This window comes from Arthrobacter sp. SLBN-112, from assembly GCF_006715225.1.
Lineage (GTDB): Bacteria > Actinomycetota > Actinomycetes > Actinomycetales > Micrococcaceae > Arthrobacter.
In genome coordinates, this window is sequence record NZ_VFMU01000001.1 from 3,893,363 (window position 1) to 3,951,033 (window position 57,671).

At 62.5% G+C, this 57,671-nt stretch carries 44 protein-coding genes and 1 pseudogene (2 of these 45 running past the window's edge); 20 read left to right on the forward strand and 25 right to left on the reverse strand.

The window, feature by feature from the left end; translation table 11 throughout:
* The 4 genes in view from FBY33_RS17925 to FBY33_RS17940 are tightly spaced (at most 15 nt apart) and all read right to left on the reverse strand, a layout consistent with a single transcriptional unit that may run on beyond the window.
* Positions 1-98, reverse strand: the beginning of a protein-coding gene (locus FBY33_RS17925; RefSeq protein WP_142031695.1) for a recombinase family protein. The gene continues 1,327 nt to the left of window position 1, outside the view; only the first 98 of its 1,425 coding nucleotides appear in the window; it begins with the start codon at positions 96-98; the stop codon falls past the left edge of the window.
* A gap of 15 nt (positions 99-113) precedes the next feature.
* Entirely contained in the window at positions 114-992 is an 879-nt protein-coding gene (locus tag FBY33_RS17930; RefSeq protein ID WP_235010609.1) for a type II secretion system F family protein, read from the reverse strand.
* Positions 989-1,846 carry a type II secretion system F family protein gene (locus tag FBY33_RS17935; RefSeq protein WP_142031696.1) on the reverse strand — a complete coding sequence of 286 codons (858 nt, stop codon included), beginning with the start codon at positions 1,844-1,846 and terminating at the stop codon, positions 989-991. The genes FBY33_RS17930 and FBY33_RS17935 overlap by 4 nt, the downstream gene beginning before the upstream one ends.
* Positions 1,843-3,066 carry a CpaF family protein gene (locus FBY33_RS17940; protein ID WP_142031697.1) on the reverse strand — a complete coding sequence of 408 codons (1,224 nt, stop codon included), beginning with the start codon at positions 3,064-3,066 and terminating at the stop codon, positions 1,843-1,845. The genes FBY33_RS17935 and FBY33_RS17940 overlap by 4 nt, the downstream gene beginning before the upstream one ends.
* A gap of 735 nt (positions 3,067-3,801) precedes the next feature.
* Between FBY33_RS17940 and FBY33_RS17945 the strand changes: the two genes are divergently transcribed.
* Positions 3,802-6,303, forward strand: coding sequence for a GH25 family lysozyme (locus FBY33_RS17945; RefSeq protein WP_142033020.1), 2,502 nt, complete (start codon positions 3,802-3,804; stop codon positions 6,301-6,303).
* A gap of 69 nt (positions 6,304-6,372) precedes the next feature.
* Here FBY33_RS17945 and rfbA read toward each other — a convergent pair whose 3' ends face one another.
* Entirely contained in the window at positions 6,373-7,242 is an 870-nt protein-coding gene (rfbA, locus tag FBY33_RS17950) for a glucose-1-phosphate thymidylyltransferase RfbA (protein WP_142031698.1), read from the reverse strand.
* A gap of 55 nt (positions 7,243-7,297) precedes the next feature.
* Here rfbA and rfbB point away from each other — a divergent pair, with 55 nt between their 5' ends.
* From rfbB to FBY33_RS17970, 4 genes are read left to right on the forward strand one after another with little or no spacing between them, the layout of a single operon-like run.
* On the forward strand, positions 7,298-8,296 hold the full coding sequence (gene rfbB / locus FBY33_RS17955; RefSeq protein WP_142031699.1) for a dTDP-glucose 4,6-dehydratase: 999 nt from the start codon (positions 7,298-7,300) through the stop codon (positions 8,294-8,296).
* Positions 8,297-8,299: 3 nt separating this feature from the next.
* On the forward strand, positions 8,300-9,724 hold the full coding sequence (locus FBY33_RS17960; protein ID WP_142031700.1) for a sugar nucleotide-binding protein: 1,425 nt from the start codon (positions 8,300-8,302) through the stop codon (positions 9,722-9,724).
* The gene (locus FBY33_RS17965) at positions 9,721-10,452 is read left to right on the forward strand and encodes a glycosyltransferase family 2 protein (RefSeq protein ID WP_268815877.1); all 732 of its coding nucleotides are present in this window, start codon (positions 9,721-9,723) and stop codon (positions 10,450-10,452) included. Before FBY33_RS17960 ends, FBY33_RS17965 begins: the two co-directional genes overlap by 4 nt.
* A 9-nt stretch (positions 10,453-10,461) precedes the next feature.
* Positions 10,462-10,848 (forward strand): DUF2304 domain-containing protein, encoded by a 387-nt coding sequence (locus tag FBY33_RS17970; RefSeq protein ID WP_142031701.1) that lies wholly within the window; start codon positions 10,462-10,464, stop codon positions 10,846-10,848.
* A gap of 78 nt (positions 10,849-10,926) precedes the next feature.
* On the opposite strand, the gene FBY33_RS17975 is transcribed toward FBY33_RS17970, so the two are convergent.
* Positions 10,927-11,808, reverse strand: coding sequence for a glycosyltransferase family 2 protein (locus FBY33_RS17975; protein ID WP_142031702.1), 882 nt, complete (start codon positions 11,806-11,808; stop codon positions 10,927-10,929).
* Between the two features lie 167 nt (positions 11,809-11,975).
* Between FBY33_RS17975 and FBY33_RS17980 the strand changes: the two genes are divergently transcribed.
* The 7 genes from FBY33_RS17980 (at position 11,976) to FBY33_RS18010 (ending at position 20,743) form a co-directional block, all read left to right on the forward strand.
* Entirely contained in the window at positions 11,976-12,731 is a 756-nt protein-coding gene (locus FBY33_RS17980; RefSeq protein ID WP_142031703.1) for a glycosyltransferase, read from the forward strand.
* On the forward strand, positions 12,728-13,666 hold the full coding sequence (locus FBY33_RS17985) for a glycosyltransferase (RefSeq protein WP_142031704.1): 939 nt from the start codon (positions 12,728-12,730) through the stop codon (positions 13,664-13,666). The genes FBY33_RS17980 and FBY33_RS17985 overlap by 4 nt, the downstream gene beginning before the upstream one ends.
* A 38-nt stretch (positions 13,667-13,704) precedes the next feature.
* The gene (locus FBY33_RS17990; protein ID WP_142031705.1) at positions 13,705-14,748 is read left to right on the forward strand and encodes a hypothetical protein; all 1,044 of its coding nucleotides are present in this window, start codon (positions 13,705-13,707) and stop codon (positions 14,746-14,748) included.
* Between the two features lie 33 nt (positions 14,749-14,781).
* On the forward strand, positions 14,782-16,014 hold the full coding sequence (locus FBY33_RS17995; RefSeq protein ID WP_142031706.1) for a polysaccharide biosynthesis C-terminal domain-containing protein: 1,233 nt from the start codon (positions 14,782-14,784) through the stop codon (positions 16,012-16,014).
* Positions 16,011-17,978: a DUF6541 family protein gene (locus FBY33_RS18000; RefSeq protein WP_142031707.1), complete on the forward strand. Its 1,968-nt coding sequence runs from the start codon at positions 16,011-16,013 to the stop codon at positions 17,976-17,978. Before FBY33_RS17995 ends, FBY33_RS18000 begins: the two co-directional genes overlap by 4 nt.
* 114 nt (positions 17,979-18,092) lie before the next feature.
* Positions 18,093-19,112: a substrate-binding domain-containing protein gene (locus FBY33_RS18005; RefSeq protein ID WP_160141972.1), complete on the forward strand. Its 1,020-nt coding sequence runs from the start codon at positions 18,093-18,095 to the stop codon at positions 19,110-19,112.
* Complete coding sequence (locus FBY33_RS18010) at positions 19,109-20,743, forward strand: DUF2142 domain-containing protein (protein ID WP_142031709.1); 1,635 nt, start codon at positions 19,109-19,111, stop codon at positions 20,741-20,743. The genes FBY33_RS18005 and FBY33_RS18010 overlap by 4 nt, the downstream gene beginning before the upstream one ends.
* A gap of 120 nt (positions 20,744-20,863) precedes the next feature.
* On the opposite strand, the gene FBY33_RS18015 is transcribed toward FBY33_RS18010, so the two are convergent.
* Together FBY33_RS18015 and glf are read right to left on the reverse strand one after the other, a co-directional pair.
* Positions 20,864-22,861, reverse strand: a complete 1,998-nt coding sequence (locus tag FBY33_RS18015) for a glycosyltransferase (RefSeq protein ID WP_142031710.1) — start codon at positions 22,859-22,861, stop codon at positions 20,864-20,866.
* The gene (gene glf, locus FBY33_RS18020; RefSeq protein ID WP_142031711.1) at positions 22,858-24,045 is read right to left on the reverse strand and encodes a UDP-galactopyranose mutase; all 1,188 of its coding nucleotides are present in this window, start codon (positions 24,043-24,045) and stop codon (positions 22,858-22,860) included. Before glf ends, FBY33_RS18015 begins: the two co-directional genes overlap by 4 nt.
* Positions 24,046-24,286: 241 nt before the next feature.
* On the opposite strand from glf, the gene FBY33_RS18025 reads away from it, so the two are divergent.
* Positions 24,287-28,375, forward strand: coding sequence for an FtsK/SpoIIIE domain-containing protein (locus FBY33_RS18025; RefSeq protein WP_142031712.1), 4,089 nt, complete (start codon positions 24,287-24,289; stop codon positions 28,373-28,375).
* 61 nt (positions 28,376-28,436) lie between these two features.
* On the opposite strand, the gene FBY33_RS18030 is transcribed toward FBY33_RS18025, so the two are convergent.
* Positions 28,437-28,928 carry a hypothetical protein gene (locus FBY33_RS18030; protein ID WP_442858340.1) on the reverse strand — a complete coding sequence of 164 codons (492 nt, stop codon included), beginning with the start codon at positions 28,926-28,928 and terminating at the stop codon, positions 28,437-28,439.
* A gap of 230 nt (positions 28,929-29,158) precedes the next feature.
* Here FBY33_RS18030 and FBY33_RS18035 point away from each other — a divergent pair, with 230 nt between their 5' ends.
* Positions 29,159-29,407, forward strand: coding sequence for a WhiB family transcriptional regulator (locus FBY33_RS18035; protein ID WP_003804966.1), 249 nt, complete (start codon positions 29,159-29,161; stop codon positions 29,405-29,407).
* Positions 29,408-29,545: 138 nt separating this feature from the next.
* Here FBY33_RS18035 and FBY33_RS18040 read toward each other — a convergent pair whose 3' ends face one another.
* The 4 genes from FBY33_RS18040 to FBY33_RS18055 are packed head-to-tail and all read right to left on the reverse strand — an operon-like array spanning position 29,546 to position 37,891.
* Entirely contained in the window at positions 29,546-31,012 is a 1,467-nt protein-coding gene (locus tag FBY33_RS18040; protein WP_142031713.1) for a sensor histidine kinase, read from the reverse strand.
* A 27-nt stretch (positions 31,013-31,039) separates the two neighbouring features.
* The gene (locus FBY33_RS18045) at positions 31,040-35,893 is read right to left on the reverse strand and encodes an NAD-glutamate dehydrogenase (protein ID WP_142031714.1); all 4,854 of its coding nucleotides are present in this window, start codon (positions 35,891-35,893) and stop codon (positions 31,040-31,042) included.
* 55 nt (positions 35,894-35,948) lie between these two features.
* On the reverse strand, positions 35,949-37,253 hold the full coding sequence (locus tag FBY33_RS18050; protein ID WP_142031715.1) for an AAA family ATPase: 1,305 nt from the start codon (positions 37,251-37,253) through the stop codon (positions 35,949-35,951).
* Positions 37,250-37,891: a hypothetical protein gene (locus tag FBY33_RS18055; RefSeq protein WP_142031716.1), complete on the reverse strand. Its 642-nt coding sequence runs from the start codon at positions 37,889-37,891 to the stop codon at positions 37,250-37,252. Before FBY33_RS18055 ends, FBY33_RS18050 begins: the two co-directional genes overlap by 4 nt.
* A 153-nt stretch (positions 37,892-38,044) precedes the next feature.
* Here FBY33_RS18055 and FBY33_RS18060 point away from each other — a divergent pair, with 153 nt between their 5' ends.
* A complete protein-coding gene (locus FBY33_RS18060; RefSeq protein ID WP_235010610.1) occupies positions 38,045-38,224 on the forward strand; it encodes a helix-turn-helix domain-containing protein in 180 nt (59 codons plus the stop codon).
* Between the two features lie 75 nt (positions 38,225-38,299).
* Positions 38,300-38,539, forward strand: a complete 240-nt coding sequence (locus tag FBY33_RS18065; protein WP_142031717.1) for a helix-turn-helix domain-containing protein — start codon at positions 38,300-38,302, stop codon at positions 38,537-38,539.
* Here FBY33_RS18065 and FBY33_RS18070 read toward each other — a convergent pair.
* The 4 genes from FBY33_RS18070 to FBY33_RS18085 all read right to left on the reverse strand — a co-directional run bounded on the left by FBY33_RS18070 (position 38,536) and on the right by FBY33_RS18085 (position 43,371).
* Positions 38,536-39,147, reverse strand: coding sequence for a DUF6262 family protein (locus FBY33_RS18070; RefSeq protein ID WP_142031718.1), 612 nt, complete (start codon positions 39,145-39,147; stop codon positions 38,536-38,538). The genes FBY33_RS18065 and FBY33_RS18070 overlap by 4 nt on opposite strands.
* Entirely contained in the window at positions 39,144-41,654 is a 2,511-nt protein-coding gene (locus FBY33_RS18075) for a tyrosine-type recombinase/integrase (protein WP_142031719.1), read from the reverse strand. The genes FBY33_RS18070 and FBY33_RS18075 overlap by 4 nt, the downstream gene beginning before the upstream one ends.
* Positions 41,651-42,697 (reverse strand): tyrosine-type recombinase/integrase, encoded by a 1,047-nt coding sequence (locus tag FBY33_RS18080; protein ID WP_160141973.1) that lies wholly within the window; start codon positions 42,695-42,697, stop codon positions 41,651-41,653. Before FBY33_RS18080 ends, FBY33_RS18075 begins: the two co-directional genes overlap by 4 nt.
* Before the next feature lie 239 nt (positions 42,698-42,936).
* The gene (locus FBY33_RS18085; RefSeq protein WP_142031721.1) at positions 42,937-43,371 is read right to left on the reverse strand and encodes a hypothetical protein; all 435 of its coding nucleotides are present in this window, start codon (positions 43,369-43,371) and stop codon (positions 42,937-42,939) included.
* Between the two features lie 160 nt (positions 43,372-43,531).
* Here FBY33_RS18085 and FBY33_RS20765 point away from each other — a divergent pair.
* Positions 43,532-43,636 (forward strand): annotated as a pseudogene (locus tag FBY33_RS20765) (helix-turn-helix domain-containing protein); the annotation flags it as partial.
* Positions 43,637-43,641: 5 nt separating this feature from the next.
* Here FBY33_RS20765 and FBY33_RS18095 read toward each other — a convergent pair.
* Positions 43,642-44,211 carry a hypothetical protein gene (locus tag FBY33_RS18095; RefSeq protein WP_142031722.1) on the reverse strand — a complete coding sequence of 190 codons (570 nt, stop codon included), beginning with the start codon at positions 44,209-44,211 and terminating at the stop codon, positions 43,642-43,644.
* A 176-nt stretch (positions 44,212-44,387) separates the two neighbouring features.
* On the opposite strand from FBY33_RS18095, the gene FBY33_RS18100 reads away from it, so the two are divergent.
* Together FBY33_RS18100 and FBY33_RS20770 are read left to right on the forward strand one after the other, a co-directional pair.
* Positions 44,388-45,257, forward strand: coding sequence for a LysM peptidoglycan-binding domain-containing protein (locus FBY33_RS18100; RefSeq protein WP_142031723.1), 870 nt, complete (start codon positions 44,388-44,390; stop codon positions 45,255-45,257).
* Positions 45,258-45,461: 204 nt separating this feature from the next.
* Entirely contained in the window at positions 45,462-45,965 is a 504-nt protein-coding gene (locus FBY33_RS20770; RefSeq protein WP_235010611.1) for an Rv3235 family protein, read from the forward strand.
* A gap of 153 nt (positions 45,966-46,118) precedes the next feature.
* Here the strand turns inward: FBY33_RS20770 and secA are convergent, their stop codons facing one another.
* From secA to mtrA, 7 genes are all read right to left on the reverse strand, one after another.
* A complete protein-coding gene (secA, locus tag FBY33_RS18110) occupies positions 46,119-48,860 on the reverse strand; it encodes a preprotein translocase subunit SecA (RefSeq protein ID WP_142031724.1) in 2,742 nt (913 codons plus the stop codon).
* Between the two features lie 99 nt (positions 48,861-48,959).
* A complete protein-coding gene (locus FBY33_RS18115) occupies positions 48,960-50,171 on the reverse strand; it encodes a winged helix-turn-helix domain-containing protein (RefSeq protein WP_142031725.1) in 1,212 nt (403 codons plus the stop codon).
* Between the two features lie 32 nt (positions 50,172-50,203).
* Positions 50,204-50,929, reverse strand: a complete 726-nt coding sequence (gene hpf, locus FBY33_RS18120; protein WP_026265659.1) for a ribosome hibernation-promoting factor, HPF/YfiA family — start codon at positions 50,927-50,929, stop codon at positions 50,204-50,206.
* Between the two features lie 144 nt (positions 50,930-51,073).
* Positions 51,074-52,042, reverse strand: coding sequence for a ComF family protein (locus FBY33_RS18125; RefSeq protein WP_142031726.1), 969 nt, complete (start codon positions 52,040-52,042; stop codon positions 51,074-51,076).
* A 113-nt stretch (positions 52,043-52,155) separates the two neighbouring features.
* The gene (locus FBY33_RS18130) at positions 52,156-53,871 is read right to left on the reverse strand and encodes an LpqB family beta-propeller domain-containing protein (RefSeq protein ID WP_142031727.1); all 1,716 of its coding nucleotides are present in this window, start codon (positions 53,869-53,871) and stop codon (positions 52,156-52,158) included.
* Positions 53,868-55,640, reverse strand: coding sequence for an MtrAB system histidine kinase MtrB (gene mtrB, locus FBY33_RS18135; RefSeq protein ID WP_442858353.1), 1,773 nt, complete (start codon positions 55,638-55,640; stop codon positions 53,868-53,870). Before mtrB ends, FBY33_RS18130 begins: the two co-directional genes overlap by 4 nt.
* Before the next feature lie 127 nt (positions 55,641-55,767).
* Complete coding sequence (mtrA, locus tag FBY33_RS18140; protein ID WP_056334824.1) at positions 55,768-56,442, reverse strand: MtrAB system response regulator MtrA; 675 nt, start codon at positions 56,440-56,442, stop codon at positions 55,768-55,770.
* A gap of 181 nt (positions 56,443-56,623) precedes the next feature.
* Here mtrA and FBY33_RS18145 point away from each other — a divergent pair, with 181 nt between their 5' ends.
* Positions 56,624-57,671, forward strand: partial view of a DUF7847 domain-containing protein gene (locus FBY33_RS18145; RefSeq protein ID WP_235010612.1) — the 5' portion only. Its footprint extends 449 nt past the window's final position; the window shows 1,048 of its 1,497 coding nt (coding positions 1-1,048); it begins with the start codon at positions 56,624-56,626; the stop codon falls past the right edge of the window.

Sequence of the window (57,671 nt, forward strand, 5' to 3'; positions counted from 1 at the left end):
TGGGCGATGAGGCGGCAGTCGGCCTCTTGGCGTTGAACGGCCGCTTCGTGGCCGGTTTTGTCTTCGGACTGCCTGACGTAGACGGCGTGTGTGCCCATGCTTCGAGAGTAACGCTAGCGGCTGACAAGCGGGACCATCATCGCGATTTCCTTTTTCCCTGCAGCTTCCATGAGGTCCCGTTTGGCCGAATCGCGTACGTCCTGTGCCTGCGCGCGGAGCACGTCTGCGAGGGGGGTTCCTCTTTCCACTGCAACGATGATGCCGTCAACGAACCGGACCAAGGGGGCAAGGTCGGTGCGGGCTGAGAACTCCTGCAAGGCCAAGACCAGGGGTTTTCCTGCCCTCGTCTCCGCGAGGATCTTTGAGAATTCCTTTGACAGCTCACCATTGGCACTCCTGCAAACGCGATCCAAAGCGCCCGTTGCGCTCTCGCCTGCGCCGACCGCCAGAGCCATCAGTTCGGCAAGGCTGGGAAACTCTGCCATCATCCGTGCTTCCCGCCGGCGGACCTGGGCTCCCAGCCAGTAATCCCGCAGCACAAAACCTGCTGCAGCACTGCCGATAATTACCGCAGCTGCCAGGAGTGGATTGAACCTCCCGGCTGCGGCTCCGATGAAGATAAGCGCCAACGAGAGGGCAAAACCGGCAGCGGCCCAGAGCAGTTGTTCCGCACGGAAGTCGATTGGTGACTTGTTGATCCCTGCCTGGGCCAAGCGGCGCCCGGTGGCCCCGGGCGAGGGGTTGAGTTTCCCCAATGCGGAAAGCCAGTCCCGGAAGACAGGGCGGAGAATCCGTTCCAGCGGGCCGAAAGGTGTCAGGTTCTGCTCGCCTGCAGAGAGGAGCCGCGACTCCAGGTTCTGCGACTTCAGTTGCGGCTCGATGCGTTCAGAGAGTGTCATGGCACGCATTGGCGGTGACCGGAAGATCACGAGCCACAATCCGAAGCCAAGGCCGATACCGCAGAGTACTGCTGCAGGCGGAACGGTGATCATCGGAGTACCCTTTCGTCCTGCGGCAAGGCCCCGATCTTCAACATGACGGTGTAGCAAACCAGGGAGACAACCAGACCTCCGAGCAGGACGGCGGCACCCATAGGCGTGTTGTAGGCCTGGATCGCCTCCGGCCTGGTGGCGAGCAGGATCATCACGATCCAGGGTGCTGCGACGGCAAGCCGGGCGGCATTAATGGTCCAGGACTGACGCGCCTCCAATTCACTGCGGGTCCGCGCGTTTTCCCTCAGGAACTCGGCCAGTGTGCCCAGGAGCTTCCCCAAGTCTGAGCCGCCCACTTCGCGGGTCAGCCGGAGTGCTTCGATTATCCGGTCAGCCACGGGGTCAGCCAGCCGCTGTTTCAGTTTGTTCAGAGAGCCATCGAACTGGCCGCCGGCACGGTAGTCAGCGCCGAACTCACGAAAGATGGGCCGCAGTTCCTCAGGCCCCTTGTCTCCAAGTTGAATGAGGGCCTCAGGCAGCGGCAGGCCGGCGCGGATCGCCGATCGGAGATGATCGACGACGTCAGGCCAAAGCTGGCGCAGCATGGCCGTCCTCTTTTTGGCCCGCCACCGGAGGATGGTGATTGGCAGCCACGCTCCGAAAAGCCCGAAGCAGGCGGCAATGGCCCACGAACGGCTGAGCCCGTAGATGATGAGTGCCACGAAGATTCCCAGCCCCAGGCACGTACCCGCCAGGCCGCGTGCTGAGACCTTATCGACCCCGGCAGCCGCGAGCAGGTCAGCCAGTCGGGTGGGCTTACGCTTGCGGACCCCGCGGTCCGGCGTTTCCCAGCAGGCCCACCAGATAAGGAAGAAGCCCACCCCCAACGCCGCCCCCACCAGCGCCGGGATCATCGCGGATCCAGCAGCGCAGCGACGTCGTATCCTGCCCGCGAGAACTTTTCCGCCGCCGGCATGGCATTGGCCCGAGGCTGCAGGACTCCATTCTCCAGAGCGAAGATCATTGACGACTCGATGATGCCGTTTTCCACGCGTCGGCCCAGCGACAGGATCTGAGTCACTTGCCGCCGCCCGTCGGCTTGCCTGCTGCAGTGCACCACCAGGTCTATGCAGGATGCAACGGTGGGGACAACGAACGCACTTGAGATGTTCTCCCCCGCCAGCAGCGGCAATGTACAGATCTTGGTGACAGCATCATGGGCGGAGTTCGCATGGACGGTGCACATCCCAGGAAGACCACTGTTAAGTGCGATCAGCATGTCAAGGCTCTCGGCTTCCCGCACCTCCCCCACAACCAGTCGGTCCGGGCGCATGCGCAAGGCTTCCTTCACCAGGCGACGGAGTGGAATTTCGCCCTCACCTTCGAGATTTGGCTGCCTGCACTGCAACCCCACCACGTCCCGGAGCGGAAACTGCAGTTCAAAAATCTCCTCGACAGTGATAACACGCTCCCGCGTTCCGATGCTCGCCGCCAGGCAGTTCAACATGGTCGTCTTGCCTGCCTGCGTCGCCCCTGACACAAGGATGTTCAGGCCACTGGACACCGCTGCGCCGAGAAACCGCGCCGACTGCGGTGTCAGCGTCCCCAACTCGACCAGGTGTTCCAGGCGGCTGGCCTTCACGACGAACTTCCTGATGTTCACGGCCCAGTGGCGGCGGGTCACATCTGGAATGACCACGTGGAGCCTGGATCCATCGGGCAGCGCGGCATCGACGAACGGAGAGGACATATCCAGGCGTCTGCCGGAGCTTTTGAGCATGCGTTCGACCAAGTCGCGAACCTGCTGCTCGGAGAGGCTCAGCGATGTCAGCTCTGACTCGCCGCTGCGTGCCACATAAATTTCGTTTGGGGCATTGAGCCAAATCTCTTCGATTGACGGATCGTCGAGCAGTGGCTGGAGCACCCCAAAGCCCGCGACGGCATCGAACAGGAATCTGCGGGCTGCGTCCAGCGGGCCAAGAGGCGGAAGAGGCCCCATAAGTGCGCGCTCATCATAGTCAGTGACGGCTGCTTCCACCAGCCTTCGGACCTCTCCGGCTTGCCTGAGCGGATCCAGCCCGCGTCGGCGGATGAGCTCACGGACCTCGTCCTCGACAATTCCCAGCGCGTCCATATGTTCCCCCGTACAACTGCCGCCCCCGGCAGAGGCAGTGCGACTGGGTAAAGCCTAAAGAGCAGGTCCAGCCACAACAAGTCATTCAGCGCCCCTGTGGACAACTACCTATCCTCAAGATTGTCCTCGGGAGAGGCTCAAGATTCTGCTTAGAGGAGCGCAGTATTCACATAAGTAACATGAGAATCACTAGTTCCACCAGTAACAGCGATGCTAAGGTGAGCGCGTTATTTATCGAAATAGCACTATCAGGTGTCTTCCTGGGGGAAACCACCTGAGCAGTATCCAAAGGGGCGCTCGGGGGAGCGCCACATTGTCTCCGGAGCACATATGAAGCGGAACCCGTCTCAGTCCCGTCGCCCAATCATGATGTCCTTTGGGACCGGCTTGCTGGCCGTCTCATTGCTGACTGGCCCTGGTCTCACCGGAGCAGCTTCCGCTTTAGAGCCCAGTCCCACGCCCACACCGTCCCAGACGGCTGCCACGTCGCCGCAAACAACGCCGGTGCCTTCCCCTGTGCAGACGACTTCAGAAGCCGCGCCAGCAACCGCAACCGCGCCGCAGCCTTCCATTGAAGCCAGTCCGCCTGCGTCGGCCACTCCAGAGTCGATGCCCCAAGCTATTGGCCCGGGTGGAGCGGAAATGGGACAGAGGTCAAAGCGGGTGACCTCGTCATCCCCGTCTGGCACCGTGAAGAAGCTTAGTGCGGAGTCGCTAGGCACCGAAGGCACGTGGATGCCCTCCTTTGGTGTCCAGGGACTCGATGTCAGCGGCCACCAAACCAGCGTCGACTGGCAGCAGCAGTGGAACATGGGTGCAAGGTTCGCCTATGTGAAGGCTTCCGAAGGAAACTACTTCACCAATGAATTGTTCGGCTCGCAATATCAGGGCGCACGAAACGTTGGCATGATGCGGGGCGCCTACCACTTCGCGATTCCCAACTGGTCCTCGGGCTCCGACCAGGCGCGCTACTTCGTGAATAACGGCGGTGGCTGGTCTGCGGACGGGTACACCATGCCCCCGGTTCTGGATTTCGAGTTCAATCCGTACGAGGGCCGAACTATTAACGGCTTCTACTTCGGGAACACGTGCTACGGCATGAGTCAGGGTCAGCTGGCATCCTGGGTCCAGGACTTCGGTAACACCATGAAGTCGCTGACCGGGCGCTTGCCCGTGATTTACACCAACACGAGCTGGTGGAACCAGTGCCTCGGAGTCCAGACGGGCTTTGGCGATTACCCGTTGTGGGTCGCCGCATATCCCAGCTCCCCCAGTGACAACGCCGGTGCTGTCCCCGCAAGCTGGAGCACCTACAGCATCTGGCAGTACAGCAGTACGGGACCTTTTGCTGGTGATTCGAATGTCTGGAACGGCGACTACGCATCCCTCCAGCGTTTTGCCGGAAGCGGCACGCCCGCCGTCCAGGTCCCATCGCAGGCCACACAGCAAATCGCTGCATACGCGGGCAGCCATCCATCGCTCGGCAGCCAAACTACCGCCATCACCTGCGGCTTGACCAGCGGAGGCTGCTACCAGGGCTTCCAAAACGGGACGGTCATGTGGTCCTCTGCCTCCGGAGCGTTCGCGGTATTGGCCGTCCCAGTCACTGGCACGTGGCAGGCCCTCGGCGCAGAGCGCAGCCCGGCAGGCTATCCAACAAGTGACTTGATCTGCGGACTGAAGAACGGCGGTTGTTTTCAGAACTTCCAGGGCGGCAGCATCATGTCGTCTACTGCTTCGGGTGCCGCCTTCGTTCCAGTCGGCGCGATCCGCGATTCCTGGGCAGCACAGGGGTATGAAAACGGCCCGTGGGGATACCCCACGACCAATCCAACGTGCGGCCTTCGTTCAGGCGGGTGCTTCCAGCTCTTCCAAGCCGGCTCAGTGCTTTGGACCACGTCCACCGGCGCGCACCTGGTCAAAGCAGGAGCCCTCTTCGACGCATGGGCGAAAGATGGGTTCGAAAACGGTCTCCTTGGGTTCCCCAGCACAGATGCAACGTGCACAGCGTCCGACTGCACGCAGTTGTTCACTGGAGGAGTAATTGCATGGACGTCCACCGCAGGCGCCTGGCCAATCTACATGGGTATCGGCGAGACCTGGAAGGCGGCGCGGGCAAAGGGAGAGCCCATCGGTTTCCCGCTGGCCAAGGAAGTGTGCGGACTCCGGGGCGGCGGCTGCTATCAGCTGTTCCAAGGCGGAAGCATACTTTTCTCGCCGATGTCCGGGGCATATGCAATGACGGGCCGAATTTTCAACTACTGGGCGCAATCCGGCTTCGAGAATGGCAAGCTCGGTTACCCCACCGGCCCCGCTAGTTGCGGTGCCGTTCAGACCGAATGCTCTCAGCCCTTTGAAAATGGCATCGTCGCCTACTCCTCAGCCACATCGATCCAGACGATATCGGTAGGTGCAATGGCCCAGGCTTGGACGAATCTCGGTGCTTCAGGAGGTTCACTGGGCTACCCAACCTCCGCACAGGTTTGCGGCCTCAAGGACGGCGGATGTTTCCAGATGTTCACGAAGGGGGCTCTCCTGCTCTCCCCCGCAACCGGCGCGCAACCCAGCTTGCTCGGGCCCATCCGTGACCTGTGGCAGAAGCAAGGCTTTGAAAACGGTCCGCTCGGCTACCCTGCGTCGACTGTCATCTGCGGGCTCGTCGGGGCAGGATGCTTCCAGAACTACATGGGCGGCACAGTTCTCTGGTCCAGTGCCAGCGGAGCACATGCCATGTTGGGCGGTGCAATCCGGGATGCATGGGCGGCTTCCGGCTTTGAAAATGGAATTCTCGGTTACCCAGTAAGCGAACAGGCGTGTGGCCTGCGCAATGGCGGCTGCTTCCAGAACTTCGCCAACGGAACCGTACTTTACTCCCCAGCCACAGGCGCCCAGCCCATGACATCAGCACCAATTCGGGACAAGTGGACCACAACGGGCTTCGAGGGCGGCACGCTTGGCTACCCCACGAGCGGGGCCATCTGCGGCCTGCGTAATGGCGGCTGCTTCGAGAACTTCGAAAAGGGAACCATCATGTGGTCTGCCGCGAGCGGTGCCCAAGTGATGACGCCCGGGCCGATCCAACAGAGCTGGGCGGGGCAAGGCTTCGAAAACGGTGCCTTGGCGTTCCCCACCGGCGGCCAGACATGCACAGCCGACAAGCTGTCTTGCAGCCAGACCTTCCAGGGAGGCACGATCACCTGGACTTCTGCCGGCGGAGCGAAAATTCGGCTCAACTGAACACGGCGGGCAAAAGCAGGGGCGGGACCGTTTGGCGGTCCCGCCCCTGCTTTTTGCTCTAATTCCGGATCAGCGACCGTGTTCCAACAGGTCGATAAGGTAAGAGCCGTAACCGCTCTTTACAAGGGGTTCGGCCCGCTCGCGAAGTTCATCGTCGGTGAGGAACCCCAGGCGCCAGGCGATTTCCTCGGGGGCGCCGATCTTGAGGCCCTGCCGGTTCTCGGTGGTCCGCACAAAGTTTGACGCGTCATTCAGGTCATTGAAAGTTCCCGTGTCCAGCCACGCTGTTCCCCGCGGAAGAATCTCGACCTGAAGCTTGCCGCGCTCGAGGTAGGTACGGTTGACGTCCGTGATCTCCAGCTCTCCCCTGGCGGACGGCTTCAGGTTCTTTGCAATGTCCACGACGTCGTTGTCGTAGAAATAGAGCCCTGGCACTGCATAGTGGCTCTTCGGTTGGGCCGGCTTTTCCTCCAGCGAGACCGCCTTGCCGGTCTCGTCAAATTCCACAACGCCGTAGGCCTTCGGATCGGCTACCCAGTAACCAAACACAGCTCCACCGTCGATGTTTTCAAAGCGACGCAGCTGCGTACCCATGCCGTGCCCGTAGAAAATGTTGTCACCGAGGACAAGGGCCACGGTGTCATCGCCGATGTGCTCGGCGCCGAGCACAAACGCCTGTGCGAGGCCATCGGGAGACGGCTGCTGCTTGTAGGTGATCGAAACACCGAACCGGGACCCGTCACCGAGGAGCCGTTCAAACTGCTCAGCATCGTGGGGGGTCGTGATAATCAGGATGTCCCGGATGCCCGCGAGGATTAAGGTGGAGAGCGGGTAGTAGATCATAGGCTTGTCGTACACCGGGACCAACTGCTTACTGACGCCCAAGGTGATGGGGTGGAGCCTCGAGCCGGTACCGCCGGCGAGTATTATTCCGCGCATGCACCCATCTTTCCTTTAGCTAAGTGCGGCGGCAAATCCGGTAGTCTTGGGAATTATGCAGCGACTTCTTGTTACCGGCGGTGCCGGCTTCATTGGTTCAAACTTTGTCCACTACGTTATTGAGAACACCGAAGACCATGTCACTGTTCTGGACAAGTTGACCTATGCCGGCAACCTTGCGTCGCTGCAGGGACTTCCCGCAGACCGCTTCACCTTCGTTCAGGGCGATATTGCGGATCCTGCGCTGGTCGATGGCCTCGTAGCCGACTCCGACGTCGTAGTTCACTACGCTGCTGAATCGCACAATGACAACTCTTTGCACGACCCCCGTCCATTCCTGGACACCAATATCATCGGCACTTACACGCTGATTGAAGCGGCGCGGAAGCACAACAAGCGCTTCCACCACATTTCCACGGACGAAGTCTATGGCGATCTCGAACTCGATGATCCGGAGCGCTTCACCGAGCAAACGCCGTACAACCCCTCAAGTCCGTATTCGTCCACCAAGGCCGGTTCCGACCTCCTGGTAAGGGCGTGGGTACGCTCCTTCGGTCTGCAGGCCACCATCAGCAACTGCTCCAATAACTATGGTCCGTACCAGCACGTGGAAAAGTTCATCCCCCGGCAGATCACCAACGTCATCGACGGGATCCGTCCCAAGCTCTACGGCAAGGGCGAGAACGTCAGGGACTGGATCCACGCCAACGACCATTCCTCGGCTGTGCTGGCAATCATCGCGAAGGGAACCATCGGCGAGACCTACCTGATCGGCGCCGACGGTGAAAAGAACAATAAAGACGTCGTTGAACTGATCCTCAAGCACATGGGTCAGTCACCGGACGCCTACGACCACGTGGTGGACCGCCCCGGCCACGACCTTCGCTACGCCATCGACTCCACCAAGCTGCGCAATGAACTGGGATGGGAACCCCAGTTCTCCAACTTCGACGAAGGCATTGAAGACACCATTGCGTGGTACCGGGAGAACGAGGACTGGTGGCGACCCCAGAAAGCCGCCACCGAAGCAAAGTACAAGGAACAGGGCCAGTAGTCGATGTCGCTGGAGTTCTCTAAAAAGCTGGCAGGGCACCAAACCCCCATTCCCGGCGTCGTTCTCTATGATCTTCCGGTGCACGGTGATAACCGCGGCTGGTTCAAGGAAAACTGGCAGCGGGAGAAGATGGTGGCCCTCGGCCTCCCGGACTTCCGCCCCGTGCAGAACAACATTTCCTTCAACGAGAAGGCCGGAACTACCCGCGGTATCCATGCGGAGCCGTGGGACAAGTTCATTTCCGTAGCAACGGGAAGGATCTTCGGAGCCTGGGTCGACCTAAGGGAAGGTCCCTCTTTCGGCGCGGTCTTCACCACTGAACTCGACCCCAGCCAAGCGATTTTCATTCCTCGCGGTGTTGGCAACGCTTTCCAGACGCTCGAGGACAACACGGCCTACACGTATCTGGTCAACGACCACTGGTCTGCTGACGCGCAGGGGCAGTACACCTTCCTCAATCTGGCAGACGAGACAGCTGCAATCGATTGGCCGATTCCACTTGCAGACGCCGAACTCTCGGACAAGGACAAGGCGCACCCGCGCATGGCCGACGTCACCCCGATGCCAGCCAAGAAGATCCTGGTGGTAGGTGCCGATGGACAACTGGGCAAGGCACTTCGTGCCGAGTACGACGGCGACACGTCAGTCGAGTTCGCAAGTCGCGCTGAGTTTGATCTCACCAGTGAGAACAGCTTTACGGGCAGGAACTGGAAGAATTACTCCACCATCATCAATGCTGCTGCCTACACGGCCGTAGACGCAGCAGAAACAGCAGACGGACGTGCCGCCTCCTGGTCCATCAACGTGGCGGCCGTGGCACGCCTGGCGCGTACCGCCGTCGAACATAACATCACTTTGGTTCACGTCTCCTCGGACTATGTGTTTGATGGCAGCCGGGAAAGCCACGCCGAGGACGAGCCGTTCACTCCTCTGGGCGTCTACGGGCAGACCAAAGCCGCCGGCGACGCTGTGGTCACTGTCGTCCCCAGACACTACATCGTGCGAACGAGTTGGGTTATTGGAGAGGGAAACAACTTCGTGCGCACCATGGCCTCGCTCGCGTTGCGCGGAGTAGAGCCCTCTGTAGTCAACGACCAGTACGGGCGCCTCAGTTTCACTGAGGACATCGCGGCGGGTATCCGGCATTTGCTGGACACAGGCGCAGCGTACGGCACGTACAACCTGAGCAACGACGGCGAGCCGCAGTCATGGGCGGACATCGCAGCGGACGTCTACGAACTGTCGGGCAAAAGCAGAGCCTCGGTGACGGGAGTGAGTACCAAGGCATACTTCGATGGGAAGGACGCTGCGCCCCGGCCATTAAACAGCGTCCTTGACCTGACCAAGATCAACGCCGCCGGATTCAAGCCCGTTCCGTCAGGCGACCGTCTGGCCGCGTACTTGAAGAACGGATCGGTCGAGTCTTGAACACCCCCTTCCGCAATCCGGACACCCTGGTGATCATGCCGGCCTGGAATGAGTCCGAGGCCATCGGCAATACGATCCGCGAGGTCTTCGAATTCGGACCGCCGTGCGACGTTCTGGTCGTTGACGACGGCTCCCGGGATAAAACAGCCATTGTTGCCAGGGAGGCTGGGGCTACCGTACTGCAGCTTCCCTTCAACATGGGTGTTGGCGGCGCTATGCGCACCGGCTTCAAGTACGCAAAAAACCACGGCTACAGTCGAGTGATCCAAGTCGATGCTGACGGCCAGCATGATCCACGGGACATCAAGGCTGTCCTCGACGGGCTTCAGCACGCCGACATCGCGATTGGCGCCAGGTTCGCCGATAAGGGTAATTACACCGTGCGGGGTCCAAGGAAATGGGCAATGAAGGTGCTCGCCTGGACAATTTCCCGCATCGCTGGAACTCCCCTGACGGACGTTACGTCTGGATTCAGGGCAGCGAACACCAAGGCGATCCGGCAGTATGTGGACCACTATCCTGCTGAATACCTGGGCGATACCATCGATTCCCTTGTTGTTGCCATCCGTTCAGGTTGCACAGTGAAACAAGTCGCGGTCTCGATGCGCGCCCGGCAGGGGGGCACACCCAGCCATGACCCGATGAAGGCCGCCATATACCTCGGCCGCTCAGGAATGGCGTTGCTGTTCGCACTGACGCGGAAGAAAACCGAGCCGTCCACCAACTAGGAATCCAAAATGTCGCTCCTCATGGGCTCCATCGTCGTCGTGGCGATCCTCTTCTTCGTTTTTGAAATGCTCCGCCGGCAGAAACTGCGTGAAAAATACGCGGTGCTTTGGATAGTCATCGGCATCGGCACGCTCCTGCTTTCCGCATTCCCCTCGCTCCTGCAGCAAGCCAGTGGTCTCCTGGGAATCCAGGTCCCGGCCAACCTCCTTTTCATCATGACACTTGTGCTCCTGGTGGGTGTCTGCCTGCATCTCTCCCGTGAGCAGTCCCAGGCCGAAGATGAGGTCCGCATCCTCTGCGAGGAAGTAGCCCTTTTGCGGGCCGACCTCTTGGCGCTCAGGGAACAACTCGGCAGCGGAACCGGCGACAGTCCCGAGCCCAAGGGCTCGCAATAACGGTCACGGCAAGAGCGCCCGGCATCGGGCACGAAAAAGGACGCCCTTCCAAAGGACGTCCTTTTTCATTGTTACCGGCTATCGGACAATATGCTTTGCCAGTCGGGGCAATGAATCAAACTTGCCTTTCCGCACCGCCTTCAGGACTAACGTGGCGGCGTTCAGCCTGGATGTCGTGTGGAAACTTGCCGCACGTGCGGCGCCCTTCCATCCGAGGCTGCTAAACCGTTCAGCCTGCAGCTGGAAGAAGCGACGTTCTTCGTCGAAACGCCTGCCGTCCAACGCCCGGACAGAAGAGTCGGATGCTGAGTGCCTCCGGTAGAGGAAGGACAGCACAGGATCAACAACCATGGAACCGTGTTCTGCCGCAATATCGAGCAGCAGAGCAAGATCCTGGACGACATCGAGTCCTTCGGTGAAACCGATGCGTTTCACCGTTTCCGAGCGCCATGCAAGTGAGGGAAAGTAAGCCCAGTCTGCGCGCACCAGGCTTGTTGCCATGGCTTCACCCTTGAGCTCGATTCGCTCGCTGGTCTTGGGAGCGTAGACCTTCTTGACTGCGTCCACGAGCGGAGTGCAAGCGATCCCTTGTTCGTCGATCACCTGCACACCCGGCTGGACAACGTCTGCCTTTGGGTATTCCTCGAAGGCACTCACCACGACATCCAGGTAGTTGGGGAGCATGATGTCGTCAGCCCCCATGATGACCACGTAAGGGGACTCAACCAGCGTCAGGGCTTTCCGGTAATTGCCGTTCGCGCCGAGATTTTGCTCGTTTTTGAGGTAGGTGACACGGGAATCGGTAATTGTCGAGAACCACCGCTCAGGTTCCGGGTCCGGATAGCCGTCATCGATGACAACGAGCCGCCAGTCCTGATTCTCCTGATTCATCACGCTCCGCGCTGCGAGCTTCATCTGATCGACATCGCCGTAGTAGGGCAGCATTACGTCAACGGTCATGGACCTGGGATTCCTTCCGTGGGCTCCGCTCGAAGAACTCGGCGGCTTCCAAACGATTATAGGTGACACCTCAGTGTCGGGTTCCTTCCACGCGCCTTGCTAGACTGCTGGAGACCGGCCCCGCCCCGCCGGCGCATATCCGGGGGCCCGAAAAGGAAGCAATCTTGATGGACCCCAGAGCGAGCGTAAATCCGCGCGTGAGTGTATGCCTGGCCGCATACAACGGCGCCGTCCACATCGAAGAGCAGATCAGATCGATCCTGCCTGAACTTGGTGATGCAGACGAACTGATCGTGGTGGACGACCATTCGACCGACAATACGGTGGAAGTTGTCACCAGCATCGGGGACCCGAGAATCCGTCTCATTCCTGCCCAAAGAAACGCGGGCTATGTTCGCACCTTTGAACGGGCACTTGGCGAGGCCCGCGGTGAATTTGTTTTCCTCTCCGACCAGGACGACGTCTGGCTGCCGGGCCGTGTCGAGACGATGATTTCCGCGCTGGACGGCCAAGACGTGGTGGTCAGCAACTGCCAGCATTTCGATGGCCCTCTTGGGTCCTTTCATGAAATTCGCCTTCGAGCCCAGGATTCCACCCACCCGGTGCGCAACATCCTGGGAATCGTGGTGGGATACCGGCTGCATTGGGGCTGCGCCATGGCTGTCCGGAAGCGAATCCTTCACCAGGTCCTCCCTTTCCCGCAGCACATGACAGAGTCGCATGACCAGTGGATTGCCATGGTGGGCAACGTGAACCGATCGATCAACTATCTGGAAACGGACACAATTCTTCACCGCCTTCACGGTGAAAACCTCACTCCCCGCGGAGTCCGCTCCCTGTCGAAAATCATCAAGGCGCGGGTAGCCTTCATCCGTAACGTCTTCGTGGCCGTCCGCCGGTTCCGCGCCTCAAGGACAGCATGAAAGCCAGCGAAAGCCTGGACGGTGTCCAGCAGAACAACGAGGTATGCGCTGTTGTATCCGCGTTCAATCCCGGACCGGAAACCGTTGAAAATGTCAAGTGGTTGCTCAACTACGTAAGCCGGGTAGTGATAGTGGATGACGGCTCGCCCCGGGACGTCAAGGAAGTTATCGGCGCTTTTGAGGCACTTGGGGCTTCAGTCATCCGACTGGACACGAACTCCGGTATTGCCAAAGCCCTGAACACGGGGATCCGCGAAGCCCGACGGCGCTGGAATTCTGAGTGGGTAGTCACGATGGACCAGGATTCACGCTTTTCGGGGGACTATATCAATGCCGCTTTGGCTACAGTTCGTTCGTCCTCCCATCCTGAAACCGTGGGGATGGTCTGTGCGGAGTCGCACAATAATGCACCCCTGCCTGTGTTGAAGGGATCGGAAGAGCCAGAGGTGTTCGATCCCATGACCAGCGGCAGCTTGGTGCGATGCAGCGTCTTCGACACCCTTGGATACTTCGATGAGGAATTCTTCATCGACTGTGTTGATACCGAATTTAATGCCCGGCTTCGCGACGGCGGCTTTCGTTCCTTGGCTGGCAAGGGCTGCAACCTCGTCCACAGTCTTGGAAACGCCAGACCCATGATGGTCTTCGGCTGGCGGGTGCGCGTCGGGCAGAAGAAGCTCAACGTCTACTATCACCCGCCATTCCGGGTCTACTACATCACACGGAATTCCTTGGTCATGGCCCGCCGTTTTTGGGCAAGGCAACCCGCCTGGGTCTTGCGTCGCCTTTACATGGAGGTGCAGAGCCATCTTGTCCGCTTTGTCTACGGCCCTGACCGGCGGAAGCACCTTATTGCGGCGGTGGCGGGAGCGCGGGATGCATGGAGGGGACGTCTGGGAAAGATCGACGAGTCCCTTGCTTCGCGCCTGCGCTGACCGGCGTCCTGTCCCGTCCGTGAGAACGAAAGAGAATCGTGAGCAATAAAGCGCCTAAAATATTTGTCCTCTACCACCGCGGCCTGCGTACCGGAGGCCCGGAAGCCCTGCATCAACTGGTGTCTACTCTTCGCGAACTGGGCCAGGACGCCTACCTCGTCCCCCATTACACCACTGCAAGCCGTGACCGCGTGGCTCAGTACTCCGTTTACGATGCACCAGAGGCAGAATCCGTGGAGGATGCCCCGGGCAACTTCGTGGTCGTCCCGGAGACTTTCATCGAGGACGTGTTCGGCTACCGGCATGCGACCAAAATGATCTGGTGGCTGAGCATTGATAACGCGCTGACATTCATGGCCGAAAGGCAGTGGCGGCGGTCGACCGGAACGTTGGCGACAAAAATCCGCGAGACGTGGGTGCCTTTTCTGCGCATGCTCAAGCACGGAGATACTCCCCTTCAGATGCGGCGGCGCCGGGACATCGTTCATCTCGTTCAATCCTCATACGCCTGGTCCTTCATCGCTTGCCGGCTAAACACGGTCCCATCGCTTCTTTCCGACTTCACACCAAATGCCGAGTTCGGTCCCGCAGATGAATCCAGAAGAAATCCCCGTCTGGTTACATACAACCCTGCAAAGGGTGCGCACATCATCGAGGCAGTCAAAAGAGTGGCTGACCCTTCCATTGAGTGGCTGCCAATCCAGGGCATGACGCGCGCAGAAGTTGTGACCGCCCTTCAAAGCTGCGGGATTTATCTTGATCTTGGCCACCACCCCGGCAAAGACCGGATGCCACGGGAGGCAGCCCTGTCCGGTGCCTTGAGCGTCGTGGCGCGCAGGGGGTCCGGGGCATACTACGCTGACGTACCTATTCCCTGGGAACACAAAATCACCCCGGACGACAATGAGGTGGCTTCAACCGCCGCCGCGCTGTCGGGTCTAATGGAGAACCTGCCGCAAGAGGTGCGCAAGCAGGACGCATACAGGAACGCGATCATGGGCGAGCGTAATCGCTTTCGCCAAGAAGTAGCCGACATCTTCATAAACAACAGGCTCGGCAAGGACGCATATGACTATCTCTAAGATGATGTCGCTGGCTCCGGGACGGTTCAGAGCATGATCAAGAGGATCGCGGCGTTTGCGGGACTGCCGCTGATCGCTTCGTTGGCATCTTTTGCCCTGCTTCCGATCATTGCCAGAGTCGGCGGCGCACCCGTGTGGACTGCCCTTGCACTAGGCCAGGCGATTGGGGCCATAGCAGCAATCATCGTCGGTCTTGGTTGGCCTCTCACCGGACCGGCGGCCGTTGCATCCTCCGCGGATGAGTCAGTCCGCCGCCGTCACTACGCTGTTAGCTTCGCCACCCGATCCCTCACCTTCCTTTTTACCATCCCGGTGATGGGCGTCGCCCTCTATCTGGCCGCCGACTCCGCCAACTTTTGGCTGGCCTTTCTGATGGCTTGCGCCCAGGCTTCCTCCGGGCTGACTCCCGCCTGGTACTGCATCGCGACGGGTCATCCCGGGAGGATCGCCAAGTACGACGTGGTCCCCCGGATGATCGCAACGCTGGGCGTAATCCCAATCCTGTTGACCACAGGCCATTTGTTGATCTACCCAGCGGCGCTGCTTGTGTTGGGCTTGGCCGGCACTTTGTTTTTCAATCGGCGTTACGCCCGAAAAGAAGATTTTGCAGGCCTGTCCTTCCGCAGTATCCTCCACGAAATCTGGGGGCTGAGAGCCGGGGCAGGAGTCACTGTTGCAGCCGGGTCGTATGCATCAACCCCAGTCATCATCGTGCAGCTAATGCTCTCAACCACTGGGGCGGCCCCTTTTGTCTCCGCGGAAAAGCTTTACCGTATCGGGCTACTCGCCACGGCGGCGCTGGGTAACAGCCTGCAGGGCTGGGTCAGCGAATTCGGCGGCGATCATGCCCGCCGTCGAAAGCTCTCACTCGCCGCCTTGTCCGGGCTCGGCGCCGTGGGTTGGCTCCTCCTCGCGGTCGCCGGTCCGTGGGCAAGTGCGCTGCTTTTCAGCGCACCGTTGGCGCCGGGCTTTTGGACCTGTTTCTGGTTTGGGCTGTCGTTTCTTCTGGTCTGCGTTACCAGCTCTACAGGGCCTCACTGGTTGGTCCCAGCGAAACGCATGCGGGCAGTACTGACCAGTACTGTTTCCGGAGCACTGGTCGGAATTCCTGCAATGATCATCCTGGCAGGCCTAATGGGCGAAGCCGGCGGTGCACTGGGCCTGGCCCTGGGTGAAATCGTGGTTACGGTAATCCAGTTGCGGGTAGTGCTCAGACTGTTGCGACAGCCGGATGCAGACAACTCCTCCCAGCAGGTCGCTTCATGACTTGGCTGACTTTCCTGCCAGTTGTTCTGGTTGCCATGCTGCTCTTGTACCTGCCTGGCGCGGTTATCAGTGTCTGCTTGAAGTTCAGCCCGGGCGCCGTGCTTGGCATGGCACCCCTGCACTCGACCGCTGCTGTAGGCATCGCGGGGGTTTTGTGCGGCGCACTTGGTATCCATTGGAATGTCGTTCCTTACCTCGCTGTTTCCCTCCTTCTCGCTGGCTTCGCACTGCTTCTGACACGTCGTGTCCCATTCCCCACGCATGCACTCATGCGAGGCTTCCTTCCATTCCTGTCAGCGTCCGTTGCCGTAGTTCTCATCGCCTGGCGTTTTGTTCAACTTGTCGGTTCCCCCGAAAACCCTGCCCAGGTCTTCGACAATGTCTTCCATCTCAATGCTGTTCGCTTCATTCTGGACACCGGAAACGCGTCTTCCCTGACATTGGCCTCACTGCAGGGAGTTTCAGGTCTGGACGCGGTATACCCGGCTGCCTGGCATTCTTTCGCCGCGCTCCTGGTCCAGTTAACGGGTTGTGACGTTCCCATGGCCCAGAACGCACTCAACCTCGGAGTATCTGCCCTGGTCTGGCCGGTTTCATGCCTGTTCTTGGTCGCATCGTCAATCTCGCGCCGACCCGCGGCACTCATCCTGGCGGCAGTCATGGCAAGCGCCCAGGTTGCCTTCCCTTACCTGATGATCGTGTGGGGTCCACTGTTCCCCTACGCACTGGCAGTGGCTATGATGCCCCCCGCAATCGCCGCCGTACTGGTACTGGCCGGTATCGCCCGCGGAATTACCGGCACCCAAACGGCGTGGGCAGCGTCGCTGCTGCTCTCTGTCGGCGGCCTCGCCTTTGCACACACCAGCTCAATCAATACGCTTCTCGCGCTGGCCGCGCCCATTCTTCTCTTCCTCTGGTGGAAGCGCTTGAGACATCCAATTCGTGGACGAAGCAAGAGCGAACACTGGAAGTTCCTGATGTTCACGATTCTTTCCTCGGGTTTGGCCTTGGTGTCATGGCTAAAACTTCGGCCAGCCCCTTACGAGAATTGGGGACCGACGGTCAAACCGGGTGCAGCTGTGGGAGAAATCCTGACCGTCAGCCCAATGCAACTGGCCATTCCTGCCGTTGTCGTTTCGGTGTTGTCCGTGACCGGCATGTACCAGGTTTTTCGGCGCCGCGAGAACGTCTGGCTTCTAGCGTGTTATTCAGTTGCGGCGGCGCTGTACATCGTCGCCGCTGCCGCTCCCGTTGGCGCTCTTCGAGATGTCATCGTTGGCACCTGGTATCAGGACACATACCGGTTGGCAGCCTTGCTGCCGATATTTGCCACCCCTTTGGCTGTGTACGGCGGGATGCAGTTGTGGGACCTTTGGCGCGCTTCGAAACGTGCAGAAAAGCTATCCTCAAGGCTCGAGAACCGCTTCCGTCTTGCCAACGGAACAGGCGTCTTCGTGATGGGCGCCGCGGCGGCCGCAGCAGTGGCGATACTTGCAACTTTCCTGGGCCCCACTTCGCACTACATCTCGGGAGCCTCCACGGTGTACCGCTTTGATGCGGAGTCCGATCTGCTGACCCCTGACGAGCGCAGCCTGCTGTTGCGGGTTCCCAACCATGTTCCGTCAGATGCCGTCATAGCCGACAACCCTTGGAATGGAAGCTCACTCGCCTACGCCTACACGGGGCGAAGAGTGCTCACCGCACACTTGTTCTCCGGAAAGGACACCACTCGATCCATCATTGACCAGCGCCTGAAGTTCGAGCCGGAAGCGCCCGAGGTTTGCAGCGCTTTGCGTCTAAAAGGTGTGCAGTTCGTTCTGGATTTCGGAGACAAATATCTCATCGACCTCGACGGAGCGAAGGATTTCCAAGGGGTTACGAACATAGGGACGTCACCAGGGTTTGATCTGGTCGACTCGGAAGGACGCGATGCCAAGCTTTACCGCATCAATGCCTGCGACTAGGAGCTTGGGGCAGCGCTTGGGAGCGGTATGTCAAGCCTCCCCGGACCGGACCGCTAGGCTGGGGTGGTGATTTCTGTTTCTACCCGAACTGTCAGGCTATGCATAGCCGCGTCAATGGCAGGGGTTCTTTCCCTGACTTCGTGCTCGAACACTCCGCCCGATACGGTCCGAGGAGCTCTCACGGGAATCGGAAGCAGGTCCGCCCAAGGTGCGGTGAGCGCATGGAGCGTCTCTTGGAGCAGCCAGATGAAGGGCGCATCCGTGAGCTACTCCCCCGATGGCTCCGTCGCCGGGTTAACCGCTTTCAAGGACGGAGAGGCCCATTTTTCGGCCAGCGGCAGTTCGTTGCCCGATTCAGAATCAGCAACCGTTGCAGGCCTCTGCACGTCCGCTGGTGCCCTCTCCATTGCTGCCGGCGTACTCCCAGTCGGCGTCGCCGTCAAGATTAAAGGCATCAGCGACATCGTTTTGGATGCCCCCACCCTCGGGGGAATCCTACGCGGAACCATCAACCGCTGGAACGATCCCCGGATAGCAGCCCTGAACGCTGGACAAAGCCTTCCGGAGTTGGCAATCAACGTCATCACGGAGCAAGGACCCTCCGAATCAACACGGGCGGTGAACGCCTATCTCGCGGCGTCGCCCGAGCTTTCCTGGAATCCTGCAGAGCCAAACGTTTGGCCCTCCGGAGTCAAGGGACAAACAGTTGGACCACCGCCGGAGCTCGCCAATAAGCTCGACAGCACGGACGGCGGAATAACTGTTCTCGAGGGGAGCCTCATAGGAAACCGCTTCACGGCTGCGCAGCTCGTCTTCGCCGGACATGCCAGAAAGATGGACAGCTCCTCGGTGCTCGATGCCGTTGCCGGCGGTGAGGTGAAAACAACCTCTCGATCCACCGTTCAGACCCTGGATCCAAGGTCTGGGTATGCCTTGGCGACTGTGATCTATGTTCAGGTCTGCCAGCAGTACGCGGAAGACGAAATGAACCGCTTGGTTCGCTCCTTCGGAGAATCTCTCCTGGGAGAGAAAGCCCAAAAAGATGCCAATTCCTACTCGTTTGTCATGTCGCCGAGCAAGAAGGCCATTAATGAAGGACTGTCGCTTGTGCGGACTATTGGAGCTGTGCGATGAGTTCCGCTAAACCGTCCGGCAAGCGTCGGGAAGTTCCACGCCCGTTGCGGACATTCCTCCTGCTGACGGCGTTGTTCACAGGGCTGCTCGGATTATGGTCCGTTGCCACACCTTTGATGGGCTTCCCTGACGAGCCGGCCCACACGATCAAAGCAGCCGCGGTGGTGCGCGGCCAAGTCGTCGTTGAAGAGGGCACGTCGTTCGGCCATGGTGTGCACGTCAAGGTACCCGACTACATCGCTAACCTACATGGTCAGGGATGCTATAAGTTCAATCGGGCCCAAGCCGCTGACTGTGCCCCGCCCGTTTACTCCGACGATACATATACGAACATCGGTGTGACGTCAGCCGGGTCATACAATCCCATGTACTACTGGCTTGTCGGCCTTCCCACACTGCTGATGTCGGGTGCGCCCGCCATATATGCCATGAGGCTCATCAGCGCCGTGCTTTGCGCCCTTTTCTTTGCGGCGGGTTTCACTGCCCTGACTGAGCTGCGGCGGCCGCAGTACGCGGTGCTTCTGGCCGCTGTCGCCACCACTCCAATGGTCTTGTTCCTGGGCGGTGGCATCAATCCAAACTCACTGGAGATTGCAGCCACCCTGGCAGCATTTTCTGGATTTGTTGTGGTGCTGGATAACTGGCGAAATACCTCTGCGGTTGCTCCGGCACTCGTCGCGGTTGCTGCTGCGACCGTGGTCTTGGCAAACGCGCGGCAGATATCTTTGGTGTGGCTTCTCTGCGCGCTGATAGCCGGGGTTTGTTCGTTTCGCTTCAAAAGAACCATCCAAGTCTTCAAAGACAAGCGCGTGCTCACGGCTGTTGCTCTTGCGGTGCCTGGAACACTTGCCGGTCTTTACTGGATCTACTTGGCCGCACACGGCCCGGCCAACGTTGGCGTTGCTCCTGACGGCATTGCAAACCCCCACCCCGATGCACCGCTCTACCGCGGGTTCATGATTATGCTGGACCGCACCTTCGATTTCTTCCCTCAATACATCGGGGTCATGGGGTGGCTCGATACACCAGCACCAGAACTCGTGATGCTCGCTTGGGGTGCCCTCATGATCGTGGCACTCATCCTGCCGTTCTGCGTCAGGCCGCTGCGCAGCTGGACTGGTTACTGGGTTTCCTTGGCGATGCTTTACATCGTGCCGGCTCTCCTGCAGACGGTCCTCTGGCGCTCCATGGGCTTCATCTGGCAGGGCCGCTATACACTTCCACTCGTCGTGGTGCTGCTTGTCAGTGTCGGACTTGGTATGCGTCGACTGCGGTTTAGTACAGCTCCGGCGAACGCCGCAGTTGCCCGCACCATTTTTTACTTCGTTGCCGCTTGCCACACCCTGACCTATGTGTACGTTTTGCGGCGCTACGTGGTGGGAATCAGCGAGTCCGCTAACTGGCAGACGCTGTTTTCGTCGCCCCACTGGCAGCCTCCAGGCGGCTGGTTTTTACTCACGGCTCTCTACCTCGCAACAGCCTCAATTGGACTGGAATTGCTGTTCCGTTACCTCTACCCGGGGCACAGCCTTGTCATGCGGGTTCGGGCAAGAACCTTAGCCAACCAGGAGACCGACAGGGCCCGCACCACCGCCGTCCAGCCGGAGCACGCTGACACGGCGGCTGGCTAGCTACGCAATCGCGCTGCCATACAGGTCTCCGGGTTTGGCTGCTGGCTTGGCAGCCAAACCCGGCTTGGCGAAGGTACTGAAGTCATAGCCACACCTACTACGCATTAGAGGTACGGCTACTCAGCCCATGTCCTTCGGAGATGGCTCCTCAGACTTCATGCCGAAGCTTTCGCGCCAGGAGTCAAAAGACACCAGCTCGTTGAGTGCGGACCGGTAGCCTTTCGCCAGCGCGTCCCAGTTCCTGTACAACGCAGCGTGCTGAAGAGCCGACTGCCTCAGCATGGCCTTCAGCTTTTGGGGATCGCGCTTGTACCAGGAGGCAGCCGTCCCCTCAGCGTTCGACACCACGACGGAATCAAACTGCGCGGTGCGGAACCACCTGTTGTCCACGTGGGCAAGGTAAGCCTGCGGGCGTTCAAGCGCGGACGCGGATGGCTGTCTAAGCAACTGCCGGGCCACTGTTGTCAGGCCCCACCTGATCATGTCCTTCTTGGCGGGCATCTGGCTGTCGGTTTGGCCCGAAAGTCCAGCCCCCAAGGAAGGCGAAGGGAAATCGTCTATGTCCTCATGCAACTGCGCATCGGAAAAGGAGTCCCTCAAGGCATTGATGTTACCCAGCTTGGTGGCAAGGGACGGGTGCAAATGGGCTGGACCTGTCATCAGGTCCGATCTCGCAGAGAGCCTGTTTTGCGCGGTGAAGTACTGAAGCGAAACGAGGTGCTTGACGTCTTCCTGGAAAGATTCCCGCAGAACTGTCCCGCCCTTTGGATGGGGGCTGTGGAGGAGCGCAGTGATGAGGCGGTTGCGGTTGTGAAAATACGCCTGCCAGCCAACCAGATCGTCTTTATCGATCCAGGAGATGTGCCAGAGTGCCGCCCCGGGCAAAGACACCGTCCGGTAGCCGGCTGCCCGGGCCCGCAACCCATATTCCGAGTCGTCCCATTTAATGAACAAAGGCAGCGGGAGGCCGATGTCGCGTATGACAGATGTGGGTATCAGGCACATCCACCATCCGTTGTAGTCGACGTCGACGCGCCTGTGCAGCCACGGCGTCTGCCGCAGGTTCGACACGCTGAAATCGTGCCGCATCTGCATGTCCTGATGCGGCTGGCTTGGTGAGAAGCGCCGGGAATCGATGGTCTCGCCCATCGAGTACAACGTACTCCTGCTGTAGAGGTCGAACATGTGTCCACCTACGATCGTGGGCTTCCGGCAGCGGCCGGAGAAGGCCATCATGCGCAGGACGCTTTCAGGCTCCATCACAACGTCGTCATCCAGAAGCAGAACGTAGTCACTGCCGTTTTCAACGGCCTCATACATTCCCCGGGCGAATCCTCCGGAGCCACCCAGATTTTCCTGGTTGATCACTCTAAGCTTGGGGCCGATGAGGGCCGCCACTTCCGGAAAACCTGGCTGGTCGCAAACCTTCTGCGTGCCTTGGTCGACGATCAGCACTTCCCGTGCCACTTCGAGTGCTTCCGGATGATCCGCTAAAGCCCGTACGTTGGCAAGGCAGAAGTCCGGCTTGTTCATTGTGGTGATCTGGATGGTCGCGGATTCAAGGGGGCGTTCCGCCGGTGCCCCCTCCCAGCGGGCCTCCCGAAGAATGAGGTCGCCCCGGCTCGAGGCCACGTCAAACCAATACCATCCACCGTCGCCAAAGGGTTTGATGGAGAGATTGAAGTCAGTGGTTGCGTCGCCGTCAACCCGCGTCCCATCGACACGCTGGATGGTGCCGCGCGCGTTTGACTTGTAGACGGTGATGGAGCCGTGGCCGGATGTTTCAACAACGAGACGGACGTCCTGGAGATGCGTCCACCTGCGCCAGTAACTGGCCGGGAACGCATTGAAATATGTGCCCAGCGAGATTTGCTCCCCGGAACGCACCCTAATGGAGAAGCGGGACAACAAGTCGTCGAAGTGCACCTCCCGTTGGCTGGAGCCTACAAGGTGCAGCTTTTCCTCTGCCCTTTTGGGATTCCGCGCAAACTCATCGCTTTCACGAAAGCGTATGCCTGCTGCCGGGCCGGGGTCTGCGTAGAGCGACATCGTGTCGACTCCGGACTCCGGCGGGAATATCACCCGTTGGAGTGTCGCCCAGCCCGGCGAGCCGCTCATGCGTCGACTCCCCCGCTTTCAAGCTGCACGCCGCTTTCGAAGTGCGGGCGGATCTTGTTGTCGAACATGCTGAGGGCGGCGCCGATGGCCATGTGCATGTCCAGGTACTTGTACGTGCCCAGGCGCCCACCGAAGAGGACGTCCTTTTCGACAGCGGCAAGGTCGCGGTACTTGAGCAGCCGCTCCCTGTCGACGGAGGTATTGACCGGGTAGTAGGGCTCGTCGCCCTTTTCAGCGAAACGGGAGAACTCACGCATGATGACCGTCTTTTCGGTCTGGTAGTCGCGCTCCGGGTGGAAGTGGCGGGGCTCGATGATGCGGGTGTAGGGGACGTCGTCGTCGTTGTAGTTCACAACAGACGTGCCCTGGAAGTCGTCCATCTCAAGGACTTCTTCCTCGAAGTCGATAGTGCGCCAGGAGAGGTCACCTTCGGCATAGTCAAAGTACCGGTCTACCGGACCGGTGTAGACGACAGGAATGTTGCCCACGACCTTGTTCTTGCTGTACTCGTGGGACTCATCGAAGAAGTCGGTGTTGAGGCGGACCTCGATGTTGGGGTGCTCTGCCATCTTTTCGATCCAGGCGGTGTAACCGTTCGTGGGCAGGCCCTCGTACTTGTCATTGAAGTACCGGTTGTCGTAGTTGTAGCGCACGGGAAGCCGGGAGATGATGCCGGCGGGCAGGTCCTTGGGATCCGTCTGCCACTGCTTGCCCGTGTAGTGCTTAATGAAGGCTTCGTACAACGGGCGGCCGATCAGCTGGATGCCTTTGTCGTTCAGGTTTTGCGGGTCAGTTCCCGCCAGTTCCCCTGCCTGCTCCTGGATAAGGTCCCGGGCCTGGCCGGGCGTGAGGTTGGCCCGGAAGAACTGGTTAATGGTGGCCAGGTTGATGGGAAGCGAATAAACCTCTCCCTTGTGGACGCCATAGACCTTGTGCACATAGTCCGTGAAGGTGGTGAACCTGTTGACGTACTCCCACACCCGCTCGTTCGAGGTATGGAAAAGGTGGGCGCCGTACCGGTGGATCTCGATCCCGGTCTGCTCTTCCTTTTCGCTGTACGCGTTACCGCCGATGTGGTGGCGGCGGTCGATGACGACGACCTTCAGGCCGAGCTCAGTGGCGGCCTGTTCTGCGATTGTCAGGCCAAAAAAGCCGGACCCTACGATGACGAGGTCAGCGGTCACAAAATCTCCTGGTTCGAATGCGGGCAGCGCAATGAGGCGCAGTGTCTGCTGCTCTAGCCTACCCGAGGGACTGTACGGCCCGTCGAATCAGCGTTCCCGGTGTGACCCGGCACACGGCGCAATGCAGCAGCCGAGAAACGTCATCAGCTTTGCGGTTTATCCACATAGGGGATGAAGCTGATGCCCCGCGGTGGGCCCGGCGGCTAGCGTGTGGCTATACCCACCGAAGGATCAACAACCCATGACGCTGAATTGCACGCTGGTTGGCGGACCTGGAACGTCACGGCCCCAGCCGCCCGTGGAACTTTTCATAGACGCTCCGGCCGGCACCGCAGGCGACATCATTCATGAGCAGTTGGTCCAGAACTTCGGGACGGGGGCCGTGACCGTGGCCGGAAGGGACCTGTGCTCCCTGGTCCTCGGTGTGCCGCCACTCGTGGAGGCGGCGATCCTTGTCGACGGCGGCCCCACCCCATCGGACCGGCGGCTCCGGCGCCAGTCAAGTGCTGATGCCGCCCCTCCCATGGTCCTCGCCATCGACAGTGGGGCAGCGGCGGGAACTGTCGTGCCGTTACGGCGTGGCGCCTACACCATCGGCCGAAGTGGCACACGGATTGTCATCCCTGATCCGGAGCTGTCCCGCGAACACGCACGTCTTGTTGTCAGTGACACGAAAATCATGTTGGTTGACCTGGACAGTGCCAACGGCACGTACGTCGACGGTGAAAAGATACGGAGCACTATTATCTCGACGGACTCAGCCATCAGGTGTGGCCAGTCAAACATGTCGCTGATATTCGCAGATGTGCCGGGGAAAGTCCTGGCGGATGCCGGAAAGTCGGTGGCTGAGCCGATCGTGGTTCCCGGCCGTCCTGACACAGGAAATCGAACCCTGGTCCTTCTAACCGCAGTCCTCCCACTGGCCCTGGGGGTGCTGCTGGCCGTTCTCACAGGAATGTGGATGTTCCTTGCTTTTTCGGCGGCTTCGGTATTTGCGGCCCTGGTGCCCGCTGTGAGCGGGCGGCGGCAGAGGCGGGAACTGACAGCCGCTGTGACGTCAGCTGTTGCGGAAGACAGGGAACGGCGACGGCGATCTGCCCCTCCGCTGTCCATCGTCGCCTTGGCAGCCCAGAAGGCTAAAGGAATGTCCAGTCCGGGCTCCTCCGGCCACGAAGTATGGTTGCGGCTGGGCCAGGGAGAACAGCCGGCCAATATCAAAGTTGAACCGTCCGGGCCGGCCGGGACAGTTCCAACGGCGGGAACCGTCCCAGTCGTGCTCGACCCTGGCCGCCCGCTCACCATCCTTGGGGGCCCCAATTTTGCCATCGATGGCGCCCTCCGGTCCTGTCTGATGCAACTGGCGGGCTACCCGCGCGCGGACAAAATGCAGGTCCTTGTCTACGGCCCGCCGGGAGCGATCCCCCTCGCAGCCCGGTATCTACCCAGAGTGACGCTGGCTGCCACGCTGGATGCCGCCTTCCACGTCCTGAACCGCTGCGATCAACAGGGCTGCGAGCGCGGAGTCCTGTTGATTTTAGGGGACAGCGCTGCCGCTGCGGCCGAACACGCGGTGCGTGAAGCAGCGCTCCAGCGGGGGTGGCAGGTTCTTCACTTCCTGCCTGAAGACGGGGAATGGCCCGCACCGGATGTCTTCCTGTCCGAGCGCAGGTCAACCCTGGTGCAGAACCGCCGGGAGATTGTTTTTGTCCCGGACCTGGTGCCGGCCCAAGTGTTCACCGCTTTCTGCCGGCACCTGGCAGGTTCCCGGCACCAGGGCGAAGAACAGGTAAGGAGCGTTCCCGCTTCGTGCAGTCTTCACGAAGTCCTGCCCCTGACGCTCCCGGCCACCGCTGACCGATGGAACTCCAGCGTGAAGATTGAGGGGCTGCCCGTTCCCGTGGGGGTGAGCACGTCAGGAACAAAGGTCCTGGACCTGCTCGCGGACGGCCCGCATCTGCTGGTGGCGGGCACAACAGGCTCAGGGAAGTCGGAACTGCTCCGGAGCCTGACCCTCGCGCTCGCCCTGACATATCCGCCGGACCGGGTCAACTTCTACTTCATCGACTTCAAGGGCGGTTCAGGTCTTGGTCCGCTCAGCAGCCTGGTTCATTGCGTCGGACTGCAAACAGATCTTTCCACCTCCGAAATGGATCGAACACTGAGGTCGCTTCGTGCCGAAGTGCAACTCCGGGAGCGCTGCCTCGCCGCGGCCCGCGTTCCTGACCTCTCCACATACCGCTCCACAGCGGCGGCCGAGGATTTTGTTCTCCCCCACTTGGTCATCGTGATCGATGAGTTCAGGATGCTGGTCGACGATTCGCCGGAGGTTCTTCGTGAGCTGCTGCGGATAGCGTCAATTGGCCGGTCCCTGGGCATCCACTTGATCATGGCGACGCAGAGACCGCAGGGAGCATTAACAGCTGACATCCGCGCAAACGTCACCTCGAGCATCGCCCTCCGCGTGCAGTCCGACATGGAATCAGTGGATATCGTCAACTCCAGGGACGCCGCGGCCATCAGCGTTGAGACTCCCGGCCGCGCCTTCCTGGCGCGCGGAACGCAAGCGGCCGGGGAGTTCCAGGCGGCGTCCCTGTCGTCCGCTTCCGGAGGCAAACAGCCAAGCGCCGTTACGGTCCACCGGACAACTGATTATCTTGCCCGCCAGGCAGCCGGGCCAGGCCGCGGTCGAGCCTCCGCAGCCACCCCTGCGCAGGCAGTGGAACCGCTGGCAGCCCTGGTGAGGAGCCTGTGCGCTGCGCAGCAGAAGCCGGTGCCGAGAAGGCCGGTGGCTCCTCCGCTGCCGGACGCACTGGAAGAGCCCTCAGGGGACGGGCCAACGATGAATCCAGGAAGCCCGCCGCCCCTGTCCCTGGAACCCGAAACGCCGGCGGGGCAGGTGCGCCTTGGCCTGATGGACGTGCCCGAGAAACAAAAGCTTGAGCCCCTTGTTTGGAGCCCTGCCAGCCACGGCCACGCAGCATTCATTGGCAGCCCTGCATCCGGAGCCGGATCGGCCCTGGAAGTGGCCGTCATTAAACTGATGGCCGGCACCGACGAGACGCACTTCTATTTCCTGGACGCCGCTGGGAGTTTTTGCCCGGTGGCAGGTGAAGCCCGGGTGGGCGCGCATGCCGGACTCCACGACCTACGGCGCGGAGTCCGTATTCTGGAGCGGCTTGTCCGTGAGCTGGGGCAGCGGCTGGGCCAGCCCGTCTCCAGGCAGGTACCGCTCGTCCTCGTAATCGTCGGCTGGGGCTCCTGGGTTTCGGCTTTCCGGTCCGGACCCCTGGCCTGGGCGGAGGATCTGGTTCAGGACCTCGTCAGGGACGGCGCCAGGGCAGGTATCACAATCCTGGTCCATGGGGAGCGGGAGCTTGTCACGGCCAGGTTCTTTGGCGCCATTTCCAACCGATTCTTCTTTCCCGCCGGTTCCAGTGACGAGAGCCGCGCCATGTGGCCTCGGGTGCCTGCCATGCCGGCCGTCCGCGGCAGGGCGGCAGCCTTCGGTCCTGCGGCGGGTGGTGGCCCGGTTGTTTGCCAGTTCTACCGCAAGCCGGTCCCGTGCCCTGCGCCAGCTGGAAGCGGGTCCCAATATCGGCCGGGCGCATCGCCGCCCTTCCGTGTTGAACCGCTCCCCGCGAAAATCACCGTGGGGCAGGTGGCAGCGTTCATGGAGGAGGCCGGGCTGCGGCACGCGGCGGTCCAATGCGTTCCCGGAAAGGACGGAGCGGTCGGGGCCCGTCGTTCCGAACTCCCGGAACCGCACCGCCGGCAGAACGACGTCTTCCTGGGGGTCGCCGGCGACGAGCCTGCTCCAGTGTCCCTGCGGTTGCCCAGCGCCGGCGTTACCGCAGTTCTTGGCAATCCAGGGAGCGGCAAAAGCAATACCCTGCTCGCACTGGCGGCACTCAACCCGGCGCAACAGTGGCGCACCTCTCCCATGGCGGCAGAGGCCGGGGGAGATTTTTGGAAAAACCTGCTGGCAGAGGCGGAGGGCGGAGGACTGCCGCGGAAGACCGTGCTGCTGGTGGACGACGTCGACCAACTAGCCCTGCCGGCGCTTAGGGCTCTGGAGCAGTTGAATGCCTTGGGCCACTGCCTGATAGTGACTGCTGCTTACAGCCCGATGCTCTTCCAGCGCGTTCCGCTGGTCATGAATGCACGGGCTGCCGGCGCCGGGCTTCTGCTGGGTCCACGTTCAATGGCTGACGGCGACCTGTTTGGGGTCAGGTTTGACGTTGAGGACAATCCCCCGCCGGGACGTGGTGTGCTCATCTCAGGCGGCCGGTCCTGTCCCCTTCAGGTGGCTTGGTCGGGGGCCTCAGCCTAAGCACGCCCCCAGCCTGCGTCGAACGCATACCGGGCTGGGCAGCAAGGCTCCGGGCAGCGGCTCAAAGAGCAGGGGGTGCGCTTCCTGTCCGCGAGGCATGGTTGATCACCCTGTTCGAGAACAGGAGAACAATGGCGATGACGGCGGGGACCACCATGGCCAGTCCGGCAAGAACCAGTCCGCTGGTGATGGCAGGTACTCCCACGGTCAGGACGAATAACTGGGCCACCAGCGCAGCCGCCCGGGTCCAGCGGTAGCCCCGGTAGAGAAAGACGGACACCGCAAACAGCCAGGCGGAAAAAGCCAGCAGGAGGCCCAAGGTGAAGACGGCACCCCAGAACGACAGCACGGGGCTCCCACTGAGCAGCTCATAGGCGTACCACCCGGCCGCAACCAGGAGGGCAGCCGCCTCTGCAGCAGCAACAAGCGCCACCACCATGGCCGCGGCCGGAACGGTCTCCCGACGTCCGTCAACGGAGCGGCGTCCGGCACCGTCGCGCGGCTCGTCAGGAGAAGCTGGGACACCTGCTGGGTTTACCGGGGGTCTTGACACACTGGCACCCTACCCGACATAGTCGGACACTGGTGAGGGCGGGGGCCGCCACTGTGATGCATCGCTCAGGTTTCGACGGATATCAAGCGTTATTACCCCTTGTTTACACCGCGTTAACATGACAGGCTTGATGAAGATGACCAAGGGGGCCCAGAGGGCCCTTTTCCTTTGTAGCCACTAGTGAATAATTTCACAAAGGGCTTTTCCCAGAAATGGAGCAACTGATCAGCATGGATTGGCGTAACCGCGCAGCGTGCCTCGACAAGGACCCGGAACTGTTCTTCCCCGTCGGGAATACAGGACCGGCCCTCCTGCAGATCGAGGAAGCCAAGAGCGTCTGCCGCCGGTGCCCCGTCGTAGACACCTGCCTGCAGTGGGCCCTTGAGTCCGGCCAGGACGCCGGCGTCTGGGGCGGCATGAGCGAAGACGAGCGCCGCGCACTCAAGCGGCGCGCCGCCCGGGCACGCCGCGCTTCCTAGATAGGCCCGGCACCGCCCGACCCCAAGCCCGGGTCTAAGCAACCCCATGACAGAGGCCCCTGGATGATCCACGTTGGATCGTCCAGGGGCCTCTGCTTGTTGTACTCCCCGGCCGGCCCGCAGGCCCAACCGGTGCCGCTACTTCCCTGCCAGGCTGAGCCGGATCTTAACCTCGGTCCCACCGCCCTCGCGGCGCTCCCAGGTGATGGTCCCCCCAAGCTCGCTGGTGACGAGTGTCCGCACAATCTGAAGTCCGAGGCCCTCAACGTGCGGAGTATGTGGAAGCCCCACTCCGTCGTCGGCAATGGTCACCGTCAGCTCTTCGCCGTCATCCCCCTCGGACCGGTCGGCAATAAGCCAGACTGTTCCCGCCCGGCCCTCAAGTCCATGCTCCACCGCATTGGTCACCAACTCATTAATAACGAGGGCCAGCGGTGTGGCGAGATCACTGGGCAGCTCGCCGAATGTACCGGAGCGTTCCGTCCTGACCTGCTGCGAGGGGGAAGCCACTTCGGCAGAAAGCCGGAACTGGCGCCCGATCAGTTCATCGAAATCAACACTCTGCGTCAGACCCTGGGACAAGGTTTCGTGGACCAGCGCGATCGTCGCCACACGCCTCATCGCCTGCTCCAGGCCCTGCTTCGCCTCGTCACTGACCATGCGCCTGGACTGCATCCGCAGGAGCGCAGCCACGGTCTGGAGATTGTTCTTGACCCGGTGGTGGATTTCCCGGATGGTGGCGTCCTTGGTCACCAGCTCCATCTCGCGCCGGCGCAGTTCGGAGACGTCACGGCAGAGGACCAGGGCCCCGAACCGCTGCTGTTCATCCCGCAGCGGAATGGCCCGCAGGGACAGGCTGACCCCGCGCGACTCGATTTCGCTGCGCCATGGCATGCGTCCGGTGACCACCAGGGGCAGGGTCTCATCGACCAAGCGCCGGTCCTTGAGCAGGCCGGCGGTCACCTCGGCCAGGGAACGGCCTTCCAGGGATTCGCCGTCACCCAGTCGCCGGAAGGCCGAAACCCCGTTGGGACTGGCGTACTGCACCACGCCATCTGCGTCCAGCCTGATCAGGCCGTCCCCCACACGGGGGGCGCCGCGGCGGGACCCGGTAGGTGAGGCGAAGTCCGGCCACAACCCCAGCGTGCCCATTCGCAGGAGGTCATAGGCGCACTGGCGGTAGGTCAACTCCAGCCGCGACGGCATCCGGGAGCTGGAGAGGTCCATGTGGGTGGTGACCACCGCAAGGGTCCGGCCGTTGCGGACCATGGGAACCGCCTCCACCCGCAGCGCCATCTCGCTGTTCCAGTTCGTCTCACTGGACCGCTCGATGGACCGCGAGTTCCACGCCTTGTCCACGAGCGGCTGCAGGTCGGAGCGGATTCCCTCTCCCACAAAGTCGCTGTGGAACGCCGTGTGCGTGGTGGAAGGCCGCACGTGGGCCAAGGCGATATAGCCTAGCTCCGGGTGGGGGAACCAGAGCGCCAGGTCGGCGAACGCCAGGTCCGCGACCATCTGCCAGTCCCCCACCAGGAGGTGCAGCCATTCGGCATCGCCCGGCCCGAAATCAGCATGTTCCCTGATGGGGTCCGTAAAGATTGCCACTGCACCTCCATTTGCGACGCCGGATTGCTAGCGTCGGACGATTGACCTCAAGAGCCTCAATGCTACCGACAGTGAGGCCATGTCGTCGGCCTCCAGTGCGTTCACCTCGTCGAACATGCTCTTTGCCCTGCCCAACTGCTCGGCATTTTGTGCTTCCCACTCCTTGAGCCGTGCATCTGGTGAGTCGGCGGCGGACGTGGCGTCCAGCACCGCCGTCGTCATGTCCGACACCGTTGAATACAGATCGTCGCGCAAGGCGGCCCGGGCGAGTGCCTGCCACCGGTCCTGGCGCGGCAGGCTGGTGATCCGCTCCAGCAGCGAGTCGGCATGGAAACGGTTGAACACCGTGTAGTAGACGGCGGCAATCTGCTCCACCGGGTCTTTCCGGGTCCGGGCGATCTTGGCGATGTCCAGCAGTACAAAGCTTTCGAACAGCTCGGCCCAGCGCAGTGCAAGGCCTTCGGGGAGTTGCCACTCGCGGCCCTTCGCCAGCCACTCCGCCACCCGTTCCCGGTCGTCGCCGCGCAGGTAGTCCAGCAGCCGGGCCCGCATCGGATCCATCAGCGGCTTGAACTCGGCCACCACATCAGCGATGGGACGTGAAACGCTCTCCTGGCTCAGCAGCCAGCGGACCGCGCGGTCCAAAAGCCGGCGGATATCCAGATGGACCGTGCTCCAGTGCTCCGTGGGGAACGAGGCAGGCAGGCTGTTCAGCTCCCCCACCATCGCATCCAGTTCGTACACCTCGCGCAGGGCCACGAAAGCCCTGGCCACGGCCACCTCGCTGGCCGATGTCTCCTCCATGACGCGGAAGGCGAAGGTGATCCCGCCGAGGTTGATCATGTCGTTCGCCACCACCGTGGCGATGATCTCCCGGCGCAGCGGGTGGGTGTCCAGCTCCGCGTCAAAGCGTTCGCGCAGCTGGTGCGGGAAGTATGAACGCAGCGTCTGCCGGAACCATGGGTCCTCGGCAAGGTCGCTGTCGCGCAGCGCCGTTGCCAGCTCGATCTTGGCATAGGCGGCCAGCACCGAAAGCTCCGGTGACGTCAGGCCCTGCCCCTGCTGCAGCCGGTCCCGCAGCATCGCCGTGGTGGGCAACGCCTCCAGGTCCCGGTTCAAATCGGCGCTCTTCTCCAGCCAGTCCATGAGCCTTTCATAGCTCGGGCTCCACTCCGCCACCCGGGTCCGGTCATTGAGCAGCAGGATGTTCTGGTCGATGTTGTCTTCGAGGACCAGCCGGCCCACCTCATCGGTCATGGCGGCGAGGAAGTCAGCCCGTTCCGCAGCGGGCAGCTTGCCTGCGGCGACCATCCGGTCAACGAAGATCTTGATGTTCACTTCGTGGTCGGAGCAGTCCACGCCGGCGGAGTTGTCGATGGCATCGGTGTTGAGAATGACGCCCTGCAAAGCTGCTTCAATGCGGCCGCGCTGGGTCATGCCCAGGTTTCCGCCTTCGCCCACCACCTTGACGCGCAGGTCCCGGCCGTTGACGCGGATCGAGTCGTTGGCCTTGTCGCCCACCGACGCGTTGGACTCGGAGCTCGCCTTGACGTAGGTCCCGATCCCGCCGTTGTAGAGCAGGTCCGCAGGTGCCAGCAGGATGGCACGCAGCAGCTCCGGAGGGCTGAGTTCGGTGGTGTCCGCCGGGAGCCCCAGCGCGGCCTGCACCTGGGCGGACACAGGGATGGATTTGGCCTGCCGGACGAAGACTCCGCCACCTTCGCTGATCAGGGACTTGTCGTAGTCGTCCCAGGAGGACCTGGGCAGCTCGAACAGTCTCTGGCGCTCCGCAAACGAGGATTCCTCGTCGGGGTTGGGGTCCAGGAAAATGTGCCGGTGGTCGAATGCTGCGAGCAGCCGGATGTGCCGGGACAGGAGCATTCCGTTGCCGAACACGTCGCCGGACATGTCCCCCACGCCCACCACAGTGAACGGCTCCGTTTGGGTATCCAGGTCCAGTTCGCTGAAGTGGCGTTTGACGGATTCCCAGGCGCCGCGTGCGGTGATGCCCATGGCCTTGTGGTCGTAACCCACGGAGCCGCCGGAGGCGAAGGCGTCGCCAAGCCAGAAGCCATACTCGGCGGAGAGGCTGTTGGCAATGTCGGAAAAAGTAGCCGTTCCCTTGTCCGCCGCGACCACAAGGTAGGAGTCGTCGTCGTCATGCCTGACAACGTTCGACGGCGGCACGAGCCGTTCGCCGTCGCCTTCAGTGAGGAGGTTGTCAGTGAGATCCAGCAGTCCGCGGATGAACGTCTTGTAGCTTTCAACGCCTTCAGCCATCCAGGCCGCGCGGTCCATGGAGGGATCGGGAAGCTGCTTGGCGAAGAACCCGCCCTTCGCACCGGTGGGCACGATGACGGCGTTCTTGACCGTCTGCGCCTTTACCAGGCCCAGGACCTCTGTCCGGAAATCCTCCCGCCGGTCGGACCAGCGCAGCCCGCCACGGGCCACCTTGCCGAACCGGAGGTGCACACCCTCAACGCGCGGGGAGTAGACCCAGATTTCGAACATGGGCCGAGGGAAGGGCAGGCCTTCGATCTGCGCCGGGTTCAGCTTGAAGCTCAGGTGCGGCTTGTCCTGGTAGAAGTTGGTGCGAAGGGTGGCCTCAATGAGGTTGACGAAAGTGCGCAGCACGCGGTCCGCGTCCAGCGTTGCCACCTTCTCGATGGACGCCGCCAGCTCCTGGCGCACCGACTCCTGGGCCTCGGACCGGTCTTCATCGCTCAGGGCGGGATCAAAGCGGGCCGCAAAGAGTGCCGTGAGACCTCGTGTCACGTCGGCGTTTGCAAGGAGCGTGTCCGCCATGAAGCCGAACGAGCTGCTGTTGCCCATCTGGCGCATGTAGCGGGCGTAGGCTCGCAGTACGGTGATCTGCCGCCACTGCAGGCCCTCCCGCAGTACCAGCCGGTCAAAGCTGTCCGATTCGGCAGCGCCCGTGACAGCTGCGCCGAAGGATTCGGCAAGGAGCTCCCCCGTGGAGACGGGGTCAACGCCGGCCGGGTACTTCAATCCAAGATCGTAAAGGAAGAAGTCGCGGCGGTCTGCTGTTTCGATCTCAAACGGCCGTTCGTCCAGGACCTCGAGTCCGAGGTTATGGAAATACGGCAAAATCTGGCTCAGGCTCTTGGGCTCCAGCATGTAGAGCTTGACCCGGGCATCCTCTTCCAGGGTAGCGCCGGCACCTTCCGGAAGGTACACGTGCACGCCCGGACGGTCCTGCCGCTCCCCGGACTTCCGCTCAGCGGCGGCCCCGTACTTCTCGAAACGCGCGATGTCCTCAAGCGCGTCCTCTACTTCGTAGTCCACCCGGTAGCCGGCAGGAAACGCTTCGGCCCAAATAGCGGCCAGTTCCTTTGCTTCGGCCGGATCCCGCCCCTCGCGCAGGACTTCGGCAATTCCTTCACTCCACGACCGTGCGGCCCGGACCAAACGCTTTTCCAGCTCGTCGGTGTTGACGTGGCTGACGTCGGCGTCCTTGGGCAGCCGGATGCGGAAGAACAGCCGGGCGAGCGCCGACTCCGTCATTCGGGCCTCGTAATCGATTGAGACCGCCTGGAACGTTTCCCTCAGTTCCTGTTCGATCCGCAGCCTGACGTTGGTGGTATAGCGGTCGCGGGGCAGGTAGACGACGGCGGACATGAACCGGCCGTAGATGTCCGGCCTCAGGAACAGGCGGGTACGCCGCCGTTCCTGCAGCTTCTGGATTCCCAGCGCGGTGGCGGCGAGGTCGGGAATTTCAATCTGGAAGAGCTCGTCACGGGGGTAGGTTTCCAGGATTCCCAGGAGATCCTTGCCCGAGTGCGAGTCCGGCGGAAACCCCGCGCTCTGCAGCACGGCGTCCACCTTCTCGCGGACGATGGGGATATCCAGGACGGAGCCGGCGTAGGCGCTGGTGGCAAAGAGTCCAATGAAGCGGCGCTCGCCGTTGACATTACCCGCGGCGTCGAAGCTCTTGACGCCGATGTAGTCCAGGTAGGCCGAGCGGTGCACAGTGGACCTTGAGTTGGCCTTAGTGATGACAAGGGCGCGCTTTTCCCGCGCCTTTTTCCGGCCGGTGTCCGTGAGGTGCTGGATGTGGGGGGAGTCGGCGGCGGCGCGCAAAAGCCCGAGGCCACTGTCTTCGCGCAGTTCGAGGACGTCTTCGCCGTCAACGTTGAGCAGGTCGTATTCCCGGTAGCCCAGGAAGGTGAAGTTCCCGTCGTCGAGCCACCGCAGCAGGTCCTTGGCCTGCCGCAGTTCGGCAATCTGCGCGGGATGGGCAACCTGGTCCAGGCTTTCGGCGATTTCCCTGGCCTTTTGGCGCATCTTGGGCCAGTCCTCGACGGCCGCCCGAACGTCTTTCAGGACGCGGGTGAGCCCCTCAAGCAGCGACGCCTTCACGTCGTCGGAGACGCGTTGGATTTCGACGGCGATCCACGACTCCATGTGCGAGGCATTCCCGCCCTGAGCGATGAGGTGGGAAAGGTTTGGCATGGCCGCGGTATCGCCGCTTGATATGCCCAAATGCGCGGGGACCCTGTTGACCTTGACCAGTTCGCCGGTTTCCCGGTTCCTGGCGGCCACGAAAAGTGGGTGCACCACAAGCTTGATGGCGGCGTGCTGCCGGACAAGTTCTGCATTCACGGAGTCGACAAGAAACGGCATGTCGTCGGTGACGACAAAGATGACGCTGCTGTCCTCTTCGTCCATGATCGAGATCTTTGCCTGCCCGGGCTGCCGTACGGACGCTGTCCGCCTGTGCTCCCCGGCGCGGGACTCCAATACGTCCCGGGAGTAGGTTCGGGCATCCTCCTCGGCCAGGTGCTGGTAGTAGTCCCCCATGAAACCTTCAAGGCCTTCAATGGAAAGGGGCTGGTCCTCCACACTGGATCCAGACGACATCGACAACGCCTCCATTAGAGATATTCGCCGCACCTTTGCAGCTCTTATGGCGAGCCTAGTCCTTTGCTCTTCGCCTCGGTGTGGAAGAAAATACAGATGATTTCGCTTTTCGCTGGTCGGGTGCACAAACCAACTCGCGGATGGCGTGCCGCAGGGTCGAGCCGGGGGACGCTTCGAGCAGCAGCGATCCTGCCAGGAGCGCTGCGTCCGCGGCTGCGGGGTCGTACGGCAGGAACGCCTTGAGTCCGGACGCGGGGCCATACCTTTCCCAGGCATCCCGCAGTTGACGCTCCGGCGCCCTTCCGACAGAGGAGGAACGCACCTTGTTCATGATGACGGTGGGAGATGCCTGCGGGACCGCTTCTTCCAGTTCGGCAAGTGCACGTACCATCCGCGGTACGCCCACAGGATCAGCAGCTCCCACGGCATAGACCGTGTCAGCCAGCTCCAGCGGGCGCAGTGTGGCCGCGTTCCGCCGCGGCGCCATGGTGTCAAAGCTCAGCTCCTCATCCGCCTCAAGACAAAATCCGGTATCCACCACCACAACGTCCGCAATCTGCCGCGCCCGCTCAAGCACCAGCGCCAGGGCAGGCGCACGGAGCTCAGTCCAGCGGTCGGCGCGGGTTATGCCAGTCAGCACCCGGAACGTCCCGGCTGTGGTGGCGACCGTGGCGGCCACCTTACGCAGCGCGTCCGCGTCCAGCAGCCCCTGGTCGGCAAGCCTGCACGCCTGGGCAAGCCCGGCTGACTCGTCCAGGAGACCCAACACTGCCGCCACACTGGCGCCGTACGTGTCGGCGTCGACCACCAGGACCGCCCGGCCGTCAGCTGCCATCTCACCGGCAATGTTCACCGCCACAGTAGTCCGTCCCGGGGATCCGGCAGGACCCCAGACAACGATCAGCTCCCCGGCCCCGGACCCCTCCGCGTCCAGTTCAGGCACAACGGGATCTGTTGCCAGCGCAGCCCCGGTATCGGCTGGCGCACTGAGGTTGGCCGGACGAAGCCCGCCCGCCAACTGGGCGACGGCGTCGGCGATCGCGTCCGAAAGCTCAGCGGACTCAACCCCTGTAAGCGCCGAGGCGACACCGATCCTGCGGAGCCGGGCTGCCTCCTCCGCATTATCAGTCAGGGCGATGATTGCCACGCCAACAGCTCCCAGACGATCGACCAGGGAAGCGCTCAGCCCCTCGGACCCCTCGGCCACGACGGCCGCCCTTGCCAGTCCGCTCTGGCAGGCAGCAAGCAGCTCCGGAAGTTCCGCGCACCTTCGAACCACGGTGACCGGGCCGTGGAGCCTTTCAAGGCCGCCTACCAGGTCCTCACGGCTCTGGCCTACGGTGACAACGGGGATGCTCATCGGGCGCCACCCGGGTTCCACACCACGGATATCTTCGCCTCATTTGCCTGCGCACCAAGCAAAGCAGGCATCTGTTTGTCCTCCACCAGCACCATGAGCACGGTGGTCTTTGACGATCCAAGGGCTGTGGATCCAGTGGTGACCTCCGCAATTTCCGCTCCGGGAAGGATCAACTTGGGCTCGCTGAATCCATTCTTCGCATCCGGCTGTGCAACCCAGACATCAACCCGGGCGCCGGCAACTGCCTGTGAGGGCAAAGTCTGCTCGATGTTGAGGGCTACAGGCTTCCGGTCCAGCCGATCCACTTCCCCAAGGCTTGCCCTGGGGACCAGCTGGTCCTTCGCGATCCTTTGCACGGCGACAACGTCCTGGGGCAGGCCGGCCTCGACGGTGACGTAGTGCTGTTCAGTGTCGCCCAGCCGGACCTTGGCGCGGACCACGTTCTCCGGCGTCAGGCGCTCACCCACCGCAATGCCGTCCCGCGCGGCGTAGACCTCTGTGGTCCTGTCTGCACTGCCGACAAGGAAGATGACTCCGGCAACTGATACCAGGACCAGGAGCATTCCCACCAGCAGCCGGGGGTCCTTCCACGATGGACGCTTCAGCCGTGCTGCAGTGGCACTTGAATCAGGAACCATACCGTTCTCCCCCTGGGTACACCGGACCTGCCCGCGCTGGCCGGACTTCCTCATTGTTACTGCAAGCCCCGGGGAACAAAAGTCATTTGCTTAAATGCCGCCAATCTGTGGATAAGAGCAACAAACTGAACCACTTGATGGCAAAATGGATGCATGCCCAGGTTCCTCACACTCGCGGACGTCGCGGAACAGCTCCAGATCAACTCCCCTGCTGCCTATGCCCTGGTCCGCAGCGGTGAACTGAAGGCCATCCAGGTGGGCGGCCGCGGTTATCTTGCTCAGTCACGTGAGTCGATGCCATTTCTGCCCGGAGTTTATGGGCAGAGGGCCTGATTCCGGTGATTGATTTCTGTGCGGTTCGTGAGGATCGTGGGGCCCGGTTGGGTAGTCTTTGGGGCGTGATGTGCTGTGGCTGAGAAGCGGTTTCTGGCGTTGGCTGATGTTTCGGAGATTTTGAACATCTCCTCAGCCCAGGCGTATGCCCTGGTCCGGTCAGGAGAGTTGCCTGCGATTCAGGTTGGGGGCCGGGGGCAGTGGCGGGTTGAGTCGCGCCTTTTAGAGGAATACATTTCCCGGGGTTATGAGAAGACCGCCGAGTATGTCCGTGCGCAGTCTTCTGAGGGCCGGCCCGGGCCGGACGATAACTAGCGATCTTCAGGCATTCGGGCCTCGAGCCTTGTAACGGACGCCGGGTCGTTACGTTGTTTCATCATGGTCCTGTTGATGGACTGCGCGGCGCGCAGCTGGTCGTTCAGGTCTTCGACCTGGGCTTCGAGTAGTGAGATCGCGGTGCGGGCCTGTTCAGTGCTCGTGCGTTCTGTGCTGAGTTGGCTTTCCAGTTCGCTGATGTAGCTGGCCATCTGTTCCGGGGTTCTCCCTGCCAGCGCTTCGGCGAGGTTGGTGTTCACTGCGCGTTTGTAGTGATCGCGTTGCCGGGTAACGGTGGCGAGTCGTTCCTGGAGCCGCAGGAGTTCGGTCACTGCGCCTTTGGGTGTCATCCCTGCCTGTTCATGGCCTTGGGCCCAGGTCGCACGCTGCTGCGCGGCGGCGCGGGTGACCGCGGTTTTCAGTTCCGGGGTGTTATAGATCAGCCAGCGGCTGACCCCGGCTGCCCTGGCGACCGAGGAGACGGTTAGCAGTTCGGAGCAGTTGATGAGCCGGGTGATTGCTTTCCGGACGAGGGCTTGTTTGGTTTTGCTTTCCTTTTTCTTGGCCGTAATGAGCCCGGCGATGGCTGCCTGCCGTTTTTCGCTCATGTCCGGTCCGCGGTTCGGACGGGTGTCAGCGGCAGCATCCGACGCTCTCCGGCGGCTTCAAGGTGAGGCGCTGCGGGAGGGATTTGCTGCAGGAGCGTGACGGCGTCATCGATGGCGGCTTTGTCCTCGGGGGTGAGCTTGGATTTTTCCTTCAGCAGCGCGGTGCGCATTCGTTTGTAGGAGCTGATCTCTGCTTTGAGTGATTGGTGGATCCAGGGTTCGGCGATGTCGCCGGCTGCGGCGAGGTCTGCGGTGAGGGCGACGATGTGGGCGTCGATCTGGGGCAGGTGGGAGAGGTTGGCCCGGTAGTACTGGCAGCCGCCGCATTTGTTGCGGACGGGGCAGGATTGTCCGGCTGCTTTGACGTTACTGGGCTCGGTGCAGAGCCCCAGCGGCGTCGCCACGGATTCCCGGACATAGGCCGCATAGTCTTTGGGTCCGTGGAGCAGCCCCCGGCGGTCAATCGTAGTGCTGTTGACGGTCTCAATGGCCTGACGCTGACGTTCCCTGGTGATTTTGATGTATCCGGTGGAGGTCGTGAAGCTCTTGTGGTTCATCAGTTCCTGAATGACATCAGGTGGAGTGCTGTTGTCGCTGAGTCGTTGGGCATAGGTGTGGCGCCAGTTATAGAGGCCCATCCGGGACCTGGTGAGGAAGTCGGCTGGTTTCGCCGGGTCGGCCCGGACGTCCGGCAACTTCCGGATCCGGTCGATCCAGCGCCAGTAGTTGGTGTGAAAGCCCGTGGGCGTGATGTGGGTCCGTGACTGGGGGCCGTAGCGCCGTGGCGAGGGAAACAGGTAGCCGGCAGCGTCGGGGTGGATGTCCTCGATGGTCCCAAGCGCGCTCTGCCAGGTCTGGATGACGCGGGCGGTGGAGCGGTGAATGGGAAGTTCCAGCCCGTACTCCGCTGTTTTGAGACTGTTGTAGATGATGTAGGGCTGGCCGTCGTCGGTTTCCCGCAGGGTGTCGCGGGGCAGGGAGTAGATTTCCGTGGGCCGCCGGCCGAGGTCTCGCAGCAGCTGGTAGATGGTCTGCAGCATCAGGTTATGGAGGGCCCGGGTCCGACCGACCGGAATGGCATAAGCCTCGTCCACGGCGAGCAGTTCCAGGTTCGCATCGAGAATCCTGATGATGTGCTCCGGGATCGCCTTCCCAGGGTTCCTGGCGCGCGCCGCGGTGGGGAGGGACTCCGCCGTGATGAACATGAACCTGGGGCTGACCCGGGCCAGGGTTTCGAGGTCCCCGCCATCTCGGAGGATCCGTTGGAAGAGCTTGAAGTAGTCGTATTTCACGGAGTCCGTGCGGGGTTCGCCGTCGGTGTCGGTGAGGTGGCGGTAGGCGTCCACGACTGCGTTTGAGTCAGCCCGGGTCAGGAGCTCGGGCCGGGTTCCGTGAGGGCGGCGTGCCAAGGCATCCGAGACGACCTGAATCGTGCGGATGACGTCCCGCACCTGGTCGGCGGCGAGGTCGAAGTGCCGGGAGTAGTCCTTGGCGGCCTCGCGCAGCCAGTCGACGCTGATGGGGCGGAAATCGAGAGTGCCTTTGGAACAGAGCGTGTGGGTTGTCCGGTCTATGCGAAGGCCGATGACGGCCGCGTCCCAGACGTCTTCGGAGCGCATGTCGCGACCGGAGTGGCGGTATCGCCAGCGGGCCGTGATCAGGCCGGCGTGCCGGAGGAACCCGATGACGCTGGCGTCGCGGCGGGTCCGGGCCTCTTCGGTGTCCAGCAGCCGGTGGATGGAGCGGGCGCGGGTTTCCATGGCAGTCCGGACTATCCGGCGCATCGTGACCGGCAGGATCCGGAAAGAGTTGCGGTCCCGTTCCTGGAGGACGAGCAGCAGTTCGGTCCGAAGGATCGGTGGCAGATCGATGAAGGAGAACACATGGCGGTGGTAGCGGAGGTTAAGGGGGCGTTCGACCGCGGTGAAGGCCTCAAGGTCGACGCCGAGCTTGGTGAGTCTACGGAACATGCTGTGGTGCCAGAGGCAGAGCCTTGTGGCGCGTTGGTTCGATTCTTCCCCGCAGCCTGGGCATGCGCAGGGCTTGCCGGCCCGATACATGATGGTGTCGGCCGCGGCGAACTCCTCAACGCTGAGCCGGGGTTGCCCATTGTCGAAGCTGCGGTGCCAGCGGCCGTAGTGCAGGTGACAGAGCCCCCTGATCATGCCCATGGCCTGGCAGTTCCGTCCGGCTGAGCCGACGATGCAGCGCGGAGCATCGGGCTCCGGGGACCAACGCCTTGCCGGGGCGGGTTCGGCACCGGGTTCTCCACTGGTGCAGGAACGGCAGAGGCGTCCTGTGACGGTCGCGACGCGGGGGCACCCGGGCGTCGGGCAGGGGTAGATCCCGGTCAAGGGATTGTCCGGGTCTGCAGCGAGCAGCCACAGCTTGTGGTCCCATTCGCCGGGGCGCCATTGGGGCTCGATCATGGATTCCAGAAAGGCCAGATAGGAGCCGGCTTCGGGGACCGGCGATTCTCGGCGGAGGAATTCGGCGGAGGCTGTCACTGCGGTGCATCCTTACCGGGCAGGGTTTCTTCCACCGCTCTGCGAAGCTCCTCCTGCGACGGGTGCAGATAGATCGACGTCGACGCCAATGACCTGTGGCCCAGCAGTCCCATGATGACATCCGGGTCGACCTTGGCCCGTGCCCAGCTGGTGGCTGCGGTATGCCGGAACTGATGCGCCCGGATCGGCAACCCCGTGGTCTTTCCAACGGCGGCGAGCATGCGGTGCAGCCCCGGGTATCCCAAGGGCGCCGGGTTTTTGGCGGTCAGAGACAGGAACAACGCGTCCGGCTGATTGCCGCCCAGGGATGCGTATCTTTGGTCCATGTAGGCGGCGTGGACCTCACAAACATCGGCAGGCAATGGGACGTTCCGCTCATACGGTGACTTGGCCCAGGCCCCATTCGGGTTGCTGCGCCGTTCAACATGGACGTGGGGCCCGGGAACCGTGCAGCCCAGATGGCCGGAGTCGGGCAGCATGTGCATGTCCTCCAGCCTTAGGCCGAGTAGTTCGCCGGCCCGCAGGCCGCAACGCAGCATCAACAACACCAAGAGCCTGTCCCGTGGCCTCTCGACCGCCTCCAGGACACGGCCGATCTGTGACCGGGTCAGGACCACTGGCCGTCGTTTGATCTCCCGGGCCTTCACCGGCCTGGCCGGAGCCGTCTTCCATTGCCCCTGGGGACCAAGGGACGCCACGGCGTGGCGGCCACCCTCCACCATCGCCCGCAATTGGTCGGTCCCGAAGCCGTGGGCCACGGCATAACGCAGGAACACCATCACGGCCGTCACATGAGCGTTGACCGTTTTCCCCGACAACCTGCCCCCACTCTTGTCAGGCAACCCTTCAAGGCTGGCCTTGTAAGCGGCGAGCTCGTGGAAGCGGAGCCCTTCCCACCTGGTATCCGTTTCAGCGCACCACGAGAGGAACCTCGCCAGCCTTAGTTGATAGGCCTTTTGGGTATTGACGGCACGCCCCGAATGCGCCAACCACAGCGCGTAACCACGACATACTTCCCCGAGAACGAAGCGGTCGTCCACCACAACCCACACGTTCGTCTCTGCGCCGAGAGCAATCTGTACCGCTTGAAAAGTCGCCACAAACGAAAGCTATCGGGCGCCAGTGAGGGCAAACAACGGACTCTGCTAGGCAAGAGGATTAACGATTGCCAAACGACAACCCCATCTTGGGTTCCTTCGCCGTCGAGAGTCTCGTCCTTCTGCGCAAGAGTGTGAATGATCCGGGAAGGTCCCTGTCTTCGTTACGCGATAGGCCCAGGCGCTTACGGACTCACAGATTCCGTTGGGGAATCATCCTCGGCCTCATCAAAGAAGCGACGAGCTCGTGGCAGCCAGAGGGGGCCGACGAGAACTACCGGGATCAGAAAGAGCAACCACCTCCAAGATGGCGGCCACGAGAACCCGAACCCGCACAGCAAGACGGTGTAGCTCAGGTAATAGCGCATGTTCCGATCGCCATCTTTAAGGGTTTGGACAAAACTGGCGCCGATGACGGAAAGCAGCAGCAAGATGAACCCGGAAACCCAGGGAACCCAAGCCGGCTGGGGCTCTTTCACCATCTCCAAAATGGCCAGAACGCCAAGAAAGTCAATGCCGACTATTGCCGCGAGCAACGCCCAAACAGCAAAGAGGACTTCGAAAGGCGGCTTTTTTCCTTTGTCCCCGGCACTGGCCGGGCCTTCGATCCGTCTTGCCATGCCTCGAGCGTAGACCCAGAGCCCTTTGACCAAAATAGCCCATTCAAAACTGGCTATTCGACGGCACCCATCATCCTCACAATGATTGCGGTATGCGTTAGGAACGAGGTAGGAATGGCTCAAACACACGATACTCACAACCGAATGAGGGCAAGATAACCGCGGACAATGGCGGGTCGAAGAGAAGATGCTGGAGCAGTACATCCAGGAGCGTTATGCCGAGGCCAGCCGCATGATCCAGGAGTCGCGCTCCAAAACTGTCTGACTCCCCTAGCTTCCGTCGGCTTTGCGGGACCTGATCATCGCCAGCGCCGTGAAGGGTATGGCTGAAACCTGGCCTACGCTGCGACTCCTCCGCGGCTCGCCGGGTACCACCGCGGCCAGGTCGATGTAGTCCCTGCCGACCCGGTCGATGACGCCGGCCAGCCGCACGGCTCCGGCTGTGCCGCCAATCGTCACCGAGACCTCCGCCCGGTCGCGCGCCAGGCCGCGCAGGGCGTGCGCGAGGCCTATGGACCGGCGCACCGGTGAGTTCTCCGCATGCGCTTGTCTGCCCAGGCCCACGTAACGCATTGCGGCCGCATAAGGAATGAGCACCTGGGTCTGGTCTTCATACAGCACCAGTGCATCCGCTCCCGCATGTGTCAGTTCGCCCTGCACCATGTCACCGCAGCTGAGTTGGACCCCAATACGGTGACCCACCGCCGCCCGCAGCCTGTCCTCAAGCGGCAGGCTCACCATCTCAACCCGCGTCCGCTCGTTGAGCTCGGTGTCGAGCGCCAGCCGGTCTGCCTCCGCCAGCTGGCTTTCCATGTCATTGAAGAGTGCATCCCAGCGCATCCCGTCACAGTAGGGTGCCCGGCCGCGCCCGTCAACGCTGGATCTTTTTCAATCCAGCGTATGGACAAATGCCTTGAAGGCAGTTCAGACTGATCAAGCAGGACCAAACAACATCAAACGGCATCAAAGGGGCAGTAATGGCGCGTTTTGGCAGGATCCGCGGGTGGGATGCAGGTATGGCACTGGCCCTGCTGATGCTTGGCATCCTGCTCTCCCTCCTCGCAGTGGGCCTGCTGTCCCAGTGGCAGCAATCCATGGCGCGGCACCAAGGCGAATCGGTGGATATCCTCTTGGGCGGGGCCACAGCAGTTGCCGGCATTTCGCTTCTACTCTGGTGGGCGGTCTCAATCCTGAGTGCCTGTGCGTCCGTTCTGCTGGAACGCCTGGGACGACACCGGGCCGCAGCGGCCGCGCGACGGCTTTCGCCGGCTTTCATGCAGCGGGCAGTGGTTGCCGCACTCTCACTGCAACTCGTGACAGGTGTCCCCGCGAACGCGGGGGTGATAAGCACGGCAGGGCCCGAGTGGACACCAACACAGGAACAGGCGGCATCATCCGCTGCATCAAGCCCGGTTGCCCGCCATGACGCGCCGCAGCCTACCGCCACCAACAACCCCCGTGGCGAACAGGTCCAAAACCAGCCACTTCCGTATGAAGCACCATCAGCCGGCCGCGAAGGTCCTTCACCGGCATGGGAATCCGGCACCCCACCAGCCGTCACCGGGCTCAACCCCGGATGGCAGCCGGCTCCCCCGGTGGTGGAACCGGGACTGCTGGCCGCACCGAAGGCCAGGACCACTGCCGGCCCCGGGTTGGGTCGCAGTGACACCGCAGCCATTGACAGGGGCGGCCCGACGACGGCGGTGACCGTACTCGCCGGCGACACGCTGTGGGACATCGTTGCTGCCTATCTGGGACCGGAGGCTTCAGACGTGGAGGTCGCCCTTGAATGGCCGCGGTGGTATTCAGCGAACCGTGCGCTGATCGGCGGGAACCCTGATGTCCTGCTGCCGGGCCAGATACTCCACGCGCCGGCAGTTTCGTAGCCGCTGCCACTCCCCGCCCGCCAGCGGCGCCGACCTCCGGCCCCGGACGCCGGATCAGCAGCCGATGCAACCCTGCATCGCCCACCCTGCCCTGTCCGGCAGGCCGCAGCACCCGCCAAACCAAACCATTCCAGTCAACCAAGCAAGAGCCAGTCGAAGACACGGCCGGCCGAGTTACGAGCCAATCCAAGCAGGGGGAACACCATGACAGCATTGACATCCATCCGGTCCGTTGAAGAGCTGGCCGCCAACACCAGGCAAGCGGGGGGCAGCCCCGTCAAGCCCCGGCCAGTGCCGGCGACGGTGCTTGCGGCCCAGTCTTCCCGGGCAAACCCTCCATCCCTGCAGCCGGTCAGTGAGGCTGCGGAAGTCAGGGCCATTATCCGGGGGACGGTTCAGGCATCCATGGAGGTCCTGGCCGGAATCCGTCCCATCCACCAGTTGGCGCGCCGCCTGGATCCGCGTTGCCTGGCATCGCTGCAGCACCGCGCTGCGCTGATCAGGCGCGAAATCACCAGGACGGGCAACCCCTCGCTGGCCAGGCTGCATAGGAATTCAACAGTCCGCTCCGTACGCGTCTGCGAGGTAGCCGACGGAATCTATGAGGCCAGCGCCGTGGTGGTGGATGATGTGCGGGCCCGCGCCGTCGCTGTCCGGCTTGAGCGCAGCAAGCAGGTGTGGCGGGTCGTCGAACTTGTCATCGGCTGACGCCCCCTTGAAAAAAGACCGGCGGAGTAGAAGCCGGGGCGGCGAATGATGCGGAGCGGGCAATATGCAAACAGGCGGCGAAATGCAAAAAAGGCAGGGACGCGTGCGCCCCTGCCCTGTTTGCCGCCGCCGGCGGGTATTACAGCTGTTCTGCTAACGCTTTTTCTTTTTCCCGGGGCGTTTGGCCGCATCCTGGGCAGCTGCCTTGGCAGGGTTCCCGGAGCGTCCGCCTCCTGACCGGGTTTCCACCCGGGTCTGGGTTCCACCGCTTTCACTGGGAGCCGTGTACTGCAGCTGCGCCGGCTTCTCGGGGGCTTCAAGGCCTGCGGCGTGGACCTGCGGGTCAACGTGCTCGGTGTGTCCGCCGGCAGCGTCCTGTACTACGACATCCTGGGCAGGCGTTACTTCCACCTCGAGGTTGTAGAGGAACCCCACGCTTTCCTCGCGGATGGCTTCCATCATGCTTTGGAACATGGCGAAGCCCTCGCGCTGGTACTCCACCAGCGGATCGCGCTGTGCCATGGCGCGCAGGCCGATGCCTTCCTTCAGGTAGTCCATTTCGTAAAGGTGTTCCTGCCATTTGCGGCCAATGACGGAAAGGACCACCCTGCGCTCGAGCTCGCGCATGCTCTCGGAACCGATGACCTCCTCGCGGGCCTGGTACACCAGGCGCGCGTCAGAGAGAATCTCTTCCTTCAGCAGCTCAACCGTGACCCGGGACTTGCCGCCGGCTTCCTCGATGATGTCTTCAGGCGTGACGCTGACCGGGTAGAGCGTCTTGAGGTTCGTCCACAGCTGATGGAAGTCCCAGTCGTCGCCGTTGCCTTCCGCGGTTGCGGCGTCGATCAGGGCCACAATGGTGTCTTCGATGAAGAACTGCACCTTCTCGTGCAGGTCGTCGCCCTCCAGGATGCGGCGCCGGTCGCTGTAGATCGCCTCGCGCTGGCGGTTGAGGACGTCGTCGTACTTCAGCACGTTCTTGCGCTGCTCGGCGTTCCGGCCTTCCACCTGCCCCTGCGCGGAGGCGATGGCACGGGAGACAAGTTTGGATTCCAGTGCGACGTCATCCGGGACCGAGCTGTTCATCAGCCGTTCCGCGGCCCCCGAGTTGAAGAGCCGCATGAGGTCATCGGTCAGCGAGAGGTAGAACCGGGACTCGCCGGGGTCGCCCTGGCGGCCGGAACGTCCGCGGAGCTGGTTGTCGATACGGCGTGATTCGTGCCGTTCGGTGCCCAGGACATAGAGGCCTCCGAGGTCCAGAACTTCCTCGTGTTCATCCTTTACGGACTGCTTGGCAGCTTCAAACGCCGCAGGCCAGGCGGCCTCGTATTCCTCGGAGTTCTCCTCCGGGTCCAGCCCACGCCTGGCGAGCTCGGCAACTGCGGTGAACTCCGCGTTGCCGCCCAGCATGATGTCCGTGCCGCGGCCGGCCATGTTGGTGGCCACGGTGACGGCGCCCTTCCGGCCGGCTTGGGCAACGATCGCAGCTTCCCGGGCATGGTTCTTGGCGTTCAGGACCTCGTGCCGGACGCCTTCCTTGGCCAGCAGCTTGGACAGGTACTCGCTCTTCTCCACGCTGGTGGTGCCCACCAGGACGGGCTGGCCTTTTTCATGCCGTTCCGCGATGTCCCGCACCACGGCGTCGAACTTTACAACCTCGTTCTTGAACACAAGGTCCGGCTGGTCGATCCGCTGCATGTCCCGGTTGGTGGGAATAGCCACTACGCCCAGCTTGTACGTGCTCATGAACTCGGCTGCCTCAGTCTCGGCGGTGCCGGTCATGCCGGAAAGTTTGTCGTACATGCGGAAATAGTTCTGCAGGGTGACCGTGGCCAGGGTCTGGTTTTCCGCCTTGATCTCGACGCCTTCCTTGGCCTCGATTGCCTGGTGCATGCCTTCGTTGTAGCGGCGCCCGGCCAGGATGCGGCCGGTGTGCTCGTCAACGATCAGGACTTCGCCGTCCAGGATGACGTAGTCCTTGTCCCGCTTGAACAGCTCCTTGGCCTTGATGGCGTTGTTCAGGAACCCGATCAGCGGGGTGTTTGCGGATTCGTACAGGTTGGAGATGCCAAGGTAGTCCTCGACCTTTTCGATTCCGCTCTCCAGTACGCCAACGGTGCGCTTCTTTTCGTCGACTTCGTAGTCCTTCTCGGGCTGCAGCCGGAGCACCACCTTGGCGAATTCGCTGTACCAGCGGTTCGTGTCCCCCTGGGCAGGGCCGGAGATGATCAACGGCGTACGGGCCTCATCGATCAGGATGGAGTCCACTTCGTCGACGATGGCGAAGTTGTGGCCGCGCTGGACCAGTTCGTTCCGGTCCCATGCCATGTTGTCGCGCAGGTAATCGAACCCGAACTCGTTGTTGGTTCCATAGGTGATGTCGGCTGCGTACTGCTGGCGGCGCACTGTCGGGTCCTGGTTGGCGAGGATGACGCCGCTGGTGAGGCCGAGGAAGCGATACACGCGGCCCATGAGCTCGGACTGGTATTCGGCCAGGTAATCGTTGACGGTGACCACGTGGACGCCCTTGCCGGTGAGGGCGTTCAGGTAGGCGGGAGCGGTCGCCACCAGGGTCTTGCCTTCACCGGTCTTCATTTCAGCAATGTTCCCCAGGTGCAGGGCAGCCCCGCCCATCAACTGAACGTCGAAGTGGCGCATCCCCAAAGTCCGCGAGGACGCTTCCCGCACGGCGGCAAACGCTTCCGGAAGCAGGTCGTCGAGCTTTTCGCCATCCCGGTGGCGTTCGCGGAGACGGTCCGTCTCCTCGCGCAGCTCGGCGTCGGTAAAGGTCTTGAAGGAGTCTTCGAGGGCGTTGATGGAATCGGCATAGTTCCTCAGCTGCCGGAGTGTTTTCTTGTCACCCGTGCGGAGAATTTTTTCGATAAGTGATGCCACGTGAAGATGCTCCCAGTCTGATGCCGCCGAATTCTGGCGTGTTCAGTCTACGGGAGAGACACGCGGCGGGTGCCCCTTTTCCCTGAGAGCGGATACTCCTTACAGGTGCGCCAGTTCCTGTGCCAGCCGGGCAGCGAGGTCTCCCGCCGGTCCCACTTCCACGTCAGGCAGGCCAAGCCACTGGCCCATCAGCTTCAGTTCGGCAGCGAGTTCGACGGCGGTGTCCGCCGGCGCGTCCGGCTCGGCAAAGGCGGATCTCACCAGCAGCCGGCCAGCCGGCCGGTCCGCTTTCAAGTCAACCCGCGCCACGATCCTGTCGCGCAGCAGGAAAGGCAGGACGTAGTAACCAAAACGTCTTTTGGGCTCCGGAGTGTAGATCTCGATCCGGTAATGGAAGCCGAACAGTTCCAGGAGGCGCCGGCGTTCAAAGACCAGGGAATCGAATGGGCTCAGCAGCGCGCGGCCGGTGGCCCGCCGGGGCAGGGCTGCCTCCGCATGCCGGTAGACCTCCCGCTTCCAACCCGCCACATTGACCGGTTCCAGCGTGCCTTGCTCCACCAGGTGCGCAACGGCCAGCGCCGTTGCCTTGACGGGAGTCCGGAAGTAGTCGGCGAAGCACCGGATGCTTCCTATTCCGTGCGCCCGGGCAGCCGCTTCGGTCAGCCGCTGCAGCGCACTTGTTGGATCCGTTTCCCCTGCCACTGGGGCCGGAAATGGGAGGACTTTGGAGGTCAGCGTGTACCTGCGCTCGAATTGCCCCGTCCTGCCGGCAGCCGATACCAGTCCCTCTTCGAACAGGTGTTCCAGGACCCGTTTCACCGCGTTCCAGTTCCACCCCCAGTTGGTGACCTGTTTTTCCTCGACATGGCCAATATGTGCGGTCAGTTCGGAGGCCGTCATGGGCCGTGAGCTGGCCAGGACCGCCACGATGCTGGCTGCAACGTCATCGCGGAGCCCAGGGTCCAGCCGCGAGGCGCCAACCCAGGAACGCTTCTGCCATGGAAGCAGATCCGGGTAATGCTCCGGCCGGATGTAGCTCGCCTCGTGTGCCCAGTACTCCAGCATGCGCCGGGGATGTTTGGCGGACATGCGCTGCAGTATGTCCCGGTCGTAACTGCCAAGGCGGGAGTAGAAGGGCAGGAAGTGGCTGCGGACCAGGACGTTCACGGAATCGATCTGGACGAGTTGGAGCCGGGCAAAAGTACGGCCCACCGCCCGTGCTGTCACGGGGCCGGTGGGCCGTCCTTTATGGAGTCCCTGCGCTGCCAGTGCGATCCGCCGTGCCTGGTCAAGGCTCAGCGTTGCCGACAATTCAGTCCTCTCTGATGATGGTTTTGTCCACCCTAAGCGTTGGCGGCGGCGTCGTCGGAGCGGTAGGCGAGGATCTTTTCCTCCACCACTGTGTCTCCCGGCTCGCATTCATGGTCCAGGGTGATGACCCCATAGGTCCAGCCGCGCCGGCGGTACACGACGGAGGGCGTGTTGGTCGCCTTGTCCACGAAGAGGTAGAAGTCATGGCCGACAAGCTCCATGTTGTCTACGGCATCGTCGAGGGAGAGGGACGCAGCGGGAAAGACCTTGCGCCGGATCAGTACCGGCGAGTTTCCAGCCGGGATGTCGTTGTCGACATCGTACGGGGATTTGTCTTCGGGGGCTGCCACCGCTTCATTCCGGTGGTTGGCCTCAAGATACAGCGGTTCATGGGCACTGGCGGGCTCAAGTGAGGCGGTGGCCTCGCGGACGGCCTTGGGAGTGTGGCGGCCATGGTGGACCTTCTTGCGGTCCTTGGCCCGGCGCAGCCGCTCAAGCAGTTTGTTGTACGCGAGGTCAAAGGCGGCAAACTTGTCTGCGGCGCTCGCTTCGGCACGGATTACGGGTCCGCGGCCCAGGACTGTCACTTCAACTGTCAGCTGGTCGCCGGTCTGCCGGGCATTGGTCTCCTTGGAGACTTTCGCGTCGACCCGCTGGACCTTGTCACCCAGCGACTCGATTTTCGCGATCTTTTCCCCGGCATATTCGCGGAACCGGTCTGAAACTGTCAGATTTCGTCCGCTGATCATAAACTCCATGGTGCCCTCCAAATGACTTCGGTGACACGACGGCGGCGCTTCCCTGGGCCGGGCTGTCTGACAGTCGAGCCCCTCTCCGAGCCGCCATCGAAAGGTACATTCTGTTCTTGGTACCCACCACCGACGTTAGTTCATAGCCACCTGTTATTCATCCTTTCCCGGTTTATTTTTTTCTAAGTCATGGTGGGTCCCGAGCGGGCTGGCGGCCATGGCGCCCGGGTCCTTGGTGTCGGGTGGGCGTGTCGCGGCCAGCACGACGGCGCCCCTTACCTTGGCGCCGGCGAGGTACAGTGCGCGGGCTGCTTCACCGACCGTGGCGCCGGTTGTCAGGACGTCATCGATGATGATGCAGGAGCGCCCTGCAACCAGTGCACGGCCCCCGCGCTTGACCCGCATCGACCCCCGGACGCGCTGCGAGCGGGCTCCCCTCCCCAATCCCTTTTGACCCGCCGCACCATTCCTGCCGCCCGATCCATGGCTGCCGGGCAGCAAAGGCCCCGACGCGGCGGTTTTGGCCAGTACGTCCGCGACACCGACGCCTGAAAGCTGCCGAACCGCCTCTTTCAGGAGCAGGTGGACCGGGCTGAACCCCCGGTGGACGTAGGCCGCTGTGCTGGTGGGGACGGGGATCAGCAGGAAACCACTGCCATCCGGGACTGCCGCCCTGACTGCCCCGGCGAGCGCCCGACCAAGGCTCCTGCCAAGCTGATGCTGGCCGTGCCGCTTGAACGACAGCAGTCCCTGCGCCAGCTCGTCCCGGTACACGCCCGCGGCCACAACGGGAAGCATAATGGTCCCGGCGACATCCATGAGTGCGGGAGCTCCGCTTTCCGCCCGGAACGGCTGCCTGGTCAGCTGGCGGATGCGGCCGGCACAGGATGGGCACAACGTGCTGTCTTCGGCACCGCAGCACACACAGTCCACCGGGACTGCCAGAGCCAGCAGATCCACCAGGGCGCCGGCAAGCCAATCGATGAGGCGCAGGAGCCCTGCCTCGTGTTCACCCCGGTGCAGCGCCGCCCAGGGTGGGGATGGTTGAAGGTCCGGATCCGTCCTCCGGATTCCCTGATGCCCGGAAGCGGCTGTGCCGGTCCTGCCGAATAGGCCATTCACAATCCCACTGTCGTCCCGTGCCGGCCCCGGAAGGAAGCCCGGGCGTGGCTATGTGGATAAAGCGAGGCCATCCGGTCCACGGAAGCATCATCCGCCGCAGCCTTGGCCGGCCGTCAGCCGGGGAACGCCGGGTCGATGGGGCCCTTGATTTGCGGGGACCAGCCATTGCCCAGGCGCTGGAAGATCCCCTCCCCCGACTGGACGTAGATGTCGTCGACGCCGTTTCCCGCGCTGATGGCCACAAGCCCCGGCCACGGGGCAAGCTGCTGCGGCTGTCCGGACGTGAGGGACAGCAGCTCAGGCGTGACATTCGAACCGGCAGCCCCCTTCATGACGGCAACGGTAGTGCCATTGACCCAGACCCCTTGGTCGGGGTCGGTGGCGGTGACCAGGGTTATGGGGGCGGTCAGTTCCCGCGGAGTGCCGTCGGCGGCACGGATTACGCCCGTTACCTGCACCTTGGACTTCCCGTTTTGTTCGGATATGACCAGGGCGCGCACGCCGTCGCGCGAGACGCGGAATTCCTTGATTGTCCGGCCGGCAAGCCAGGAAGGTGCCAGCGTCACGGTCGGGACGGCGGCACCCTCTGCGACGCCGGCCGGATGGAAAGCCACTACTTCCGTGGCTCCAGTGGCACCGGGTCCAGCCGTCCACACCCAGTCATTGATACTGAAGGTTGGCCGGCTGAGGGTACTCCGGGTGGTCAGGGCACGGGCGGGCTGGCCGGGGCTGATGCTGTACAGGGTGGTGCGGCCGTCATTGAGGAAGGCGGCCGTCTGCGACACCGGAGATTCCGCCGGATAGCGGGGGTTGAGCGCGGACACCGGCTGCATGTCGGGCAGCGGCGAGACGCGGTTGTTTTCGTACCGCACCAGTTCGTTGCCGCTGATGGCGATCTGGCGTGACGGCACGGTCTTGTCCAGCACCGGTGGAAGAACGGACCCGTTGTCCTCCACGCGCACCAGGTCCTGGTTGGCCCGCAGCTCAACGTTGACAACGTCGGGCTGGCTGCGGAATGTCAGGGTCAGCTGCATCTGCATCCGGAGGCGGTCCTCCGCGGATGTTTCCGTCAGCTCCTTCGCCGTCAGGTCCACCTGGGCCGCCCCGGACACCACCGGCACCGATTCGCGGGCCAGCTTGATCCCTGAGGGAAAGGCACTGGCGACGGCGCCGCGCAGGTATGGAGCCGGCCCGGCCAGCAGTGCGCTGGTCATGGCTTTGACGGTCTTGTTCTTCAGGAACCAGCGGACGTCAGGAATGGCGTAGGTGAAGGTGGGGTCGTAGAAGTAGATGGGGTAGGCACCGTAGATCACCTTGAACGTTTCTTCGGCAATGGCAGTCCCGTCCGGAATCGCGGAGATCCGCCATTCTCCGTCCACCTGGGTCACCGTCACCGGGATGCGTTCCACAGTTCCCGGCGGCGACTGGGTGGCGATGCCGTCGGCGTCCACCATGTAGGAGACATCAAGCTCATAGTGGAAGACGTTTTCAGTCTCGGTGGGGACAACGCGCGCCTCCCGGTATACCAGCGCGCGTTTGTCCGGTTTCCAGGACACGGCCGACGCCTGGGTCAGGTATTGGCGGGCCACCGCATAGTCGTCCTCGTAGCCGCTGCCGGCCCGGTAGAAATAGTCGATGATGGTCTCCGGCGACGCCCCCGGCTGCGGTGCTGCCGGGAGGAACACGGGTGCGCTGACGTTGCCGGCGCTGCTTTCGCTGCTTTTTCCCACCGGCCCGTAGGTGGGGATCCGTGCGCAGCCTGAGAGGAGGACGATCAGCAGGGCAAGCAGTGCCGCCGGGTACTTCGCCTGGCTTCCGCTGGCCCTCATGATGTCTCCCCGGGTTCCTGCGAGGGAGCAGGCCGGGCCGCTCCCGCCTGCAGCACCAGCATGTTCTTGTGGTCCTGTTCCAAGGGAACGCTCCCCGGCGCACCGGGATTGGTGACGTCCTTTGGTTCCAGCTGCAGTGGCGACTCGGTGATGACTTCGTCCTGCCGCAAGGGAAGTGTCAGGCGGAAGTTGGCGCCGTCGCCTTTCCTCCCCCAGGCCTGCAGCCAGCCGTGGTGCAGCTTCGTGTCTTCCATGGCAATGGACAATCCCAACCCGCTTCCCCCTGTGGTGCGCGCCCTGGCAGGATCCGCGCGCCAGAACCTGTCGAAGACCCGCGCAGCCTGTGTCGGGTCCATTCCGATGCCGTGGTCCCTTACCGCAACGCCCACGGCAGTTTCGTTCACCGCCAGGGTGACGGTCACCGGTTTGCCCTCACCGTGCTCTACTGCGTTCAGGATCAGGTTGCGCAAAATCCTGTCGATCCGCCGGGCGTCCATTTCCACAATCACGGCGTCCCCCGGAGCGGAGTAGATGATCTCCGACCCGTATTCCGCAGCCACCGGAGCAGCGCCTTCAATAACGTGTGCAATGACCTGGAGGAGGTCTTCCGGTTCAGCATCCAGCACGGCCACGCCGGCGTCGAAGCGGCTGATTTCCAGGAGGTCGGAGAGGAGGGACTGGAAACGCTCCACCTGGTTGTAGAGCAGCTCGGCGGACCGCTTGTTGATGGGGTCGAAATCATCACGGGCGTCGTACAGGACTTCCGCCGCCATGCGCACGGTGGTCAGCGGCGTCCGCAGCTCGTGCGAAACATCGGACACAAAGCGCTGCTGCATCTGCGAGAGCGTTGCCAGCTGGGTGATCTGCTCCTGCAGGCTGGCGGCCATGTGGTTGAAGGAGGCGCCAAGACGGGCCACCTCGTCCTCGCCCTTGACCACCATGCGCTCCTGCAGCTGCCCTGCTGCCAGTTTCTCCGACACCATCGCGGCGTGGCTGACCGGGCTCACCACGTTCCGGGTGACGTACCAGGCGACGGCGCCGATCAGGAGGACCAGTACCGCACCGCCGGCCCAAAGGACGCTTTGGATCTCGTTGAGCGTTTGCTGCGCTGTGTTCAGGTCGTAAATCAGGTAAAGCTCGTAAACGGTGCCGTTAAAGGTCACCTTGTTCCCCACGGCAATCCCCGGCCGGTCCTCGGTTCCCACGGGGATGACGGTGGAAGCCCAGTACTGGTCCTTCCCCGACTGCTGGACGGCCTTGCGCAGCTCCGGGGGTATCACGCTGACCGTCAATTGGTCCGAAGCCCGCGACTCAACCCAACGGTTCCGGGGCTTGGTCTGCTCAGGCATCGCCTCAAAGACATAGCGGCGCTGGATCACAGAGCCCCGGCCCTCCACCGCGTTCAGGGTGTCGTAGACCAGGGTGATGACGCTGGACTGGTCGGTGACCTGGGCGCCGTCGAACGTCTCCTGGACCTGCTTGACGTTGTAGCGCGTCTCAGACTCCGCCTGCGTAAGCCGCTCCTGGAACAGGTTGTTGGCGATCTGGTTGGACAGATAGGCACCCACCACGGCGAACGAAACCACGGCCAGCATCAAGGTGGTGAGGACAGTGCGGAACTGCAGTGAACGGCGCCAACGCCGCTGCAGGGCGCGCCCAAGATATCTCAGCCCGGGGAGGAAGCGACGGACTCCCGTCCGGACGAGCCTGGCCACCCGCAGCGCCACGATCAGGGCGCGCCGCTGCCAGATCCTTGCCCGGAAGGCCACATGCCGGAGTCCGGGGGCAGCAGCCTCAGCGGCTTCCGGCGCACCTTGGGCGCCGCCGTCCTGCTTTACGGCATCCGCGGAGCCCGGAGTTGCGCGCTGATCCGGTTGCCCGTCCTGCGCGGCGGGATCAGACCCCTGCTTTGTAGCCGACACCACGCACCGTCAATACGACTTCCGGAGCTTCCGGATCCTGCTCGATCTTGGACCGCAGGCGCTGGACATGGACGTTGACCAGGCGGGTGTCGGCGGCGTGGCGGTAGCCCCAGACCTGCTCCAGCAGCAGTTCGCGGGTGAAGACCTGCCAGGGCTTGCGGGCCAGTGCCACCAGGAGGTCGAACTCCAGCGGCGTCAGGGAGATCCGCTCATTGCCCCGGCTGACGGTGTGCCCGGCAACGTCGATGGTGATGTCCGCGATGCGAAGCGTTTCGGGGGCCTTCTGGTCCCCGGGGCGAAGGCGTGCACGCACGCGCGCCACCAGCTCGGCAGGCTTGAAGGGCTTCGGCACGTAGTCATCAGCACCGGATTCCAGGCCGCGGACGACGTCGGAGGTATCGGACTTGGCGGTCAGCATGACGATGGGCACGTCCGACTCAGCACGGATCTGGCGGCAGACCTCAATGCCATCCATACCGGGAAGCATGAGGTCGAGCAGGACCAGGTCTGGCCGCGAGGACCGGAACACGTCCAGGGCCTGGGCGCCGTCAGCGCAAAAGACCGGCTCGAAGCCGTCATTACGGAGGACAATTCCAATCATCTCGGCCAGCGCTTCGTCATCATCTACCACCAGAATGCGTGCCTTCATAGCTATATATTCCCTTATCGGGATGGGTTTGTCCTGTTGAGCGGCTTCCGGCATGGCGGAACACTAGGCCGTCCGACGCCGGAACTATAGTCTTGGGGTCATGCTCCGCGTGGCCGGTGCGCCCCTTTTTGGGGCCGTTGGCCAGGCACGGGCAGGCGGACCGGTATTGGGGGAGGAATCAGTGTCACCACAGGAGTCAGGGCCCGGGGAGCCGATGCAGGAGCCGGCAGGCGCGGGACAGGACGACGGCGGGCCGGCGGCTCCAAGCGGCCATCCGCCGGTGCCATCCGCCTGGGAGCAGCCGTGGGCACCGCCCGCAGGCCGGCAGCCAATTCCGGGGCAGGAATCACCGGCCGCGCAGCAACCGCCCAAGTGGGAGCAGCCCGGACAGCAACTAAACGTGGATGTTCCCTACCCCGGGAACCCGTACCCCGGCGCCTCCCCCTACGGCGGGCAGGCAGCTGGCGGCCCCCATTACGGTCCCGCGCCATCCGGTGGGCAGTCCTATAAAAGCCAGGGATACAGCGGCCAGCCCCACAGGGGATCCCCCTATGACGGGCCGCGCTACGACGGCTCCCCATATCCCGGCGGTTCCTACGGGGCCTGGCCCTCCCAACAGCCCCGGTATACCGCTCCGCCCAAGCCAGGGATCATTCCCTTGCGGCCACTGATGTTCGGCGAAATCCTGGACGGTTCGTTCCAGGCCATCAGGCGCAATGCCAAGGCGATGCTCGGCGCCGGCCTCCTGGCGCAGTCCCTGTCGGCAATCCTCGCGGCGGTGCTGACAGGATTCGTTGCGACGTCATCCGGGTCCGTGGAAGCCTGGGCGGAGACCGCGAGCAACGCCGACATCGCGTCCGTGGGGATCGGGCTGATGGCTACCTTTGTCCTGCTGTCCATCCTGTCCGTGTTCATGTCCGTTGTCCTCCAGGGCGCCATGGTGGTGCCCGTGGCCCGGTCCGTGCTGAACCGGCCCACCGGCTTCCGCCGCATGTTGTCGCTGGTGCGGTCACGGATCGGGGCGCTGGTCAGGCTGGCGGCGGTGCTGGTGGCAGCGGCTATAGCCACGATGGTGGTTTTCGTCGTCGTCATCGTGCTCCTGTTCTCCAATGTCCGTGGAGCGGGCGCACTGCTGGTCATCCCGCTGATGATGGGCTTCGTCGCAGTGTTCCTCTGGGTGGCGATAAAGCTCATGGTGGCGCCTGCCGCCGTCGTCATCGAAGAACTCG

Excerpts from the sequence above, each read along its gene's own strand:
- FBY33_RS17930 (WP_235010609.1), bottom strand. The coding sequence starts at position 992 with ATGATCACCGTTCCGCCTGCAGCAGTACTCTGCGGTATCGGCCTTGGC.
- FBY33_RS17935 (WP_142031696.1), bottom strand. The coding sequence starts at position 1,846 with ATGATCCCGGCGCTGGTGGGGGCGGCGTTGGGGGTGGGCTTCTTCCTT.
- FBY33_RS17940 (WP_142031697.1), bottom strand. The coding sequence starts at position 3,066 with ATGGACGCGCTGGGAATTGTCGAGGACGAGGTCCGTGAGCTCATCCGC.
- FBY33_RS17945 (WP_142033020.1), top strand. The coding sequence starts at position 3,802 with ATGCCCTCCTTTGGTGTCCAGGGACTCGATGTCAGCGGCCACCAAACC.
- rfbA (WP_142031698.1), bottom strand. The coding sequence starts at position 7,242 with ATGCGCGGAATAATACTCGCCGGCGGTACCGGCTCGAGGCTCCACCCC.
- rfbB (WP_142031699.1), top strand. The coding sequence starts at position 7,298 with ATGCAGCGACTTCTTGTTACCGGCGGTGCCGGCTTCATTGGTTCAAAC.
- FBY33_RS17960 (WP_142031700.1), top strand. The coding sequence starts at position 8,300 with ATGTCGCTGGAGTTCTCTAAAAAGCTGGCAGGGCACCAAACCCCCATT.
- FBY33_RS17970 (WP_142031701.1), top strand. The coding sequence starts at position 10,462 with ATGTCGCTCCTCATGGGCTCCATCGTCGTCGTGGCGATCCTCTTCTTC.
- FBY33_RS17975 (WP_142031702.1), bottom strand. The coding sequence starts at position 11,808 with ATGACCGTTGACGTAATGCTGCCCTACTACGGCGATGTCGATCAGATG.
- FBY33_RS17980 (WP_142031703.1), top strand. The coding sequence starts at position 11,976 with ATGGACCCCAGAGCGAGCGTAAATCCGCGCGTGAGTGTATGCCTGGCC.
- FBY33_RS17985 (WP_142031704.1), top strand. The coding sequence starts at position 12,728 with ATGAAAGCCAGCGAAAGCCTGGACGGTGTCCAGCAGAACAACGAGGTA.
- FBY33_RS17995 (WP_142031706.1), top strand. The coding sequence starts at position 14,782 with ATGATCAAGAGGATCGCGGCGTTTGCGGGACTGCCGCTGATCGCTTCG.
- FBY33_RS18000 (WP_142031707.1), top strand. The coding sequence starts at position 16,011 with ATGACTTGGCTGACTTTCCTGCCAGTTGTTCTGGTTGCCATGCTGCTC.
- FBY33_RS18005 (WP_160141972.1), top strand. The coding sequence starts at position 18,093 with ATGGCAGGGGTTCTTTCCCTGACTTCGTGCTCGAACACTCCGCCCGAT.
- FBY33_RS18010 (WP_142031709.1), top strand. The coding sequence starts at position 19,109 with ATGAGTTCCGCTAAACCGTCCGGCAAGCGTCGGGAAGTTCCACGCCCG.
- FBY33_RS18015 (WP_142031710.1), bottom strand. The coding sequence starts at position 22,861 with ATGAGCGGCTCGCCGGGCTGGGCGACACTCCAACGGGTGATATTCCCG.
- FBY33_RS18025 (WP_142031712.1), top strand. The coding sequence starts at position 24,287 with ATGACGCTGAATTGCACGCTGGTTGGCGGACCTGGAACGTCACGGCCC.
- FBY33_RS18035 (WP_003804966.1), top strand. The coding sequence starts at position 29,159 with ATGGATTGGCGTAACCGCGCAGCGTGCCTCGACAAGGACCCGGAACTG.
- FBY33_RS18045 (WP_142031714.1), bottom strand. The coding sequence starts at position 35,893 with ATGTCGTCTGGATCCAGTGTGGAGGACCAGCCCCTTTCCATTGAAGGC.
- FBY33_RS18050 (WP_142031715.1), bottom strand. The coding sequence starts at position 37,253 with ATGAGCATCCCCGTTGTCACCGTAGGCCAGAGCCGTGAGGACCTGGTA.
- FBY33_RS18055 (WP_142031716.1), bottom strand. The coding sequence starts at position 37,891 with ATGGTTCCTGATTCAAGTGCCACTGCAGCACGGCTGAAGCGTCCATCG.
- FBY33_RS18060 (WP_235010610.1), top strand. The coding sequence starts at position 38,045 with ATGCCCAGGTTCCTCACACTCGCGGACGTCGCGGAACAGCTCCAGATC.
- FBY33_RS18070 (WP_142031718.1), bottom strand. The coding sequence starts at position 39,147 with ATGAGCGAAAAACGGCAGGCAGCCATCGCCGGGCTCATTACGGCCAAG.
- FBY33_RS18085 (WP_142031721.1), bottom strand. The coding sequence starts at position 43,371 with ATGGCAAGACGGATCGAAGGCCCGGCCAGTGCCGGGGACAAAGGAAAA.
- FBY33_RS18095 (WP_142031722.1), bottom strand. The coding sequence starts at position 44,211 with ATGCGCTGGGATGCACTCTTCAATGACATGGAAAGCCAGCTGGCGGAG.
- FBY33_RS18100 (WP_142031723.1), top strand. The coding sequence starts at position 44,388 with ATGGCACTGGCCCTGCTGATGCTTGGCATCCTGCTCTCCCTCCTCGCA.
- FBY33_RS20770 (WP_235010611.1), top strand. The coding sequence starts at position 45,462 with ATGACAGCATTGACATCCATCCGGTCCGTTGAAGAGCTGGCCGCCAAC.
- hpf (WP_026265659.1), bottom strand. The coding sequence starts at position 50,929 with ATGGAGTTTATGATCAGCGGACGAAATCTGACAGTTTCAGACCGGTTC.
- FBY33_RS18130 (WP_142031727.1), bottom strand. The coding sequence starts at position 53,871 with ATGAGGGCCAGCGGAAGCCAGGCGAAGTACCCGGCGGCACTGCTTGCC.
- mtrA (WP_056334824.1), bottom strand. The coding sequence starts at position 56,442 with ATGAAGGCACGCATTCTGGTGGTAGATGATGACGAAGCGCTGGCCGAG.